General features: G+C 35.5%; 39 protein-coding genes and 1 pseudogene. 12 read left to right on the forward strand and 28 right to left on the reverse strand.

The features are described 5' to 3' along the window. The first annotated feature begins 195 nt into the window (after positions 1–195). A complete protein-coding gene (locus tag ACFFIS_RS13875; RefSeq protein WP_320379819.1) occupies positions 196–492 on the forward strand; it encodes a hypothetical protein in 297 nt (98 codons plus the stop codon). 147 nt (positions 493–639) lie between these two features. Here ACFFIS_RS13875 and ACFFIS_RS13880 read toward each other — a convergent pair whose 3' ends face one another. The 6 genes from ACFFIS_RS13880 to ACFFIS_RS13905 all read right to left on the reverse strand — a co-directional run bounded on the left by ACFFIS_RS13880 (position 640) and on the right by ACFFIS_RS13905 (position 5326). After that, entirely contained in the window at positions 640–1161 is a 522-nt protein-coding gene (locus ACFFIS_RS13880; protein WP_390188035.1) for a metallophosphoesterase family protein, read from the reverse strand. Then, entirely contained in the window at positions 1154–1768 is a 615-nt protein-coding gene (locus ACFFIS_RS13885) for an XTP/dITP diphosphatase (protein WP_320379319.1), read from the reverse strand. The genes ACFFIS_RS13880 and ACFFIS_RS13885 overlap by 8 nt, the downstream gene beginning before the upstream one ends. After that, a complete protein-coding gene (gene rph / locus ACFFIS_RS13890) occupies positions 1768–2532 on the reverse strand; it encodes a ribonuclease PH (protein WP_390188038.1) in 765 nt (254 codons plus the stop codon). Before rph ends, ACFFIS_RS13885 begins: the two co-directional genes overlap by 1 nt. A gap of 276 nt (positions 2533–2808) precedes the next feature. After that, the gene (locus ACFFIS_RS13895; protein WP_320379320.1) at positions 2809–3879 is read right to left on the reverse strand and encodes a GerMN domain-containing protein; all 1071 of its coding nucleotides are present in this window, start codon (positions 3877–3879) and stop codon (positions 2809–2811) included. Positions 3880–4037: 158 nt separating this feature from the next. Next, on the reverse strand, positions 4038–4847 hold the full coding sequence (gene racE / locus ACFFIS_RS13900; RefSeq protein WP_320379820.1) for a glutamate racemase: 810 nt from the start codon (positions 4845–4847) through the stop codon (positions 4038–4040). Between the two features lie 26 nt (positions 4848–4873). Beyond that, positions 4874–5326 (reverse strand): MarR family winged helix-turn-helix transcriptional regulator, encoded by a 453-nt coding sequence (locus ACFFIS_RS13905; protein ID WP_320379321.1) that lies wholly within the window; start codon positions 5324–5326, stop codon positions 4874–4876. Between the two features lie 331 nt (positions 5327–5657). Here ACFFIS_RS13905 and ACFFIS_RS13910 point away from each other — a divergent pair, with 331 nt between their 5' ends. Further along, on the forward strand, positions 5658–5882 hold the full coding sequence (locus ACFFIS_RS13910) for a helix-turn-helix domain-containing protein (RefSeq protein WP_320379322.1): 225 nt from the start codon (positions 5658–5660) through the stop codon (positions 5880–5882). Positions 5883–5982: 100 nt separating this feature from the next. Here the strand turns inward: ACFFIS_RS13910 and ACFFIS_RS13915 are convergent, their stop codons facing one another. From ACFFIS_RS13915 to ACFFIS_RS13930, 4 genes are all read right to left on the reverse strand, one after another. Continuing rightward, positions 5983–6426 carry an acyl-CoA thioesterase gene (locus tag ACFFIS_RS13915; protein ID WP_320379323.1) on the reverse strand — a complete coding sequence of 148 codons (444 nt, stop codon included), beginning with the start codon at positions 6424–6426 and terminating at the stop codon, positions 5983–5985. 160 nt (positions 6427–6586) lie between these two features. After that, entirely contained in the window at positions 6587–7351 is a 765-nt protein-coding gene (gene sdhB / locus ACFFIS_RS13920) for a succinate dehydrogenase iron-sulfur subunit (RefSeq protein WP_320379324.1), read from the reverse strand. Between the two features lie 22 nt (positions 7352–7373). Next, complete coding sequence (gene sdhA / locus ACFFIS_RS13925; RefSeq protein WP_390188040.1) at positions 7374–9125, reverse strand: succinate dehydrogenase flavoprotein subunit; 1752 nt, start codon at positions 9123–9125, stop codon at positions 7374–7376. Positions 9126–9186: 61 nt separating this feature from the next. Then, positions 9187–9798 (reverse strand): succinate dehydrogenase cytochrome b558 subunit, encoded by a 612-nt coding sequence (locus ACFFIS_RS13930; protein ID WP_390188041.1) that lies wholly within the window; start codon positions 9796–9798, stop codon positions 9187–9189. Positions 9799–10346: 548 nt separating this feature from the next. Between ACFFIS_RS13930 and ACFFIS_RS13935 the strand changes: the two genes are divergently transcribed. Continuing rightward, a complete protein-coding gene (locus ACFFIS_RS13935; protein ID WP_390188042.1) occupies positions 10347–10784 on the forward strand; it encodes a DUF2507 domain-containing protein in 438 nt (145 codons plus the stop codon). Positions 10785–11129: 345 nt separating this feature from the next. Here ACFFIS_RS13935 and uvrC read toward each other — a convergent pair whose 3' ends face one another. From uvrC to zapA, 12 genes are all read right to left on the reverse strand, one after another. Next, positions 11130–12902, reverse strand: coding sequence for an excinuclease ABC subunit UvrC (gene uvrC / locus ACFFIS_RS13940; RefSeq protein WP_320379327.1), 1773 nt, complete (start codon positions 12900–12902; stop codon positions 11130–11132). Between the two features lie 127 nt (positions 12903–13029). Next, a complete protein-coding gene (gene trxA / locus ACFFIS_RS13945) occupies positions 13030–13344 on the reverse strand; it encodes a thioredoxin (RefSeq protein ID WP_390188044.1) in 315 nt (104 codons plus the stop codon). Positions 13345–13569: 225 nt separating this feature from the next. Next, entirely contained in the window at positions 13570–14544 is a 975-nt protein-coding gene (locus tag ACFFIS_RS13950; protein WP_320379328.1) for an electron transfer flavoprotein subunit alpha/FixB family protein, read from the reverse strand. Between the two features lie 25 nt (positions 14545–14569). Further along, a complete protein-coding gene (locus ACFFIS_RS13955; RefSeq protein WP_320379329.1) occupies positions 14570–15343 on the reverse strand; it encodes an electron transfer flavoprotein subunit beta/FixA family protein in 774 nt (257 codons plus the stop codon). A gap of 44 nt (positions 15344–15387) precedes the next feature. Further along, the gene (locus ACFFIS_RS13960; protein WP_320379330.1) at positions 15388–16161 is read right to left on the reverse strand and encodes an enoyl-CoA hydratase; all 774 of its coding nucleotides are present in this window, start codon (positions 16159–16161) and stop codon (positions 15388–15390) included. Positions 16162–16194: 33 nt separating this feature from the next. After that, positions 16195–16779: a fatty acid metabolism transcriptional regulator FadR gene (gene fadR, locus ACFFIS_RS13965; protein ID WP_320379331.1), complete on the reverse strand. Its 585-nt coding sequence runs from the start codon at positions 16777–16779 to the stop codon at positions 16195–16197. A 123-nt stretch (positions 16780–16902) separates the two neighbouring features. Beyond that, positions 16903–18600 carry a long-chain-fatty-acid--CoA ligase gene (locus ACFFIS_RS13970; RefSeq protein ID WP_390188045.1) on the reverse strand — a complete coding sequence of 566 codons (1698 nt, stop codon included), beginning with the start codon at positions 18598–18600 and terminating at the stop codon, positions 16903–16905. A gap of 321 nt (positions 18601–18921) precedes the next feature. Continuing rightward, positions 18922–19335 (reverse strand): DUF350 domain-containing protein, encoded by a 414-nt coding sequence (locus tag ACFFIS_RS13975; RefSeq protein ID WP_390188046.1) that lies wholly within the window; start codon positions 19333–19335, stop codon positions 18922–18924. Between the two features lie 28 nt (positions 19336–19363). Beyond that, on the reverse strand, positions 19364–21703 hold the full coding sequence (locus ACFFIS_RS13980; RefSeq protein ID WP_390188048.1) for an endonuclease MutS2: 2340 nt from the start codon (positions 21701–21703) through the stop codon (positions 19364–19366). A 44-nt stretch (positions 21704–21747) separates the two neighbouring features. Next, the gene (polX, locus tag ACFFIS_RS13985; RefSeq protein ID WP_390188049.1) at positions 21748–23466 is read right to left on the reverse strand and encodes a DNA polymerase/3'-5' exonuclease PolX; all 1719 of its coding nucleotides are present in this window, start codon (positions 23464–23466) and stop codon (positions 21748–21750) included. Between the two features lie 150 nt (positions 23467–23616). Next, positions 23617–24150 (reverse strand): CvpA family protein, encoded by a 534-nt coding sequence (locus ACFFIS_RS13990; RefSeq protein WP_320379332.1) that lies wholly within the window; start codon positions 24148–24150, stop codon positions 23617–23619. Continuing rightward, positions 24143–24418: a cell division protein ZapA gene (zapA, locus tag ACFFIS_RS13995; protein ID WP_320379333.1), complete on the reverse strand. Its 276-nt coding sequence runs from the start codon at positions 24416–24418 to the stop codon at positions 24143–24145. Before zapA ends, ACFFIS_RS13990 begins: the two co-directional genes overlap by 8 nt. A 435-nt stretch (positions 24419–24853) precedes the next feature. On the opposite strand from zapA, the gene rnhC reads away from it, so the two are divergent. Continuing rightward, positions 24854–25801 carry a ribonuclease HIII gene (gene rnhC / locus ACFFIS_RS14000; protein ID WP_390188050.1) on the forward strand — a complete coding sequence of 316 codons (948 nt, stop codon included), beginning with the start codon at positions 24854–24856 and terminating at the stop codon, positions 25799–25801. Positions 25802–25950: 149 nt separating this feature from the next. Here the strand turns inward: rnhC and pheT are convergent, their stop codons facing one another. The 3 genes from pheT to ACFFIS_RS14015 all read right to left on the reverse strand — a co-directional run bounded on the left by pheT (position 25951) and on the right by ACFFIS_RS14015 (position 30564). Beyond that, the gene (gene pheT, locus ACFFIS_RS14005) at positions 25951–28377 is read right to left on the reverse strand and encodes a phenylalanine--tRNA ligase subunit beta (RefSeq protein WP_390188052.1); all 2427 of its coding nucleotides are present in this window, start codon (positions 28375–28377) and stop codon (positions 25951–25953) included. Between the two features lie 13 nt (positions 28378–28390). Next, entirely contained in the window at positions 28391–29425 is a 1035-nt protein-coding gene (gene pheS / locus ACFFIS_RS14010; RefSeq protein WP_320379336.1) for a phenylalanine--tRNA ligase subunit alpha, read from the reverse strand. A gap of 395 nt (positions 29426–29820) precedes the next feature. Next, the gene (locus ACFFIS_RS14015) at positions 29821–30564 is read right to left on the reverse strand and encodes a TrmH family RNA methyltransferase (RefSeq protein ID WP_320379337.1); all 744 of its coding nucleotides are present in this window, start codon (positions 30562–30564) and stop codon (positions 29821–29823) included. 139 nt (positions 30565–30703) lie between these two features. On the opposite strand from ACFFIS_RS14015, the gene sspI reads away from it, so the two are divergent. The 6 genes from sspI to ACFFIS_RS14045 all read left to right on the forward strand — a co-directional run bounded on the left by sspI (position 30704) and on the right by ACFFIS_RS14045 (position 36665). After that, positions 30704–30931: a small acid-soluble spore protein SspI gene (gene sspI / locus ACFFIS_RS14020; protein ID WP_320379338.1), complete on the forward strand. Its 228-nt coding sequence runs from the start codon at positions 30704–30706 to the stop codon at positions 30929–30931. A 435-nt stretch (positions 30932–31366) separates the two neighbouring features. Next, positions 31367–32920 carry a hypothetical protein gene (locus ACFFIS_RS14025; protein WP_390188054.1) on the forward strand — a complete coding sequence of 518 codons (1554 nt, stop codon included), beginning with the start codon at positions 31367–31369 and terminating at the stop codon, positions 32918–32920. Between the two features lie 38 nt (positions 32921–32958). Then, on the forward strand, positions 32959–34182 hold the full coding sequence (locus tag ACFFIS_RS14030) for an ABC transporter permease (RefSeq protein WP_390188056.1): 1224 nt from the start codon (positions 32959–32961) through the stop codon (positions 34180–34182). Further along, entirely contained in the window at positions 34182–35309 is a 1128-nt protein-coding gene (locus ACFFIS_RS14035) for an ABC transporter permease (protein WP_320379343.1), read from the forward strand. Before ACFFIS_RS14030 ends, ACFFIS_RS14035 begins: the two co-directional genes overlap by 1 nt. After that, the gene (locus tag ACFFIS_RS14040) at positions 35302–35973 is read left to right on the forward strand and encodes an ABC transporter ATP-binding protein (RefSeq protein WP_320379344.1); all 672 of its coding nucleotides are present in this window, start codon (positions 35302–35304) and stop codon (positions 35971–35973) included. Before ACFFIS_RS14035 ends, ACFFIS_RS14040 begins: the two co-directional genes overlap by 8 nt. Before the next feature lie 62 nt (positions 35974–36035). Continuing rightward, the gene (locus ACFFIS_RS14045) at positions 36036–36665 is read left to right on the forward strand and encodes a lytic transglycosylase domain-containing protein (protein WP_320379345.1); all 630 of its coding nucleotides are present in this window, start codon (positions 36036–36038) and stop codon (positions 36663–36665) included. Between the two features lie 48 nt (positions 36666–36713). Here ACFFIS_RS14045 and ACFFIS_RS14050 read toward each other — a convergent pair whose 3' ends face one another. Continuing rightward, on the reverse strand, positions 36714–37799 hold the full coding sequence (locus ACFFIS_RS14050; protein WP_320379346.1) for a M42 family metallopeptidase: 1086 nt from the start codon (positions 37797–37799) through the stop codon (positions 36714–36716). Between the two features lie 201 nt (positions 37800–38000). Further along, the gene (gene dut / locus ACFFIS_RS14055; protein WP_320379347.1) at positions 38001–38435 is read right to left on the reverse strand and encodes a dUTP diphosphatase; all 435 of its coding nucleotides are present in this window, start codon (positions 38433–38435) and stop codon (positions 38001–38003) included. Positions 38436–38673: 238 nt separating this feature from the next. Here dut and ACFFIS_RS14060 point away from each other — a divergent pair, with 238 nt between their 5' ends. Continuing rightward, positions 38674–39063 carry a sigma-w pathway protein ysdB gene (locus ACFFIS_RS14060; protein ID WP_390188059.1) on the forward strand — a complete coding sequence of 130 codons (390 nt, stop codon included), beginning with the start codon at positions 38674–38676 and terminating at the stop codon, positions 39061–39063. A 50-nt stretch (positions 39064–39113) separates the two neighbouring features. On the opposite strand, the gene ACFFIS_RS14065 is transcribed toward ACFFIS_RS14060, so the two are convergent. After that, positions 39114–39683, reverse strand: coding sequence for a TVP38/TMEM64 family protein (locus tag ACFFIS_RS14065; protein WP_390188060.1), 570 nt, complete (start codon positions 39681–39683; stop codon positions 39114–39116). A gap of 740 nt (positions 39684–40423) precedes the next feature. Between ACFFIS_RS14065 and ACFFIS_RS14070 the strand changes: the two are divergent. After that, positions 40424–40631: pseudogene (locus tag ACFFIS_RS14070) on the forward strand (ISL3 family transposase); the annotation flags it as partial.

Consider the following 40631-nt stretch of genomic DNA (forward strand, 5'->3'; position numbering starts at 1 on the left):
CTTTAATTCTACAGGGAAACTCACTTGTTTTCTATTTTTACTAATACTAAAAATAGTGTTAGTGAATTTTTATCACCAACACTATTTATTGTAGAGCCTAAAAAGCCATGACACTTCATTTATTTTCCTGATTCAATAATATTATAGAGAATTGGCTATAATAAAAGGAAATGAAAATGAAGAAGGTGTATGTTATTGGAATTTCCAACTATCCATACCAACTTTTGGGATGGCGTGATTGCTGTTCCTTTAATCGTTATCATTACACAGTGTTTTAAAATTTTCCCGATACCTCGTCAGTACTTTCCTACCATCGCATCTGTTCTTGGTTTCGGTATTTCTATCTTTTATAGTCATCGACACAATATATGGGCTGGTATCTTTATGGGCGGATTCTATAGTGCGGCCGCAGTCGGAACATATTCCTCTTTAAAAACATCTTGGATTGCTTTTAAAAATAGAAAAAGGAAAAAGGAGTTAAAAAAGAAGTAGTGAGAGCTTATCATGGTCAAAAAGTCATGTTTAAATCGTCTAAGCATATGAAACAATGACCAGTCTTACCTACAGATTTTATATGCTATTAAAACTCCCCTTAAAGCGAATGGTGCCTTAGCGGCTAATTACTTTAAGGGGAGATGATTACTTATTATCTAAACTAACAACACAGGACAAATCTTGCACGATTCGGTGGTCTATCGTATAAAATTTTACATCTACCTGCTTTGTTTGTGGAAATAATTCTAACATAACGTATGTCTTTTCTCTTCGATTTCTTGGTAAACGAATACTTCCTGGGTTAATAAATATTTGGTCTCCTCGTTTTTCTACTCCCGCAATATGCGTATGACCGAAACAAATAATTTGCGCACCACATTCTTCTGCGCGATAACCAATCGTCATTAAGTTTTGCTTTACTTGGTGCAGATGGCCATGTGTAATAAAGAATGTAAAATCACCAAATTTCTTAACCTCTTCATTTGGGTATCGCGAATCAAAGTCACAATTCCCTCCAACTTTTATAAACCTGTCCATTGTCGGATTACTATATTCCAACTCTGAATCGCCACAATGGATATAATAATCCACTTCATGTTGTTGCTTTATTTTTTGAAGTTCTTCTATCAAACCATGACTATCACTTACAATTAATACTTTAGGCATGGAATCCCTCTCCATTATTATTTCTTAACCATTCATCTAATTGATCCATCGCGCGTTTACGATGACTTATTTCACTTTTTTCAACCGAAGATAATTCGGCCATTGTTTTTGTCAGGCCATCCGGTACAAATATCGGATCATAACCAAAACCGTTATCCCCTTTTTCCATCATTGTTATGCGCCCTTCACAATAACCTATTTTAAAAATTGTTTTTTGTTTTGGAATAGCTAATGCAAGTACGCAAATAAATCTGGCTGTTCGTCTTTCTTCCGGTATATCCTTTAATTCCGTTAAAACTTTGAGCATATTTTTCATATCATCTTTTGGCTCACCAGCATATCGTGCTGAGAATATGCCAGGTCTACCATCAATTGCATCAATAATAAGTCCAGAATCATCAGCTAATACAGGTTTATCATACCGTTTAGAAATTGTTTCAGCTTTTAAAGCGGCATTTTCCATAAAGGTTGTTCCAGTTTCTTCAACTTCTGGTGCATGTGGTTCAATATCTAATAGAGATATTGCTTCGATTTCGTATCGTTGAAAAAAGTATGCGAATTCTTTTGCTTTCCCTTTATTTTTCGTTGCAATAATAAGCTTTCTCATCATTTTTCTCCATCTTTTGCTTTTGTTTCACCAATACGTTCTGCTAATGGCCCCAATACATCTGTTTGAATAGAAAAGATTGTATTTAAACCTTCCTTAGCAAGACCAAGCATCGTTTGTAATTGGTCATATGTAAACGTAGACTCCTCACCTGTGCCTTGAATTTCAACAAACTCTCCAGAGCCAGTCATTACAATATTCATATCTACATTTGCTTGCGAATCTTCTTCATAATCTAAATCTAATGTTTCTGTTCCATCTTTTAAAATGCCAACAGATGTTGCAGCTAAGAAGTCTGTAACAGGCATTTTTTGTATTGCTTTTTTTTCTAATAGTTTACCAAAAGCTAATACAACAGCTACAAATGCTCCCGTAATGGATGTGGTTCTTGTTCCACCATCTGCTTGTATAACATCACAATCTACCCACACTGTCCGCTCACCAATCGTATCTAGATCAACTACTGCACGTAGCGCTCTACCAATTAGACGTTGAATCTCCATCGTTCGACCACTTACTTTCCCTCTTGAAGATTCACGAATATTACGTTGTGCTGTTGCCCGTGGTAACATAGCATATTCTGCTGTTATCCAACCTTTTCCTTGTCCGCGCATAAAAGGAGGAACTCGGTCCTCAATACTAGCGTTACAAATTACTTTTGTATCTCCTACTTCGATTAATACAGATCCCTCAGGATGTTTCACAAAATTTGGAGTAATTTTAATTGGTCGTAATAAGTCAGTTTGTTTTTTATTGTTTTCCATTTTACGTCCTCCTTGCTTCACAACTAATAGCTTATCATATTTTTTACTTATTTCCGAATGGTTATCCTCGGTAAAGATGTTTTAACTTTTTATTTTATTGCTCGTAAGGAATGAAAAAGTTTTATGTTTGGACGTTAAATCGAAAGAACCAAAATATATCATCATTTACTCAACTAACTTCTTACCTATAAAGATGTCTTCAATTACAGCATTTCCAAAGATGGATTGTTCTTTTCTTTCAAAAAAAAAAGAGGCAATATTTTAGCCTCTATACGTCTATAATTTATCAGTTGGTACGAATACTTTTTTAGAAACAGGCTCTTCATAAGCCTCACCATTTTCATTTACTAATTTATCCATATTTTCAACTTGAATGTTCACAGCTTCTACTTGTTGTAGCTCTGTAAGACTCCGTACAATTGTTTCCATTACCTCGTCAGATATCATGGATTGTTCAGGGTCTTTTAAAATATTTTCGTTAAATGTTAAAGATAAAACCCCATCTTCTAATGTAGGCTCATCAACGAGCATTGTATCTGTATTAAATACATGAATTAAATTTGTATTATATCCAGGTCCATCCAGCAGAGAATTGACTACTAATTCATAAACATTGTCCTCCGTTTTTTCCACATGCCGTGTAATTGGAACATAATAACGTTGTTCATTATGTTCGGCTGGAAAATACATTGTCAATACGTCACTGTTCATAATGTCAATTGCATCCGTATCTGTTAAATTAATGCCATTAACTCGTGAATATCCGTTTGAGATCGGTGTTCCATTAACAGGCATTTCATCAACAGCTTGGCCATTAATTCTTAGCTCTATCCGCTCCACATTCTCAAATTGTGTTAATGTGAAAGTCATCGCTTCCACTATTTTTAATTCGTCTTCAGCTTCATATTCCTTAAATTCTTCTGAAACGTCCACAACCATCGTTCCATCTTCTTTTAAGTTCATCTCCTTTATTTCTGTTCCTTCAGGCAACACTGCTTGGAACCCATTTGGTAAAATTGGTGTGACGGGACCACCTTTTACAAGATACTCCAAAACTTGTTTTGCTACTGCCTTGGACTCTGGATTCGGCAATTCTACTGTTTGTGGTGCAACCATTCCATTAACATCAACTAAATATAATTGACGTGCAACCGTCTCTGAAGCTTTACTTTCCTCATCTGTTTTGTCTTCTGCTTCAACATCTTCCCCCTTTTTCTGATTAACTGGTTCTGCATTTTCTGGTGGTGGATCCATTTTATCCATTGTTTGTTCACCTTTAAAACATCCAGTTAGTATAAAGGCAAGACTAATTGTTAGCAAAAGATACAATAAACCGCGTATTTTCATGTACCTACCTCCTACGATGGTTTGTACTACTATATATACGAGCCTAATAAAAATTTAGACCAAAGTTTATCAAATCTTTTTAATCTAACGATGGTTAATCATGCTAGGAAAGAATCTTTAACAAACAATATAAAAAAACAGACTATATAGTCTGTTTTTTATAATTTGACGTGCCAAAAGCGAATCAAATCTCTATCTATCCATGTACGGTTAAAAATCCGCTCTGTCATCTTTTGAAAATGATCGATATCTCCTGTTGTATAAAACTCATGCTTATATGTAGCCGGTTCTATTTGCAAAAGCCCATTCATTTCCAGAATTAAACTCGTTTCCCGTGCTGTTTCCTCACTAGAGGAGATAACATGAATCTTATTTCCTAAAGTACTTTGAATCGTGTCTTTAATAAGCGGGTAATGTGTACATCCTAGGATCAACGTATCTATTTGAGTTGTTTTAAAAACTTGTAAAGTAGACGCTACAATTTCCTCAGCCTCTTCGCCGTTTAATATGCCGCGTTCTACCATTGGAACAAATAGTGGACAAGCTAAAGATTGTACTTGTATTTCTTCTTTAATTTGTTTTAATGCTTGTACGTAAGCTTGGCTATTAATCGTCCCTTCTGTTCCAATTACACCAACTTGATTATTCTTCGTTACATTAATAGCCGCCCTTGCACCTGGTTGAATGACTCCTATGACAGGTATCGTTAATTTCTCCTGCAAGCTCTCTAAAGCAAATGCAGTTGCAGTATTGCACGCAACAACAAGCATTTTAATATTTTTTGTTAATAAAAATTCGACCATCTCCCAGGTAAAGGTTAAAACCTCTTGGGCATTTCGTGGACCATATGGACAGCGTAACGTATCCCCTACGTAAATTAACCTCTCATTTGGTAATTGCCGCAATAATTCATTGGCTACGGTTAAACCGCCTACACCTGAATCTATAACTCCTATCGCACGATCCACTTGCTTCACTTCTTTCACCGTTGTTGTTATCTATTATTTAGTAAAATCATTTTATCATAAAGTTGTGTTAATAATTCGTTTAACACTTCTGTTTGCTCTGTTGTAAAATTATCAAGCACTTCACCTAAGTATTCGCGTCTTTTATCAATTACTTCTTTAATAATCGACTTTCCTTTTTCTAATGGTTGAATCCGAACGACCCGACGATCATGTTCATCTTTTATCCGTCTCACTAATCCGTTTTTTTCCATTCTATCAACTAAATCAGTCGTTGTACTAAAAGCAAGTCCAATACGATTGGATAATTCTCCAATTGTTAAACCCTCTTCATCAATAATCCATTGCAATGCAATAAATTGAGGTGAAGTAATGGGATAGTTTGCTAAAATTTTTCTCCCATTTTGTTTTATAGCGCCAGAGATATGACGTAATCTTTTTTCAAGTTTTGCTACACTTTCCTTTGGTAAGTTCCCTTCCAATATACTCCCCCCATTAGCATGATATAACATACCTAAATAACGGCGTGATAAAATTGACTCTTTTTATTATATCAAAAGAACTTGAATTCGGGTAAAATATGTTGTAAATTGTCAAAGGAACACTAAAAATGTTGTAAGAAAAAGGATAATACAAAATAAAATTTACATCTTACTATTGTTTACACTTAAAAAAGGGTTTTTTAGAACTTGGCAACATTTCAATAAAGATAACTGAATACCACTCACCGATTTTCAGAATTTACATAAGCTAATATTGACTAGATAATTCCCTTCAAACTGCGGCTCTATGACAGCAAGGAGGGGTTAACATTTGAAGGACAACGAGTATAAATCAAAGCAAATACTAACTAAACGGGAAAGAGAAGTCTTTGAACTCTTAGTACAAGATAAAACGACAAGAGAAATTGCCCAAGAATTGTTTATTTCTGAAAAGACTGTCCGCAATCACATCTCGAACGCCATGCAAAAATTGGGAGTAAAGGGGCGCTCACAAGCAGTAGTTGAGCTTATTCGTATGGGAGAACTAGAAGTTTAAACATGTGCTTCAATTACGTTTAAGGTACTATCACCACCAACGGATAGTATAAAGCCATCGATTCCATTTACTTGGGGCGATGGCTCTATTTTTGAGTTTATTAGTTGTCTAGCAATCGCTGTATCATTTCATCATCTAACTGTACCGGTTTACCAGTACTTGGATTTACATACACAATTCTTCCGCGTCCAGTAAGACATAATTCTTCTTTTTCGTTAACTGCCATATAATGGATATCAAATGAAGTTTTACCTACTGTATTCGTTTTTACAAATAACTGAAGTTGGTTTTGAAAATACATTTGTCTATGATAATCACATTGTAAATCAGCTACAACCGGAATTCCTTCTGGTTGATCATCTAATGAAAACAACCCTATTTCTTTCATATACGCTATTCGTGCTTCTTCAAAATATATAAAAGGTGAAACGTTATTGACATGGCCAAACATATCCGTTTCTGAAAATCGAACATTAATCGGAATACAAAATTTAAAATCAGCTTTCCACTTGGTATAGTCTTCTATATATGAAATGTTTTTCATTTCCATCTCCCCTTGTGTCTATGTTAATGCAATTCCCACTACCTAATAAACTGTCACAACCCCTTATTGTCTAAGCCAGAACAATTTACTTTAGATATGAAATAACCCTTACCATGACTTGGCAAGGGTTATTTTACTCATGATCTATTTTGCCCCAAAACTAATTTGCATGATCACTGCCAAAGAAGTTTTTAAATGATTGAATATTTGTTGCACGGTTCATTGCTGCAATTGATGTCGTTAACGGTATTCCTTTTGGACAAACTTGGACACAGTTTTGTGAGTTTCCACATCCAGAAATACCACCATCTTCCATCAATGCTTCTAAACGTTCACTTTTATTCATCTCACCTGTAGGATGTGCATTATACAAGCGCGGTAATGATAAAAATGCAGGACCAATAAAGTCTGATTTATCATTTACGTTTGGACAAGCTTCAAGACATACCCCACATGTCATACATTTTGACAGTTCGTAAGCCCATTGACGTTTTTTCTCTGGCATACGCGGGCCTGGTCCTAAATCATACGTTCCATCTACTGGAATCCACGCTTTAATACGTTTTAACGCATCAAACATACGCGATCGATCAATCACTAAATCACGAACCACTGGAAACGTATCCATTGGTTCAAGGTGAACTGGCTGCTCTAATTCATCAACCAGTGTTGCACACGATTGTCTTGCAGTTCCATTAATTACCATAGAACACGCACCACATACTTCTTCTAAACAGTTTGACTCCCATTGTACTGGACTTACTTTTTCCCCTTTTGCATTTACCGGATTCTTCTGTATTTCCATCAAACCGGAAATGATATTCATATTTTTACGATAAGGAACCTCGAAAGTTTCTTTATAAGGGGCAGAGTCCGGGCTGTCTTGTCGTGTAATTATAAATGTCACCGTTTTTTGTTCAGCCATCTTCACTTACTCCCTCCGCTTTTTAATGTTTCGTTGTATAGTCACGCTTACGAGGTTTGATTAATGACGTATCAACTTCTTCGTAAGTGAGTACTGGTGCATTGTTTTCTTTATCAAACGTAGCAATCGTTGTCTTCAACCATTCTTCATCATTACGCTCTGGATAGTCTGGCTTATAGTGTGCTCCACGACTTTCGTTACGATTATATGCACCTATTGTAATCACACGTGCAAGATGAAGCATATTTTTAAGTTGACGTGTAAACATAACCCCTTGGTTACTCCAACGTGATGTATCATTAATATTAATATTTTCCCAACGCTCTAGTAATTCTTGAATCTTTTCATCTGTTTTTAATAAACGATCATTGTGACGAACGACAGTAACGTTATCTGTCATCCATTCCCCTAGTTCTTGGTGAATTTGATAAGCATTTTCTGAACCATCCATACTCATAAGCTTTTCAAAATTCTCCTCTTCAGCTTTTACACGATCATCAAATAGGGATGAAGGTAAGTCTTCAACGTGCTTATCAAGTCCTTCAATATATTCGATTGCTTTAGGCCCTGCAACCATTCCACCATAAATAGCGGATAGTAAGGAGTTTGCACCAAGTCGGTTTCCACCGTGCTGAGAATAATCACATTCACCAGCAGCAAAGATACCAGGAATATTTGTCATTTGATCGTAGTCAACCCAAAGTCCACCCATTGAATAGTGAACGGCCGGGAATATCTTCATTGGAACTTTACGCGGGTCTTCCCCGACGAATTTCTCGTAAATCTCCATAATCCCGCCTAGTTTAACATCTAACTCTTTCGGATCTTTATGTGACAAATCAAGGTACACCATGTTTTCTCCATTAATACCTAGCTTTTGATTCACGCAAACATCAAAAATCTCCCTTGTTGCGATATCACGTGGTACAAGATTTCCATATGCCGGATATTTTTCCTCTAGAAAATACCATGGTTCACCATCTTTATATGTCCAAACACGTCCACCTTCTCCACGAGCCGATTCACTCATCAAACGTAATTTGTCATCCCCTGGAATAGCAGTTGGGTGGATTTGAATAAATTCACCATTCGCATATTTTACACCTTGTTGGTACAACATACTTGCTGCAGATCCGGTATTGATAACAGAGTTAGTAGATTTTCCAAAAATAATACCAGGTCCACCTGTTGCAAAAATCGTAGCATCAGCACGAAATGCTCTTATTTCATGAGATTTTATATCTTGTGCAACAATTCCTTTACCTACACCATTTTCATCAATAATTGCTTCAATAAATTCCCAGCCTTCATATTTTGTAACAAGGCCTTCTACTTCCCAACGTCGTACTTGTTCGTCTAACGCATATAATAATTGTTGTCCTGTTGTAGCACCTGCATATGCTGTGCGATGGACTTGTGTTCCACCGAAACGACGAAAATCTAGTAATCCTTCTGGTGTTCTATTAAACATAACGCCCATACGATCCATTAGATTAATAATCTTAGGTGCTGCCTCACACATTGCTTTTACGGGCGGTTGGTTCGCCAAGAAGTCCCCACCATATACCGTATCATCGAAGTGAAGCCAAGGTGAATCCCCTTCACCTTTTGTATTCACGGCACCATTAATTCCACCTTGAGCACACACAGAGTGAGAGCGTTTTACAGGAACAATAGAAAATAAGTCAACGTTTACACCAGCTTCAGCAGCCTTAATTACCGCCATAAGACCAGCTAGACCTCCGCCAACTACAGCAATTCGTCGGTTACTCATTATTACTCACTCCTATTTCTCTATTTACTTAAAAAGTAAACCTTTTCCATTTAATAATCCATTATACGAATGCAAAAATTGCGCGAATACCAATATAGCTAACAGCTAAAAATACAATTAACGTAGCATATGTAACAATTTTTTGGGAACGTGGTGATTGTGCAAATCCCCATGAAACCATAAAGCCCCATAGACCGTTAGCAAAGTGAAATATCGTTGATATAACACCAACAATATAAAAGCCTAGCGTCCATGGATTTGATAAAATGCCTTCCATGAAACTATAATTAACGTCAACATTTCCTAGCCCAACTTGTACACGTGTCTGCCAAACGTGGACAGCAATAAAGACTAATGTAACAATACCTGAAATTCGTTGTAATATATACAACCAGTTACGGAAAAATCCATACCTCTTACCATTAAACTTTGCGGTGAACACAATATAAACCCCTAAAACAGCATGAAATAAGATTGGTAGATAAATAACAACTGTTTCTAAAACAATCCTAAAAGGTAAGTCATACATGAACCCTGCTGCTTTATTAAAACTTTCTGCACCATAAACGGCAAAATGATTCACCACCAAGTGCTGAATCAAAAACACACCAATAGGGATTACCCCTAACAAAGAGTGTAATCTCCTATAAAAAAACTCCCGATGCTCCGCCATCTGTTACCCCCCTCAGTGTTGTGATTTTTTTAAAGTGGCATAAATACTTCGACAATAAAGCGAACTTTTGGTAACGTATTCACTTTACTGTATAAAGTGTACAATTTGTGACCATATTTATTGTACTTCTTACAAATACGAGCGTCAAGGAAAGGAAACAACAATCTTGCAAACGCTTTGATTTATCCAGGACTAAAGTTATGTTTTTTCGATAAATTAATCGACATTAACTTATCAATCTATCAACCTTGCTCTAATTAGATCCGTTTTCAGTAACTTTCTAACACATTCATCACTATATTCCTTTTGGATTTCATAAAAAAACAATCTTAATTAAGTAGTCTCGTATTTGTTAAAGCATGTATTTCAACTATCTACCTTTCTTTTCATATCAACTTTTTTTAAAAACTATATTAATTGGGGAAAAATTAATATTATGATTGCATCTGGCAAAGAATAATTAGATAATGTATGTATGTGTCATTTTACCTATGTTATGATTAGTTCATTAACATATTGTTATTTTACATCTAGAAAGGATGACATCCATGTCGCAAGAAAAAAAGCTGCTTCCAATTTCCTTACTTGATCAATATCAATCAGCTGGTGCGGGGTATGATGTCTTACGATATATCGGTATTGCTGATTTACTTGGACCAGAAAAAGATACCATTCTTTACTTTATGGGTAAGAGGTTAGCGCGAATGTTTGACATACGTTCAGTGGACGATATTGCCGTTTTCTTTGAAAAAATGGGCTGGGGAAAAATAGAATTAATAAAAGAAAAGCGCCGTTCTCTCGTATTTTACTTGCTATCAGACGCTGTAGCACAACGTCTACACGGACCACTTGAAGGCGATTTTAAACTTGAAGCTGGCTTTTTGGCGGAATCCATCCAATTCGTTAATCAGATGGAATGTGAATGTACGGTTGCGATCCATCGAAAGATACATCAAGTAGAATTTAATGTTCTTTATATTAACTAAGTAAAGAGTAGTTCATATAAAGTTAAATGAAGACGTTGGGATACCCTTTTTCAAAATAAATAAACCACATGAAATCAATTTAAAATTTACATTGTAAATCTTGATTTCGTGTGGTTTTATTTTCAATTAATGGGGGTGTTCGCCTTCTTCACTAAATGGATAGCTTACTAATCAGCTGTATCCTGCCACTCCCCCACTTGTCATTATGAGATCATTCTTACGAAGTGGCAGTCATCAACCGATGAAACAAGGAACTATCTTTTAAACTAATTAGAATCTAATCTATCCGTTCATTATACACCTAACCTCATTTTTTCATGAGATCCCGCATATCTTAACTTCACTTCACTTATTTAAATGATTTATAATTGCCTCGGCTACGTTTTTAGGTATCCCCAATACGGTAATTTCCTCCAATTTTGCATTTCTTATGTTATCAATTGATTTAAAATGGGTGAGCAACAACTTTCTTCTTTTCTCACCAACTCCAGGAATTTCATTTAATTCGGAATGTAACATATTTTTCCCACGCAATTGGCGATGAAACGTTATTGCAAAACGATGGACTTCATCTTGTATTCTTTGTACAAGATAAAATTCCTGTGACTTACGCGAAAGTGGAACAATTTCGGCTGGATCTCCATAAAGAAGTTCACTCGTTTTATGCTTATCGTCTTTCACCAAGCCACAGAGCGGAATATCTAACCCCAACTCATTTTCCAGAATGTCCTGTGCAGCACTCATTTGACCTTTTCCACCATCAACAATAATAAGGTCGGGTAGTGGTAACTTTTCTTTTAAAACACGACTGTAACGTCTTCTGATGACTTCCCGCATTGTATCATAATCATCTGGCCCTGCAACCTCTGTTATTTTATATTTTCGATATTCCTTTTTATTAGGTTTTCCATCAATGTAAACAACCATAGCGGATACGGGGTCAGACCCCTGAATATTAGAATTATCAAATGCCTCAATACGATGCGGTGTTTCTATGTTCATCGCCTTTCCTAGTTTTTCAACGGCAACAATCGTTCGTGCTTCGTCTCGTTCAATTAATGTAAATTTGTCTACAAGAGAAGCTTTGGCGTTTTTCATTGCCATCTCCACTAACTCTTTTTTTCTTCCACGATAAGGTGTATGGACTTCTATTTGTAAAAGTTCGGATAATAAATGAACTTCAGTACCAATCGGGACAAAGATTTGCCTTGGCATCGGATGGTTTTGTTGTAAGTAAAAGCGGCCAATGAAGGATAAGAAGGTTTCACTAGGTTCATCAAAAAATGGAAACAAGGATACCTCTCTTTCAATCAGTTTACCTTGACGGACAAAAAAGACTTGTACACACATCCAACCTTTATCATAACTATAGCCAAATACATCAATATCGACGCTTTCATTAAGAATAATCTTTTGTTGTTCCATCACAACTTCTATATGTTGTATTTGATCACGAATTTCTTTTGCACGTTCAAAATATAATTGCTCACTTGCCTCTTGCATCTTATCTATTAAATCTTGTTTAATTGCTTTATACCCACCATGCAGAAAAGACGTAATGCTTTGTACGATTTTTTTATAATCCTCCTCTGTTGGTGGTTGATTACTACAGGCCAAACATTGCCCCATATGATAGTACAAACAATATCGTCCAGGGGGATTGTTACATTTTCTTAATGGATATAGCCGATCCAATAATTTTTTTGTTTCCCGGGCCGCAATAACGTTTGGGTATGGCCCAAAATATTTTCCTTTATCTCTCTTAACATTTCTCGTTATCAGTAATCTAGGATGGCGTTCATTCGTTATTTTTAAATATGGGTATGTTTTATCGTCCTTAAGCATGACATTATATTTTGGGTCATACTTTTTAATTAAATTCATTTCCAAAATGAGCGCTTCCATTTCGGATGCTGTAATAATGTATTCAAAATCGACTATTTCCTGAACAAGCCGTTGCGTCTTTTGGTCATGTGCTCCAGTAAAATAGGACCGTACACGATTCCGTAGTGATTTTGATTTACCGACATAAATAATGGTTCGATGTTTATCTTTCATTAAATAACAACCAGGTTGCGCAGGTAATATTGCTAGTTTTTCTTTTATAAGTTCATTCATGTTCTTCACCCTTTACGCATCGCAATCATAGACGAGAATGATACCCACTTGTTAACATACTATGTTCTGGTAAAAAAAACAATCCCTTGATGTACGTTACATCAAGGGATAACTTTTTGAATTTTAATTAAGCATGTTTATTAATTAAATCTGCCAATGCTTCTTTTGGTTGAAAGCCGATAACTTGATCAACAATATTACCATCTTTAAAAAGTAACAATGTCGGAATACTCATTACACCGAATTTACCAGCGGTTTCTTGGTTTTCATCTACATCAAGTTTTACTATTTTAACTTTATCTCCTAATTCACCGTCAAGATCTTCCAAAACAGGGGCAATCATTTTACAAGGACCACACCATGGTGCCCAAAAATCCGCTAGCACAAGACCCTTGGAAGTTTCTTCCGCAAAGTTCTGATCAGTTACATTTAGTATTGCCATTTAAAAATCCTCCTTAATAAAAGGTTATATTCTATATAAGAAAATTTCATTAAATAGAGTATAACATTAAAAATATGTCTGTACTAACAGAATGCTCACCTGTACTATTTTCATACAAACACCGAGTAAAATATTGTCAAATGAATTTGGTATATCATTTGTGATAAACCGTAAGTAAGAGGCCTAGTATAATTGCACTAGACCTCTTATCACTTATAAAGTTGTTTACGCCTTAATTTTTTTAATCTCTTCTATTAACATAGGAACAACTTCAAACATATCACCAACAATTCCATAGTCAGCAACATTAAATATATTCGCTTCTGGATCCTTATTAATCGCAACGATTACTTTTGAGTTAGACATCCCTGCTAAATGTTGAATCGCCCCTGATATTCCTACTGCAATATACAAGTCTGGTGTAACCACTTTTCCTGTTTGACCAATTTGCAATGAATAATCACAATAGCCTGCATCACAAGCTCCACGGGACGCACCAACTGCACCACCTAATAATTCTGCTAATTCATAAAGAGGTTTAAATCCTTCTTCACTTTTAACAGCGCGCCCGCCAGCTACAACAACACTTGCTTCCGACATGTCAACGCCTTCAGAAGTTTTACGAACTACCTCTTTTATAATCGTACGCAAGTCTTTAATTTCTACTTCTTTCGCCTGCACATCTCCTGTTCTTGATTCATCGCGTTCTAATGCTGGAATGTTATTTGGACGAACGGTAACGAATACAATACCATCTGTAATCACTTTTTTCTCAAATGCTTTACCAGAATAGATTGGTCGCGTAAACACAGCAGTGTCTCCGTCAAAATCAATTGTCGTCACATCTGAAATAAGTCCTGTATTTAATTTACTTGCAACTTTTGGTGTAACATCTTTTCCAATTGCGGTATGTCCCATCACGATCACATCAGGAGATTCTTCTTCTACTACTGCCATAGTAGCCTGACCATAGCCATCTGATGTATAGTTTTTCAAATTATCGTGTTGCACAGTTATGACACGATCCGCACCATAATAAATCATTTCATTCGCTTGAGTGGCTAAATCTTCTGCACCAAATAAAACACCCACAATTTCCCCATCTGCAGCTATTTTCCTAGCTGCTGCAATTGCCTCAAACGTAACGTTACGTAAACTATTATCTCGTGATTCTCCAATAACTAATAATTTCTTACTCATCTTTATTTCTCCTCTCCGTTGAAAATTAAAGTACTTTGGCTTCTGTTCTTAATAAGGATACTAGTTCTTTTACTTGTGCTTCCAATTCTCCTTCTAAAACTCTTCCTGCTTCTTTTTCAGGTGGGAGAAATATATCAATTGTTTTTGTTTTAGGTTCTACATCGTCTTCATCTATATCTAGATCATCTATCTCTAATTCTTCAAGTGGCTTTTTCTTTGCTTTCATAATTCCTGGTAAGGATGGGTAGCGTGGTTCGTTTAACCCTTGCTGACAAGTTACAAGCAATGGTAGACTTGTTTCGATGATTTCCATATCACCTTCTACGTCTTTTTCAATCTTTACAGTTTCGCCATCAATTTCGAGTTTCGTAATCGTCGTAACATATGGAATATCTAGGCTGCTAGCTAGCCTTGGTCCTACTTGGCCACTTGCCTCATCAATTGCAACATTACCAGCTAAAATTAAATCTACTTCTTTTTCCTCAAAGAAAGCTTCTAGTATTTTCGCAGTTGTAAATTGGTCTCCCTCTTCTAAATCATCTTCTGTATTAATTAAGACGGCTTTATCTGCACCCATTGCCAATGCTGTCCGAAGTTGCTTTTCTGAATCTTCATCCCCAACGGTTACAACTGTTACTTCCCCTCCATGTTCGTCACGCTGTTTAATCGCTTCCTCAACAGCATATTCATCGTAAGGATTAATAATAAATTCTGCTGCATCTTCTTCTATTTGACCATTTGAAACAACAATCTTTTCTTCTGTGTCAAATGTCTTTTTTAATAATACATAAATATTCATGTATAGCTCCTCCTCTTACTATCTGTATATGTTGTAAATCATGATTACTTATCTTTAAACTGTGGTTTTCTCTTTTCAAGAAATGCTTGCACACCTTCTTTGGCATCCTCAGAACCAAAGATTCTTCCAAAGGCCTGTGCCTCTTCCTTCACACCTGTTTGAAATTGTTCGGTTTTTGCATAAGGAACTAGTTTCATAATTTCCTTAATGGATAACTTACTCTTCTCAGCAATTGAAGTTGCAAGTTTCATTGCTTCTTCAATAAGAATATCTTCAGAAACAGCATGATTGACGAGGCCAATTTTTGCTGCCTCTACTCCGCTAATTGGTGTTCCAGAAAGAATTAACTCATAAGCTTTTGCAGTACCAACGTATTGTGGCAAGCGCTGTGTCCCAGCAAAACCTGGAATAATACCTAAGGTTAATTCAGGTAAACCTATCTTGGCGTTTTCTGTTACAATTCTCATATGACAAGCCATTGCTAATTCTAAACCACCACCTAGGGCTGCACCATGAATTGCAGCGATGACGGGTATATGAAATTTTTCAATACGATCAAATACTTGTTGACCACCTCGTGCTAATGATTCATAATCAGATGCTTCTTGAAAACCTGTAAATTCCTTTATATTTGCCCCTGCTGAGAAAAATCTTCCTTCCCCTTTTAAAAGCACTACTTTTACGTCGGAATCAGTTTCCAATTGGTCAAGCAATTGATCTAAGTTCTTTAATAGATTACGAGATAAGGCATTAGCTGGTGGACTATCAATTGTTACGATTGCTATATGTCCTTCTTTTTTAAAGTGAAACGCTTCCATTTTACTCCTCCCCTCCCAAGTAAGTGTGCAAAATTACGAATGGGTAATACCATTCGTAATTAAGTTATGAACAGGCGGTGCAAGTTCTATAAGATTATACTTTTGATTTTGCATGACCCAATTTGTAACCGTTTCATCAAGTGTTCCAAAAATCATTTGCCTTACAAGTGGAATATTTAAATCACTGCGGAATAATTTCTCTTCTATTCCTTCAACAATGATTTGATCAATTATCTCAATATAAGGTTTCAACACATTATTAATCTGCTTACGCAAAGTTAGATTAGATTGCCTTAATTCTAATTGGGTTACAATTGCTAAACTATGATCAGCTGCAAGTTGCCCAAAATGCATATTGATTAACGTCAATAATTTATCATCTGCATTTTCCTTTGTATGAATCGCTGTGCCAATTTCTTCGATAAACTGCCCCATCTTTTCCTCAAATACAGAGACTAAAATATCCTCTTTATTTTTAAAATATAAATAAATTGTGCCATCTGCCACACCAGCCTTTTGGGCAATCTTTGATACTTGTGAGGCATGATAACCATTCTCCGCAATAACCTTTACTGCTGCTTCAATAATTGCTTTGTATTTCGGTTTTACTCTTTTCATAACGTACTCCCTTACATCGAAATAAAATGAATGAATCATCATTCATAATATATTGTAATGGTCTGATAAGAGATTGTCAATACAAAGGCCTGTCTTTTTTTATGAAAAAAAAGAGGGATAACATTAAACCTTTTGATTTATCTCTACTTGTTTTTGTTTCTCTTCTTCTACAAGCTGCCTTCTTAATATTTTACCCACAGCAGTTTTAGGTAATTCACTGCGAAACTCATAAAGCCGTGGTACTTTATATGCAGCAAGATGTTTTCTACAAAATGTGTTCAGTTCTTTCTCATCTATATCTTTTCCGGCTTTGGGAACAATATAAGCTTTTACTGTTTCACCGCGATATGGATCAGGGACCCCAGCTACAACTGCCTCCATAATATCTTCATGTTCATACAATACTTCTTCGACTTCACGTGGATAAATATTATAGCCGCCAGCAATAATCATATCTTTCCTACGGTCAACGACATAAAAGTAACCTTCTTTATCCATATAACCTAAATCTCCAGTTAAGAGCCATCCGTTAACAAACGTGTTTTCTGTTTCCTCCGTATTATTCCAATATCCCGCCATGATTTGTGGACCTTTAACAGCTATTTCTCCTACTTCTCCTACTTCAGCTTCTGTCTGTGTGTCCATATTGAGGATGATGGAATCTGTATCTGGCCACGGAACACCTATACTGCCATTTATTCGATTCGTCCATAGGAAATTAGCATGCGTAACCGGAGAAGTCTCGGTTAGGCCATACCCTTCAACGAGTCGCCCGCCCGTAATTTCTTCAAATTTATCTTGTATTTCAACAGGTAGCGGTGCTGAACCACTAATACATGCCTGGATAGAAGAAAGATCGTAATCATGCAAATTAGGATGATTTAACAACCCGACATAAATTGTTGGTGCACCCGGAAATAATGTTGGTTTTAATTTATCAATCGTCTTCAGTACATCCGCAGCATCAAATTTTGGCATTAATATCATTTTGGCACCATGCATAATAGATAAATTCATAACAGCTGTCATACCATAAACATGAAAAAACGGAAGTACACCTAGTACAACCTCTTCGCCTTGCTTTGTTTTATACATCCAACTTTGACACATTTGTGTATTCGATACTAAATTTAAATGCGTCAACATGACCCCTTTTGGAAAACCTGTTGTACCACCGGTATATTGCAATAGTGCTAAATCTTCACTCGGATTAATTGCAACACTTTCATATCGTGATGAAGCAGTTTTCATCATATAACGCCATACATGTGTATCAGCAGTTTGTTCTAATTTCACCACCATATTATACTCTCGTTTTTGTATAAATGGATAAATGAGGTTTTTAGGAAAAGGTAGATAATCTTTAATTCCTGTTACAACAATATGTTCAATATCTGTGTTTTTTCTTACTTTCGTAACCATTGGAAGTAAGATATCCAAACAAACAATAAATTTTGCCCCTGAATCTTTCATTTGGTATTCTAATTCTCTTTCCTTATATAACGGATTCGTTTGTACGACAATTGCTCCACCCAATAATGAACCATAATAAGCAATGACTGCTTGTGGACAGTTTGGTAGCATGATTGCCACACGGTCTCCCTTTTGAAGACCTAACGTTTGCAAATAACTTGTAAATTTTCTTGCTTGCTCATACACCTCTCGAAAACTCAATTCCTTCCCCATAAAGTGAAGCGCTTTCTTTTCATTGTAAGTTTGAGCTGCCTCCTCAAGAAAAGAATGTAATGGCTTCTTATCATAGGTTATTGAAGTCGGTATTTCTGGTGGATAGTGTTTATGCCAAACCTTAGTTTGATTCATGTAAAACCCCTCCCCTTATACTATATTAGTATCTATTATACCGACTAATTCATATTTTTGAAATATTTATTTAAAAATATTTGAATATGCATCTAAAAAGTACACAAAAAGGCCTATGTTATCTATAAAATATCATATTTTAAAAGCAAAGTTTCATTTATATAAAGATAAGACTTCAATGACTAACATTTAGAACAATTATGTCATGTTTACCAGATCTTTGAACAATTTCTTAAAGAAAATAGATGATTCCTACAACAAAAAATAATATAGCAACAACAATGAGTACTTTCGCTAACGTTTCCATTATATGTTCTCCCCTTACCCAACACTTATACTAGCACCGATGACGTATGATAAACCGATTGAAATAACCATAGACATAAACCCTACTGATTTATTTCCGCTTCCAATTTCATCATCTACTTTCATCGTAGGTGTTAAAAACTCAAAAATAAAATAGCCTGAAAGCAACAACATAAATCCAAGCGATCCCCAACCAATACTTTGTAATAATGTGTCATTATGTTCAATGGAATAGCGAAAAATTGTTGCTATTCCAAACAATTTACCACCTGTCGCCATCGCTACAGCTAAATTTCCACGTTTAATTTCTTCCCAATTTTTATATGTTGTTACAAGTTCAAACACCGCTAAAAATACAAAAGAACAAAGAATAACAACACTGTATCTTGCTATTGTTTCGACAACGACATTTTCCCAGAATCCTGTCACTTTCCCTTCTCCTTTCCTTATTCCTAGGTTATTTTAATTCAAGAACTGTTACGCCACTTCCACCTTCATTCATATTTCCGAAGCGTTGCGCACCAATATGTGGATGTTTTTTTGCAAAATCCTGGACACCTTTTCTTAATGCCCCTGTTCCTTTACCATGGATAATATTGACTGATTGGTATCCAGCCAATAATGCATCATCTATATATTTTTCTAATTGTACAAGTGCATCTTCATATCTTTCACCACGAAGATCAAGTTCTGGTTTCACATGGTAGGAAGTACCTTTTACTGTAGCTAATGGATTTTCATATTGCTGCTTTTGTTTCTTGACGATTTGTAAATCTTTCCGCTTCGTTTTGACACGCATTACGCCCACTTGAATGAGATATTCTTTATCATTAATCTTTTCAACTACAGTACCTTGCTGGTTCACTGTTAACAAAATAATATCGTCACCAGGTTTTAATTCCTTTAAATCTGGTTTCTTATCATTCGTCGCGCCTTTTTTGGAAGCAATTTGCGGCAACGCTTCTTCTAAACCTTTTTTCGCATCAATCCATTCATGCTCTTTCAGTATGGCTTGTTTTTCCATATTTCTTAAGTTTTCAACAATAGAGGCGGCATCTTCTTTTGCTTTTTGTACTGCCTTTTCAGCTTTTAATTCTGCTTTTTTATAAAGTTCTTCACGTTTTGAAATGAATAAATCATATTCACGATGTAATTGATCTCGTAATTGTTCACTTTCAAGTAAAATCTGATGTGCTTCTTCATAGTCTTTTCCAGCTTGTATTTGCGACTTTTCAAGCGCAGCAATCATGTTTTCTACATTTTTTGAGTCGACTCCAACATGGCTTTTTGCGACGTCTATAATATGTTTACCCAATCCAAGTCGTCTCGAAATTTCGAATGCATTGCTTCGACCAGGAATACCTAATAATAATCGATAAGTCGGCTGTAATGACTGCACATCGAATTCCATGGAGGCATTAATGACTTGTTCGCGATTATAACTATATGCTTTTAGTTCCGGATAATGGGTAGTGGCAATAACACGTGCATGTCGAGAAATCACTTCATCTAGTATAGCAATTGCGAGAGCAGCCCCTTCTTGCGGATCTGTCCCAGCACCTAACTCATCAAATAATACGAGCGTTTGGTCATCCACTTTTTCTAAAATTTGAACGATGTTCGTCATGTGTGAAGAAAATGTACTTAAATTTTGCTCAATTGATTGCTCATCACCGATATCTGCAAATACTTCTTTAAAAACAGCGAGCTCACATCCATCTAATGCAGGTACTTGTAGTCCTGATTGCGCCATTAATGTACAAAGGCCAATCATTTTTAACGTCACAGTTTTTCCGCCGGTATTTGGACCTGTTATGACAATAGCTTGATAGTCTTTCCCTATTTCAATATCATTCGCTACCACTTCATCAAATGGAATGAGCGGATGGCGCGCTTGCTGCATTTTAATGTATCCGTTGTTATTCATTTTAGGTTTAGCCGCCTTCATTTTTTGAGCTAATTTCCCACGTGCAAAAATAAAGTCTATTTCTTCAAGTACGGTGACATTTTCATGTAATTCTAATTCGTTTTCTGCAATTAACTCGGTTATTTTCCTTAAAATCCGTTCAATTTCTTGTTTCTCTTTTAAAAATGCTTCCTGCAGTTGATTATTCATATCTACAATTGGCCGCGGTTCCATAAATAGTGTTTGACCTGAAGCAGATTGGTCATGAACAATACCACCAATAGATCCTCGATACTCGTGTTTAACAGGAATGACGTACCGATCATTCCGTATCGTTATAATAGCATCCGAAAGCATATTGCTTTTTGTTCGAATATAATCATCTAGCTTTGTTCGAATTCGATTTTCATACGTACGAATCGTTGCACGTATTCCACGCAAGGTTGGTGTTGCACTGTCCATAACTTGTCCATGATCATCGATACAGTTTTTTATAAATTGTTCTACATTTTTTAACGGCACAATTCTTTCGGCTAAACTGTTTAACAACGGTATATCAAAATCGAAACCGAGTAAAAAGTCCTTTACACGTCGTCCGCCATAAATCGTACTTGCAATATCGAGACTTTCTTGAATATTTAACAAGCCTCCAATGATACTTCTTTTTATACTTGCGCGAATATCAAAAATCCCACCTAATGGTACTGATTTATTCAACCGTAAAATTCCCATTGCCTCGTCTGTCTCATTTTGTCTTGCTTCTACTTCTATCATATCAATCGCAGGTTTTAATTTTGCAGCGCGTTCTTTCCCTAATGATGTTTCCGCTTGTTTCTTTAACTGTTCGATTACTTTATCGAATTCCATTACGCGTAATATTCGATCATTCATGTATGCTACTCCTTTACCATGTGTGAATACCTTCTATAATTACATCACTTATTTCGGTTAAAAAATGATGTAAGTCTATCTTTTGACCATGTATTCAAAACTGTATCTTTTTGAATCCATGCTCGCTTTGCATGTCGTACACCGTAAGCCATATGTTCCAACATATTAAAACTGTGCGCATCCGTGTTAATTGCCAGTTTTACACCATTTTCCTGTGCAAGATTAGCCCATTTACCTGCTAAATCCAATCGGTGTGGATTTGCATTAATTTCTAATGCAGTATTTGTTTCCTTTGCTCTTTCAATTAACTTTTCTACATTCACATCATAACCATCCCGTCGACCAATTAAGCGTCCGGTTGGGTGTGCGATTAACGACACATATGGATTTTCTAGTGCGGTGTAAATCCGCTTCATAATTTGTTCCTCTGTTTGATTAAAACTTGAATGAATCGCTGCAATGACAAAATCCATTTCCCGTAAAAAATCATCTGAAAAATCTAGCTCACCATTAGGTAAAATATCCATTTCTACACCAGCAAAAATTTTGATATCATCATATTTTTCATTTAATTCATGGATTTCTTCTCTTTGCTTCCGCAGTCTTGTCTCATCTAATCCATTTGCCACTCGAAGTGCTTTAGAATGGTCAGTAATTGCGATAAATTCATATCCTTTCTTACGCGCCTGTAACACCATTTCTTCCACTGTTTGGGCTCCGTCACTCCATGTTGTATGCATATGCAAATCACCACGAATATCTTCTAACTCAATCAATTTTATTGCTTCTTTAAACGCTTCTATTTCCCCTTTATTTTCTCGGACTTCAGGTGGTATGTAATGTAAGTCAAAATGTTGAAAGAAATCTTCTTCCGTTTGAAAAGTAATGACTTCACCCGTCTCCTCAACCTCTACCCCGTATTCACTAATCTTTTCACCACGAGCCTTTGCGAGTTGGCGCATTGCCACATTATGATCTTTTGATCCTGTAAAATGATGTAGTGTCGTTGTAAATGCTTCATTTGTTACAAGGCGAAAGTCCATTTGTACATCATATGTTTCCTCTAAAACAACGGAGACTTTCGTATCTCCTTGCGCAATGACTTCTTTAATCCGCTCCATTTTCAGAAGCGCTTCTCGAACAAGCTGAGGCTCGTCTGTTGCAATGATAAAATCGAGGTCTTTCAACGTTTCCCGCATTCTACGTGAACTTCCAGCAATTGAAAAACGTATGATCTCCGGTATTCCCTGTAAATAATTTTCAACATTTTCTGCAACTGTATACATAAAGGAAATCGGTAACCTATCTGGTTGTTTTCCCATCTCTTCTAGTGCAAGTCGCATATTTTCTACTGACTTTTTACCAAAGCGGGGAAGCTTTTCTACTTTACCACTGTCAATGGCTTCTTTTAATGATTCTGCATCAACAATTTTTAGCTCTTGATACAGTTTTGCTAACGTCTTTCCACCAAGACCTGGAACTTTTAGAAGTGGTATGAGTCCTTTGGGGATTGTGTTCTCTAATTCCTCCAATGTTGAAGAATGCTGATTTTCAATGTATTCCACGATAACAGCATTTGTTCCTTTTCCAATTCCTTTTATCTTTGTAAAATCTTCTATTTCATTTAACGAACGGGAATCCTTTTCTAAGGCCTGTGCTGCTCGACGATAGGCTGCTATCTTAAAAGGGTTTTCTCCCTTTAACTCTAAAAATATCGCAATCTTTTCCAATAACCTCAACACATCTTTTTTATTGATAACCAAAATCTTTCACCCTTTATTCCAAATTAAATAGTATAAAAACAAGTAAAAGGGACTAATCCATTGCGGACATCCTTATTGTACATGACCAACAATAGATCCCCTAACAAAGTGAATTAGTCCTACTTCAAACAATATTTTCCGACTTAATATTTATACATTCATCCAGAGCTTCACCATTTCCTTAGATAAAACCGGTGTTTTTTCAATTATAAATAAAGCAACCGAGGAGTTATTGATGTATTGTTGAATAGCATCTACCGGAGTCAATGCCAATAAAAATAGCGTAATAAATGAAAGTAAATACACCTCTATAAAGCCAAGTAATGCACCTAGTAATTTATTCACTGAATTTAGAATTGGTAAGGATGCCACAAAGTCTAACATAGATGCGATAATTTGCAACGCAATTTTTGCAGCGAAAAAGATAATTACAAATGCAATAGCATTATAAAAAGCTGTTTCTAATGGTAAGGCCTGTAGAAAGTCTGCCCACGAGCTTTTATCAGATAAATCCGGATATGGAATAAACAATACTAATTTACTAGCTAATTTTTTATAATAGTAAATTGCAATAACAAATGATACGATAAAGCCAATCAAATGGAAAACTTGTAAGATTAAACCTCTTTTAAGCCCCATTAACAAACCAAAAATAAGTAGTAAAACCAAAATAAAATCAACCATGCTTTATTTGTCCTCTTTCATGTTTTAGTGAACCTAACAATGATGCATATTCTTCCTTTAGCTTCAGATATTCACTCGTTGCGTTAACAGCTGTTAAAACTGCTAAACTAGCTGTATCAAGATTTTGATTCATATTTTGAATTTCTTTCATCTTTTGATCAACTAAACTTGCAACTAAACGAACATGACTTTCGGCTTCATTTCCAACGATGGTATAAGACTTATTATGAATTTCAATTGTAATTCTCGTCTTTTTCTCTTGGGTCACACTTTTCCCTCCTCTAACGACATCTGTAGGATCACATGTTGTATATATGAGTTTTTATAAATTAATATGTATTTTCTGTTCAAAAAAGCACCGTGCAGAATTGAGGAAAACAGCCTTGGACTACATAGATGTGGCCAGCAGATTTGAATCCCTTTAGCACAACGTACCCATTCGTACGTCCTCTGCACCAGAAATCCGAGTAATGGTGTGTCATTTTACCGGACTATTTGAATATCTCTTATCTTTTATATTACCATGAACTAGACCATTTAGGAAACTGTTCTTTACATCATTTCATATGAATATTCGACTCTCACTATATAATATAGTACGTAATGATTTGCAAACCTTCCACACTTCATTATATCCTATACTATATTCAGCGTATGTAAATTAGTTTTATTTTACATTATAAATGATTGGAGTGTAAAAAGAATGTCTCAACAGGTACTGGTGTTTTCAAATGATACCATTCAAACGATGAAGCAATATTATCATCATGCATTAATCGATATTCCTCAAGGGGCAGTATTTCGTGCAAAAACTAACTTTGCAGTCATAACGGCATATCGTTCCGGAAAAGTACTTTTTCAAGGGAGTGCACCAGAAAAGGAAGTGGAGAAATGGGATAAATCTGCCTCTACAAGTATCCCAAGTTCAAATAGGGGGAAACATAAAAGTCCAACGACAAAATCAACATATTATTCACCACCACCATATCTCTTCAGTCGTCCCCATATCGGTTCTGATGAAGCGGGCACGGGTGATTACTTTGGACCCGTTACAGTAGCGAGTGCCTATGTTGACGAGGAACATATCAAAATACTTAAAGAAATCGGTGTGCAAGATTCTAAAAAGATTACCGACCAAACTATTCAAAAACTAACAAAGGAAATTTTACGTTTACGTATTCCATACACACTATTAAACTTACATAATGAAAAATATAATAAACTGCAACAACAAGGTTGGACACAAGGTAAAATGAAAACTTTGTTACATCATCATGCGATCAAGAAGTTATTAAAAAAAGTACCAAACAGACCATTAGAAGGTATATTGATTGATCAATTCTGTATGCCAGACGTATACAAACGGCATCTTTCTTCCGAAAATGAGTCTCTGCCTAACCAGACATATTTTATGACAAAAGCAGAAAGTTACTCCATCGCTGTAGCAACCGGATCCATTATCGCAAGGGCAAGCTTCCTAAAAGAAATGGATAAATTATCAGAGCAAGTGGGCATGGAGCTTCCTAAGGGGGCTTCCCAAAAGGTCGACCGTGCAATTGCCGAACTGATTCAATTAAAAGGTAAAGATGCGCTATCATCTTGTGCAAAAACACACTTTGCTAATACACAAAAAGCAAATGCTTACTTATGAAACGTGGATGACTAGTTCAAGTGTATCCTTCATTATAAATTTACCCATGTAAAGAGACTGGGACATTTGGGTCTGACCCCCGTTCATGTAGTACATAAGGGGGCTGGCCTTTTTGTTTTTTCCCAGTCTCTTCTTGTTAGGTATTTTAATTATGAACGTACATAGGCATGAAATTCCGCATTTATCTTTTCAATGATTTCTTGAAATGATGCTTCTACTTCATCATCTTTTAATGTTTTTTCCGGATCCTGATAAACAAGATTGTAAGCTACTGATTTTTTACCATCAGTTAAGTGTTCCCCTTGATAGACATCAAAAACATGTACATGTTTGACAAGTGGAGCACCTAATTCTTTTATTCGCTCTTCGATTTGTCCAGCTTGCGTATCTTCGTCTAATATAAATGCTACATCACGAGATACAGCAGGATATTTAGGAATTGCTGTATATGCCGGTACATGAAGATATGAAGCTAATATTTTCTCTACATTAATATCAAAGACATATGTTTCTTTTAAGTCTAATGATTTTTCAAAATGTGGATGGAGTTGGCCAATGTATCCGATGACTTTATCTTCTAAAAGTATTTCCGCACATCTACCAGGATGCATATCCTCCAGCACTGCTTGTTTAAATGCGACAGGTAAATTCAATTGTTGGAATAGGCCTTCCACGATTCCTTTGACGACATAAAAATCAACTTTCTTCACTTCTTTTTGCCATTCATGTTCTAACATATTTCCGGTTAATGCACCAGCAACACGAAGTTGTTCATGTGGTTGTTTTGTCAATGTTTCTTCACTAGAAATAAATACCGGGCCAAGCTCATAATAAGCAAGACTTGTTTCATTTCTTGCGATATTATACGATAAAGTTTTTAGTAACTCCGGTAGAATACTTAATCGTAAATATTGATGGTCTTCGCTCATTGGCATTGATACGCTAATCGGATTCGGTTGCTCGTATCGCACATCAGCACTCACTAGTGTTGTAGCAAATTGTTTATTCGTCAATGCGTATGTGACGGTTTCCATCATGCCGGCTCCTTGTAAATAACGATTGATTGCTCTTTTTAATCGTTGGGCTTCCGTTAACCTACCTGGTTGTGAAAAATGACTTGGGAATGTGTATGGTACTTTATCATATCCATAAATTCGAGCCACTTCCTCCAGCATATCTTCAAAAATTGTAATATCACCACGACGCGTTGGAACTTTTACGATAAAATGATCACGATTTTGTTCAAAGTCAAAACGTAGTCGTTTAAGAATTTGGGCAATTTCTTCGGATGAAATAGTTGTACCTAAACGTTTATTAATCGATTCTGTGTCCATTTCAACTGTTTGTTCCACTTTATCTAGTGCGTCTACTTCAACAACACCTTGTAGTACTTTTCCATCTGCATATGTTTCTATTAAAGCACAAGCACGTAGACCAGCTTTACGAACACGATTTGGATCGACGCCTTTTTCAAATCTTGTACTCGATTCACTACGTAGACCAGTCGCTTTTACTGCCTTTCGGACTGTAGTAGGGTCAAAATAAGCAGCTTCTAATAAGATATTATGGGTTCCATCATGTACTTCTGTATTGGCACCACCCATCACACCAGCCAACGCGACAGGCTCTTCTCCATTTGTAATCACGAGCTGATCTGTAGTTAATTTTCGTTCTACATCATCAAGTGTCACCATTGTTTCATTTTCCTTAGCACGTCGTACAACAATTTTTTTCGTTGCGAGTCGATCATAATCAAATGCGTGTAATGGCTGACCATATTCAAGTAAAACATAATTTGTAATATCAACCACATTATTAATTGGGCGAATTCCAGCAGCCATCAAATAATTTTGCATCCATAATGGGGACGGCTTAATTTTTACATTTTGAATAATAAATGCACCATAGTATGGATTTAAGTCTTTTGCGTCCACCTCCACTGCAACATAATCTTTTGCTTGTTCTGTAACAGGATGAATTTCTTCTGAAGGCAACTGAATTTCTTGTTCTAAAATTGCCGCTACTTCATAAGCAACCCCTAACATACTTAAACAATCCGCACGATTTGGTGTAAGATCAAACTCTAACACAGCATCATTTAAGTTTAATAATGGTTCAACATCTTCCCCAACCTCTACATCATCTGGGAAAATAAAAATACCTTCTGCATATTCTTTTGGAACATATTTGTCTTCCATACCAAGTTCTTGCAATGAACAAATCATACCATTTGACTCAACACCACGTAATTTCGCCTTTTTAATTTTAAAGTTTCCTGGCAAAATAGCGCCTGGTTTTGCAACAACCACTTTTTGCCCTTGCGCAATATTTGGTGCACCACAGATAATTTGTAATTTTTCCGTTCCAACATCTACTTGACAAAGATTTAATTTATCAGCATTCGGATGTTTTTCACATGATTCTACATAACCTACAACGATATTTGAACTCTTTTCTGCGATATATTGTACATGATCTACTTCAATTCCAGATCGTGTAATTTTTTCTGCTAATTGTTCTGGAGTGACATCTGAAATATCCACATAATTTTTTAACCAATTTAATGATACGAGCATTTATCCTTACCTCCTACGCCTGATGATATTGTGTTAAAAATCGTTTATCATTTAAATAAAATTGACGGATATCTTGTACGCCATATTTCAGCATGGCAATTCGTTCCGGTCCCATACCAAAAGCAAATCCAGAATATACTTTAGGATCATATCCTGCCATTTCAAGTACGCGTGGATGCACCATACCTGCACCTAGTATTTCAATCCAACCTGTTTGCTTACATACCGAACATCCGTCCCCACCACATACTTTACAAGAAATATCCATTTCAACTGAAGGTTCCGTAAAAGGGAAGAAACTTGGACGTAAACGAATTTCTCGGTCTTCCCCAAATAATTTCTTCGCAAAGACGTCAAGAATTCCTTTTAAATCACTCATACGTACATTTTTATCTACATACAAGCCTTCAATTTGTGTAAATTGATGAGAGTGTGTCGCATCATCATTATCACGACGATATACAATTCCTGGGCAAATCATCTTTACAGCTTTTTCACCTTTGTATTCCCTCATCGTTCTTGCTTGCATTGGAGATGTGTGTGTTCGCAGCAATAAATCATTTGTAATATAAAATGAATCTTGCATATCACGTGCCGGGTGGTTTTGTGGTAAATTTAATGCTTCAAAATTATAATAATCTGTTTCTACGATTGGCCCTTCCTTTATTTCAAAGCCCATCCCGATAAAGAGATCTTCAATTTCCTCAATAATTTTACGTAATAAGTGTGGGCCGCCTGTTGGAACTGGTCTTCCTGGCAATGTAACATCAATTGCTTCAGCTTGTAACTTTTTATCTAACGCAATTTGCTCCAATTCTTTTACTTTTTGTTCAAGAGCATCCGTAATCACATTACGGACTTCGTTTGCTATTTCACCGATGACAGGACGTTCTTCTTTTGATAGTTTCCCCATTCCTCTTAAAACACTAGTAATGGAGCCTTTTTTACCTAAAATAGAAACACGAATATCTTGAAGTGCTTTAAGCCCTTCTGCTTCTCTAATATGCTGTATTGCTTTGTGACGTATTTCCTCTAATTGTTCTTTCATGCAAATCAACCTCCTAATTTTAAATGATGATTCACCTATCAAAAAGTAATAAAAAACAAAAAAACCCCGTACCCTATATAAGGGACGAGATTGTATATTCGCGTTACCACCCTTGTTGACATGATGAATAATATTCATGTCCAACTCGATCTTGATAACGGAAATAGTCCGGTGCACCTTTACTCGCATATAAATGGCAAGGTCCAAGTGACAGCTCCAGAGTGAAAATTTAACAAGTATACAGTAAATACTCTCAATCAAGGTATTTTTTCCTGTCCTGTATCAAATTTGTTAAACCGCTCTTTCAACGCCTCATTATGTATCCATTTTCTATATGATTATAGATAACTTTGTACTTTTTTGCAACTCTCTTGCCAAAAGATGTTACGAACACCTTACTCAACAAGTGCATACATCAATATTCCTGCTGCTACACTAACATTTAATGATTCTGCTTTCCCGTAAATCGGAATCTTCACAATATGATCTGCTTCTATAATGAGTTCTTTTTGAATACCAGCACCTTCATTACCAACGATTAGACACATTTTTTCATCTCTTTGTAATGTTGTATATGGTTCCGCCTTTTCAAGAGCCGATGCGACAACAACATAGCCTTGCCCCTGTAGTTCTCTCATAGTTTCTTTTAAATCCGCTTGCAAAATGGGGATATGGAATAATGATCCCTGTGTTGCTCTGATTACTTTATCATTGTACATATCAACTGTCCCTTTTCCTAATACAACTGCTGCAAATCCAGCTGCATCTGCGGTTCGGATTAGTGTTCCTAAATTCCCCGGATCCTGGACAGCGTCAACGAATAATAATCGACTACCTACGATATCTTTTTGTTTCTTTACTTTTACTACTGCCGCGATACCTTGAGGTGATTCTGTTTGCGTTACTTGTTGAAAGACGGCTTCCGATACATAATTTATTGCTATTTGCTCTATATTCGTAGGAACTGTTGTACTTTCTGAAACAATCAATTCTGTTACGATCCAATTACTTTTTATTGCTTCTTCTATTAAATGTGCTCCTTCAATTAAAAATGCTTCGGTACGTTGGCGATATTTTCGTTGCTGTAGCTTCCGCCAATCTTTTACCTTTTCATTTTGTATAGACGTTATAACATCCACTTTTCTCATTCCAATCTGTTATGACATTTATCTATTTATAATTTATCCATTTTATCATACATACTTCACTTCATGCTGGTCAAACTATGTGTAGCATTTAATATTTAAAGTTTAGAACTAATGAAGGAGGAATCGTCTTATGAACCTTGATATACGTAAAGCGATCATTCAAAACATTTCCCAAAATGATAAGAACCAATTGGAAGCAACAATTGTTGACGCAATTGAAAATGGTGAGGAAAAAATGCTTCCAGGTCTTGGCGTTTTATTTGAGCTTATTTGGGAACAATCGAATAACGCAGAGAAACAGGAAATGGTTGAGGCATTGGAACAAGGAGTAAAAGTATCTGCAAATCCACCGAGTTAAATTGCTACATATTAATCAAAATACAAGGGGCTGGGACTTCAGAGTATGACACCTTCGTTTAACTACTAATTTGTAGTAGTTGAGGAAGGCTGACTCTTCGTCCTCAGCCCTATTTATTCGCAAAGCAACTCTTGCTAAACTTATGATATCTATCGGAAAAAAATCTTTTATATGTATGGATGATACTTATCTTGAATAGCATACAATAGGAAGTGACTATTCAAACAAATCGAATTAGGTATTAATATCTATTTTTTAAAAAAGTAAAGATATTTTCTTTGAAATCATATATATTATTACTATATGTATTTACCCACACCATATAAATAGTATTATGATAGATGTTCAAAACAAATAAAAAGGATATAGCAGTTCTAAAAAATGTAGTTTTTGAACAGCCTATTATTGGGGTAAAAGAAAAGAGGGGAAATAAAAGTGAGTGATCAAATGAATGCAAGAAATTCAAAGCAAAGTGACATGAGGAAAATAGTGATGATTTTTCTCGTTATTGCACTTGTCGTTGTTGGAGGGGTTGCTGCTTACGCATTTCTAAATCAATCAGCGAAGGAACAATACTTTTTAGCAGAATCAAAATCTATGGAACTATTATCTGAAAAAGTAGAAGGTAGATATCAATCTGAATTGGATTGGAGTGAAACAACCGAACAATCTCCCACAAAGTCTGATTATGAATTATCGGTTGAATATAACGATCCAGGAAATCAAGGTGTTGGAATCTTTAGTGCAGCACAAATTATTAACAATGCAAAAGTAAATATTACATCTGAAGTCGATAAGAAAAACGAAAAATTCGCAACTACATTAGGTGCTAGTTTTGCAAATATGGATATTGGAAATCTTGACCTTTATTTAACTGGTGATGAGCTATTATTTGGTTTACCTTTCGTGGAAGATGTGTTTAAAATTTCAAATGCGGATTTGAATAAATTATTAGGTGAAGCAGATCCAACTATGGAAGATGTTAATTTTATTAACTTTAAAGACTATTTTAGAAGTGCTGATAAAGTTGTCAGAGAAAACTTGGATCATTTACTAAAGAATTATATGGAAGTTATATATCACAAACTTCCGGACGAAGCATTTGAAATGTCTTCTGATCAAGTTGAAGTTAACAAAGAATCTTTGAAAACAGATAAAATTACTTTCAAATTATCTGAGAAAGAGACAAAAGATATTTTACTAGAAATATTAAATTTGATGGAAAAGGATGAAAAACTAAATGAATATATGGATTTAGTTTTCAAACAAATGCTCGCATCACCAGAATATCAACATGTATTTAGTGGTATCTCTTATAACTTGAAAGATATGATTGCTGAAGTAAAGGACAACCTTGACCTTTTGCAAATCCCCGAAGGTATTACTTCTACAATTTGGGTTCATAAAGGATTAGTAGTAAAAAGGGATTTAAGCTTGTCCTTAGCGGAAAATAATACATCACTTTTATCATTACATGTTAAAGGTACACAACTTTTAGATAAAGATAAACAAGTGTTTCAATATGAATTTAACATTGGCGATGAAGAAACAAAGGCCACTTTTGGAATAAACGGCGATTTGTTTTATGATGGCAAAAAATCCGATGACACAATTACACTGCTCATAAATGATAATGAAGTAATTTTTACTAACGATGAAACTTTTGATGGTAAAAAGAAAGAATTTAAACGTCATTTTGAAGTACCTGGTCAATTAAAATTTATGTGGAATGGTGATGCCACATATGAAAAAAGCAACATGAAATCGAATCACCAATTTGCTGTTGAAGCAGATGAAATTAGCGGAGATATGTTAACCGTACATCTGAAGAAAACAGCAGAAACAACAAAAGAAGTAAAAATTCCATCAGAAGGTCAAGTGAAAGATTTGGGTAATATGAATTTAGATGAATTAGCTGACTTCTTCGAAAACGAAGTACTATACGATATGCAAGAGTATTTATTTAATCTTATGGGACCTTCTTGGTAAATTGCTACGGCTAATTTCTTACTGAAAAGAGGGCTAACATGTCTTTTTTTAAACGATTGGTTATGTTTTACAAACAAGGTTTTAATCATTTATGGAGGAAGTGGCTCTCACTTCCTCTTGTTTTACTATTTCCAGTTATTTTAATCGGACTATTTACATTTCTTGGTTTTTCCATCTTCACACCTTCTAAAGAAGCGATCATAGAAGTAGGATTGATCGACTTGGATCAATCAGAAGAAACGATAATGGTAATAGACATGATGGAAGATGCTTCCCAATTAGGTGATTACATACATATGACAGCTTTATCTGAAAAGGAAGCAAAGGAAGGAATTCGATCCAATACGTTAAGCGCCTATGTTGTTTTCCCTGATAACTTTACAGAAAGCTTGTATAAGGGAAAGTCTGTTGCACTATCTATTGTTGGAAACCCAAAACAACCTATTGAAAGTATGATGATAAATGAGCTAGTTGGTAGTATTGCCAGGCATATAAGAACTTCACAAGCTAACATTCTTACGATCTACGACTATGCCACAGAAATGGGAATAAGTGCCGAGCGTAGGCATGCTATGTTATTCGAACAGTTCACGAAATTTCTTATGTTCACAATTGGTAAAGATAATGTCATCACAGAAGAAAAGCTTATTAATCAAGCAAGTGCGTCACCTATTCATTATTATAGTGTAGCCAGTTTGTTTATCGTCATTACTGTATGGTTCTTTTCAATTTATTCCTTACTAAGCCGAGAAACACCAATACAAATTTCAAGGCGTATGACATTGTATGGTGTAACATTAACTGAACAAATTCTGGCGAGAATATTGACCAGCTTAACAGTAGTAGGAACTTTAATTATCCTTACACTATTTCTTCTAATATATGGAATGAAACTGGAGCTCGAGATACACAACGCTATTCATGTTTTCTTTATCCTGTTAATATTTGGTGCAATTTTTTTATTTATATTAGCTATTATAAATACACTCATTCATACTAGTAAATTTCGAATACTTGTACAAGCTGCAATGATGATAGGGATTATTTTATTGAGTGGTGCTATTATTCCAACTATATATTTTCCATTATCATTGCAAAAATACAGTTCCTTTTTGTTCTCAACAGAAGCCTTACAAGCAATAATGGATATTATCATGAATCAAGGAAATCAATTCGATTATAATAAGTTAGTTATCACACTCATCGTTAGCTTTTTTATATTTATAGCCATCTCCATTTGGAAAGGGCGTGTATTTAAATAATGAAACACATTTTCATAACCCGATTCTATCAATGGAAAAAGCAACCATTAAGTTTATTTGCGTTATTACTACTGCCTATTATTGCGACAATTTTTATTGTACATATATTCCATGAACTAAAAGACGACACAAAAATACCTGTCGGGATAGTATTAGAGGAAGATACTTCTTTTGCAACTTCCATTGTTGATGCGTTACAACAATCCCCACTCGTAAGAATAACCGAGTTACAAGTGGATGAAGCATTACATCAATTAGAAACTCATCAATTAGATAGTGTGTTTATTATCAAAGATGGATATGAAGAACTTATTCATAAAGGAATGCGCAATCAACTTCTTGTCGGATATCAATCAAATTTATCATTTGCATACGCTCCTGTTAAAGAGACATTATTATCTATCGTTCAACAAGATGCAGGTCGGTCAAAAGCAGCTCACACCGTGCTACAACTAGCAAATGACAATGGATATGGAGATAAATGGACGTGGGAAGATATTACGATGCGTAGTAAACAAACCCAAGACGAAGAAAATCTTATTTCAACATCTTTTTCTTTTGACAATCAGATAAACGCCTCCACCCCTAGTAATGGATTACTTAATCCTTGGACTATTTGGGCTGCATTCTCTATGGTTTGTACATTTCTTATATTTGATTGGGTCATTCGGGAAAAAAGTACGTTCATCTATAGTCGCTATGCATTTATGAAAGATTCCTATGCTGTCTTTATTATTAAAAACCTTATCATATACTTTTTACTATTTTTAATATGTGATTTAGCAACCATTGCAGTCTTTCACTATAGCCTAAATCAAGATATTCAATTCAATATCCTTTGGCAGATTTTATCATTTCGTTTCATCGTTATATTATGTGCCTGCATCATTGCAAATAACTTTAAAAAGGTATTCGCTTATTATGGATTTTCACTCATGTTTTCTATCCTATGTATGATATTTAGCGGTAATTATATGGAAAAGTTCGTTTTACAAAAATTAACTTGGATGAATCATCTCAATCCATTAGCCGTCTTTCAGGACCACCATTTACATTATGTTGGTATTACCGTTTACATCGTATTCTTCTTCATTTGGTTTACTAGAAAGGAGTTATCCAATGCTTAAAGTGAGTCAAATTACAAAACGTTACCGCAAAAAAACAGTATTGGAAAATATCGACTTCACACTACAATCCGGCGATATCGTTGGCTTAGTGGGTGAGAATGGAGCTGGTAAATCTACGTTATTAAAGATATTAGCTACACTTGAAAAGCCAACAGTCGGTACAGTTACACTTCATGATAAAAGCTATATCAAAGATCGACGTGAGATTAGAAAGCAAATTGGTTTTGTTCCACAAGATATTGCCATATGGGAAGAATTTACTGTTGCTGAAAACATGCGGTATTTCGAAAAGCTATCGTGGAAAAACAAGACAGATACACAATTACAAAAGATATGTACAGATATGAATCTTTTCGAATGGAACACACCTGTCAAAGTATTATCTGGCGGCATGAAAAGAAAATTAAACATGGCAATCAGCTTTATCCATGATCCGTCACTTTTATTACTAGATGAACCAACTGTTGGGATTGATTTAAAATCTAAAAAAGAAATTAATCAATATTTACTTCATCAAGCCAAGCATTTAGGTAAAATGATTATCTATACTTCACACGATATGGATGAGATTGTTCACTTATGTGACCGTGTCATTTGCATTGGCAAAGATCCTTTCTATGTGGAGCTATTAAAAGAAATCAAGAAAGAAATCATCGTATTTTAAAATATAGTTACTTTTTCCTAGTTATATAGTAAAATAGACATGGTAAGTAAAGGAGGGGTTTAATGGAAATCAAAAATTTCCAGCAATTTTTACAACTTCAAGCCATGTCTATGATGACAAATAAAAATGATTCATTATCTAATTTGGCACCGATTGTTGACTTGGCATTTAAACAATTATTACAGGAAAAAATCGATCAAGCCCAGATGTTAAATACGGAACAATTTTCACCTAGGAATTTGTCCCCATCTTCAATGGCTACTAATTTTTTCCCTGTCAAAGGTACCCAAAATCATACGAAGTCATCACCTACTCAACAAGCATATAATCCATACGTTCAGGCGGCAGCGGAAAAATATAATGTTGACCCACAACTCATCCATGCTGTTATAAAAGCTGAATCAAACTATAATCCGAATGCAAAGAGTGGTGCAGGCGCAATGGGTTTAATGCAATTAATGCCTGGTACGGCTAAGTCTCTTGGTGTCACCAATCCATATGATCCAGCACAAAATATTGAAGGTGGGACAAAATACTTATCACAGATGCTTAAACGTTACCATGGCAACATTGAAACGGCCCTGGCTGCATATAATGCAGGTCCCGGAAATGTTGATAAGCATAATGGAATTCCACCTTTTAGAGAAACACAAAATTATGTAACAAAAATTATGGACTCTTATTTAACTTAAATGCAGGAGAAGGGAATGCAACATGATGCATTCCCTTCTCTTTTTTTCTTAAGCTAATGTAATTTCTTTCACTTTATCTTGGTCTAGTTTTTTAATAACTTCTACGATAAGTTTTACTGCATTTTCAAAATCATCACGATGTAAAATCGCAGCATGTGAGTGAATGTATCTTGTAGCAATTGTAATGGACAACGATGGAACACCATTTGCAGTTAAGTGAATCGATCCGGAATCTGTTCCGCCACCTGCAATTGATGCATATTGGTATGGAATATTTTTCTCATCTGCTGTTTCGATGACAAGATCACGTAAACCTTTATGTGAGATCATGGAAGCATCATAAAGGATAATTTGTGGCCCAGCCCCTAATTTACTATCGGCCTCTTGTTCCTTAACACCTGGAGTGTCACCAGCAATTCCTACGTCAACACCAAAGCCAATATCGGGTTTAATTAAATGCGCTGACGTTTTAGCACCACGTAGTCCCACTTCTTCTTGCACGGTTCCAACACCGTAAACAATGTTTGGATGTTGCTCATCTTTTAATTGCTTTAACACTTCGATTGCAATGGCACAACCAATTCGGTTATCCCATGCTTTTGCTAGCAACATCTTTTCATTTTTAAGTTGTGTGAATTCAAAATAAGGAACTACTGAATCTCCCGGCTTCACACCAAACTCTTCCGCTTCATCTTTACTAGTTGCTCCAATATCAATAAACATTTCTTTAATGTCTACTGGTTTTTTACGTGCTTCTGCAGATAAAATATGTGGTGGTTTTGAACCGATTACGCCTGTAACATTTCCTTTACTTGTCATGATTGTCACACGTTGGGCAAGCATAACTTGACTCCACCAGCCTCCGATTGTTTGGAAATAAACAAAGCCTTTTTTATCAATTCGAGTAACCATGAAACCAATCTCATCAAGGTGACCCGCCACCATAATTTTCGGACCATTTTGAGCCCCAGTTTTTTTAGCAATCAGACTGCCAAGATTATCTGTGTAAACCTCATCAGCTAAAGGTGTAATATAACGTTCCATTACTTTTCTAGCTTCTTTTTCGTTGCCTGAAATCGCATTCGCATCTGTTAAATCTTTTAACATCGTTAATGTTTCATCCATTTTTGTCATATGTAACTTCCTCCTCCATTAGCACATCTCTTTACAACACGTCTATTATAACTGTTTTATAGAAATTAATACAATTGTTCAGTTTATCAGTATTTACTTTTTATATAATATATCGTTATTTTTCAAATAGTTTATGGCGTTTACCGCTTCATCCTTACTATTATTTAATTGTAAGGATGCATGGTGGGGTTTAACATTAACCTATTGACCTGTGGAACCAAAACCAGCTTGTCCTCTAACGGATTCTGCTAATTCATTAGATTCTTCAAGTTTGACTTGTAAAACTGGTGCTATTACCATTTGCGCAATCCTCATCTGTTTCTCTACCTTGAAATCCTTCTTTCCATGATTAATTAAGATGATTTTTATTTCACCTCTATATCCCTCATCAATTGTTCCAGGACTGTTGAGAACTGTAATGGCATGTTTTAAAGCTAAACCACTCCTCGGTCTAATTTGCGCTTCCGTACCTTTTGGTAGCGCCATCTGAATACCTGTTCCAATTAACGCAGCTTCTCCTGCCTTAATTATCTTCTCTTCAATAGAAAACAGATCCAAGCCTGCATCACCTTCGTTCGCTCGATATGGTAGTTTAGCATCCGCATGTATTAATTTTATTTGTAAGTTATATTCCACTCGTAATCCCCCGTTTTCACTATGTATTAATACAAGATAGTTTCACATCTTATTTTTTGAATACCATTTTATAGAAATTATTATCACCCTATAGACTTGCATATATAGACGTTTCCATTTCATTAAAACGAATAAACAAACATCTTTTTTACATTGTAGCATTTTTTCAATCAATAAGTGAAACCTCTACTCTCCTTATTTCGTATGAATGATAATAAAACAATAGGAGCGGTTGGACATGTTTGTAGTTACGTTGTTTCGCATTCTCATCATAATATCATTTCTATTGCTCATGTATACAGGTTTGAAATATCTTCGCAATCCACAGCGTAAATTAAACTTGGCAAAGGAGTCTGGTGAATTTTTCTTTTTAGATGACCCTACTAATAGTAAAAAGAATATTGAGTTCGTCTTTAAGGGATGCTTATTTGAAGGAGAAAAATATATAGGTACCACGGAAGACTCCTTTGAAATTGTCAATATTCATATTACCGTGCACAGTCCAATGGAGTTAAATGGCCTTACGCGTGAGGATTTATATTTTTTAGAAAAGGAAATACTTATCCACTACCCTCATGCTAAAATCGAATGGAAACATCCGATAAATCAATTACTCTTACATCAATAAGAAGATGATGGGACAAAAGGCTCTAACCCTTTTGCCCACTTTCTTCTCCTTTATGTGGCAGTTTGGAAAAAATCTTGCCATTTAATAATAATTTCTTTTCTTCTAAGTACGTAAATCAACGGTATGAACAGAAGTAAAATAATGAGGACAAACAAAGGGGATAATGTCGAAATCCATTGGCCTAATGTCGTGTAAACAAAGGCGATTGGAATATTCGAGACAATAGAAGCTTTAGCATAGTCTTTAAAGTTACGGGATAGTTCTAATAAACATAATGATAATAAATGAAAATGGATAAAAGGAATTAATCTTAATACTGCTATTTGTGTTGTCGTGAATTCCGTGTTTTTGAGCAACCTCTTTCTTAGATTAACAAATCTTTGTAACGTTTTAGGTGCCCATTGAACGATTAAATAAAATACGATACTAGATAATGTAATACCTATTAAGGAATAAAGCGTGCCAGCAAATGCTCCAAATAAAATGCCTCCTGAAACACAAATAAAGACAACTGGTACGAAAAACAATGGTCTTAGTAAATGAAAACTTATAAAAATGAGTGGGGCAAATAATCCAGCGGTTTCAATAAAAACCATCACATACTGCCCGGCCTGTTCCATAACCAGCCTCCTTTTCAAAGCTAGGTTCATGATACCCCTTACTATTTATAGTATGTCTTCCATGATGGAGTTATGACTGAGCATAAATTGATTGATCCATATGCCCTTTCTCATTTGATTCTATATTGATTGTTGAAGACATAACTTTCTTATATTACTAAATGGGGGCCGGAACATACCACCCAGTAATTGTAAAAAAGGACGTTAGGCACTTCTTTTTCAGATTGGCTTGCCTAACTACCTTTTAATTTCATAGAAAAATCATTACATAGTTGCTAGTGTTAACAATGCCGTTGGAAAGACAAAGAGAAAGTAAAAAATGAATTAGATTTTGCGTTTATGGCGGTGAACTTAAGAAAGTACACCGTATGAACACCTAGCATTTATAGTAAGTAAAAAAGGTTGTACAATAAATGACGTTGGTGGACAAATCTCGCCAGCGTCGTTTTTTATTTATATTAACTTCATAGGCTAAAAGTATTTTTGAAATGGAGCGTGCATGCCGTTGTCCTACATGAAAATTGACACGCTTTCCGTGGGCACGGCTTCAGCCTCCTCGGAAGAAACCCACTTCCTGTGGGGTCTTCAGACACGTGCTTTCCCACAGGAGTCGGTCATTTTCATTACGGACAACTAGTATTGTGGGATGATGTTTATGAAAATAATTTATAAATAGAAAACAAGTGAGATTCCCTGTAGAATTAAAGTCGACGAAAACCAATTCATAGGAGGGAACTCACTTGTCTATATCAAATGATATAAGAAATATGTTAGATATTCAAGATAAAAATATTTATATAAGCGAAAATGCAGTAACGTATGGACAACATAAAGGGAAAGATTGTAAATTTATAAAGGCAAAATTAACATATGAAGTGAATGAATGCCCAAATTGTCAGGCGGAAAAAGTAGGCGCCTCTATTTATAAAAATGGAACACAATTATCTC

This window comes from Paracerasibacillus soli (genome assembly GCF_042432965.1).
GTDB lineage: Bacteria > Bacillota > Bacilli > Bacillales > Amphibacillaceae > Paracerasibacillus > Paracerasibacillus soli.

What these genes read in the sequence shown, in the direction of transcription:
- ACFFIS_RS13970 (WP_390188045.1), bottom strand. Translation starts at nt 18,600, where the DNA reads ATGAATCAAACTAAGGTTTGGCATAAACACTATCCACCAGAAATACCG.
- ACFFIS_RS13885 (WP_320379319.1), bottom strand. Translation starts at nt 1,768, where the DNA reads ATGAGAAAGCTTATTATTGCAACGAAAAATAAAGGGAAAGCAAAAGAA.
- ACFFIS_RS13880 (WP_390188035.1), bottom strand. Translation starts at nt 1,161, where the DNA reads ATGCCTAAAGTATTAATTGTAAGTGATAGTCATGGTTTGATAGAAGAA.
- ACFFIS_RS14065 (WP_390188060.1), bottom strand. Translation starts at nt 39,683, where the DNA reads ATGGAACAGGCCGGGCAGTATGTGATGGTTTTTATTGAAACCGCTGGA.
- ACFFIS_RS14030 (WP_390188056.1), top strand. Translation starts at nt 32,959, where the DNA reads ATGTCTTTTTTTAAACGATTGGTTATGTTTTACAAACAAGGTTTTAAT.
- ACFFIS_RS13935 (WP_390188042.1), top strand. Translation starts at nt 10,347, where the DNA reads ATGTCGCAAGAAAAAAAGCTGCTTCCAATTTCCTTACTTGATCAATAT.
- ACFFIS_RS13915 (WP_320379323.1), bottom strand. Translation starts at nt 6,426, where the DNA reads ATGAAAAACATTTCATATATAGAAGACTATACCAAGTGGAAAGCTGAT.
- sspI (WP_320379338.1), top strand. Translation starts at nt 30,704, where the DNA reads ATGAACCTTGATATACGTAAAGCGATCATTCAAAACATTTCCCAAAAT.
- ACFFIS_RS13930 (WP_390188041.1), bottom strand. Translation starts at nt 9,798, where the DNA reads ATGGCGGAGCATCGGGAGTTTTTTTATAGGAGATTACACTCTTTGTTA.
- fadR (WP_320379331.1), bottom strand. Translation starts at nt 16,779, where the DNA reads ATGAAAAGAGTAAAACCGAAATACAAAGCAATTATTGAAGCAGCAGTA.
- ACFFIS_RS14050 (WP_320379346.1), bottom strand. Translation starts at nt 37,799, where the DNA reads ATGACAAAAATGGATGAAACATTAACGATGTTAAAAGATTTAACAGAT.
- ACFFIS_RS13990 (WP_320379332.1), bottom strand. Translation starts at nt 24,150, where the DNA reads ATGGTTGATTTTATTTTGGTTTTACTACTTATTTTTGGTTTGTTAATG.
- rnhC (WP_390188050.1), top strand. Translation starts at nt 24,854, where the DNA reads ATGTCTCAACAGGTACTGGTGTTTTCAAATGATACCATTCAAACGATG.
- ACFFIS_RS14045 (WP_320379345.1), top strand. Translation starts at nt 36,036, where the DNA reads ATGGAAATCAAAAATTTCCAGCAATTTTTACAACTTCAAGCCATGTCT.
- ACFFIS_RS13960 (WP_320379330.1), bottom strand. Translation starts at nt 16,161, where the DNA reads ATGGAAGCGTTTCACTTTAAAAAAGAAGGACATATAGCAATCGTAACA.
- ACFFIS_RS13895 (WP_320379320.1), bottom strand. Translation starts at nt 3,879, where the DNA reads ATGAAAATACGCGGTTTATTGTATCTTTTGCTAACAATTAGTCTTGCC.
- ACFFIS_RS13950 (WP_320379328.1), bottom strand. Translation starts at nt 14,544, where the DNA reads ATGAGTAAGAAATTATTAGTTATTGGAGAATCACGAGATAATAGTTTA.
- ACFFIS_RS14040 (WP_320379344.1), top strand. Translation starts at nt 35,302, where the DNA reads ATGCTTAAAGTGAGTCAAATTACAAAACGTTACCGCAAAAAAACAGTA.
- trxA (WP_390188044.1), bottom strand. Translation starts at nt 13,344, where the DNA reads ATGGCAATACTAAATGTAACTGATCAGAACTTTGCGGAAGAAACTTCC.
- ACFFIS_RS14060 (WP_390188059.1), top strand. Translation starts at nt 38,674, where the DNA reads ATGTTTGTAGTTACGTTGTTTCGCATTCTCATCATAATATCATTTCTA.
- rph (WP_390188038.1), bottom strand. Translation starts at nt 2,532, where the DNA reads ATGGAAAACAATAAAAAACAAACTGACTTATTACGACCAATTAAAATT.
- ACFFIS_RS13980 (WP_390188048.1), bottom strand. Translation starts at nt 21,703, where the DNA reads ATGAATGATCGAATATTACGCGTAATGGAATTCGATAAAGTAATCGAA.
- pheT (WP_390188052.1), bottom strand. Translation starts at nt 28,377, where the DNA reads ATGCTCGTATCATTAAATTGGTTAAAAAATTATGTGGATATTTCAGAT.
- uvrC (WP_320379327.1), bottom strand. Translation starts at nt 12,902, where the DNA reads ATGAATGAACTTATAAAAGAAAAACTAGCAATATTACCTGCGCAACCT.
- pheS (WP_320379336.1), bottom strand. Translation starts at nt 29,425, where the DNA reads ATGAAAGAACAATTAGAGGAAATACGTCACAAAGCAATACAGCATATT.
- ACFFIS_RS14035 (WP_320379343.1), top strand. Translation starts at nt 34,182, where the DNA reads ATGAAACACATTTTCATAACCCGATTCTATCAATGGAAAAAGCAACCA.
- sdhB (WP_320379324.1), bottom strand. Translation starts at nt 7,351, where the DNA reads ATGGCTGAACAAAAAACGGTGACATTTATAATTACACGACAAGACAGC.
- ACFFIS_RS13955 (WP_320379329.1), bottom strand. Translation starts at nt 15,343, where the DNA reads ATGAATATTTATGTATTATTAAAAAAGACATTTGACACAGAAGAAAAG.
- sdhA (WP_390188040.1), bottom strand. Translation starts at nt 9,125, where the DNA reads ATGAGTAACCGACGAATTGCTGTAGTTGGCGGAGGTCTAGCTGGTCTT.